At 64.2% G+C, this 40529-nt stretch carries 29 protein-coding genes, 4 tRNA genes and 1 pseudogene (1 of these 34 only partly in view); 20 read left to right on the forward strand and 14 right to left on the reverse strand.

The window, feature by feature from the left end:
- The 3 genes from AC1DQ3_RS13610 to aceE all read right to left on the reverse strand — a co-directional run.
- Positions 1-98, reverse strand: the beginning of a protein-coding gene (locus AC1DQ3_RS13610; protein WP_477120712.1) for an MFS transporter. It extends 520 nt beyond the left edge of the window; the window shows 98 of its 618 coding nt (coding positions 1-98); the start codon lies at positions 96-98; its stop codon lies off the left edge, out of view.
- Between the two features lie 92 nt (positions 99-190).
- Entirely contained in the window at positions 191-1858 is a 1668-nt protein-coding gene (gene aceF, locus AC1DQ3_RS13615; RefSeq protein WP_477120713.1) for a dihydrolipoyllysine-residue acetyltransferase, read from the reverse strand.
- 167 nt (positions 1859-2025) lie between these two features.
- Positions 2026-4713: a pyruvate dehydrogenase (acetyl-transferring), homodimeric type gene (gene aceE / locus AC1DQ3_RS13620; protein WP_477120714.1), complete on the reverse strand. Its 2688-nt coding sequence runs from the start codon at positions 4711-4713 to the stop codon at positions 2026-2028.
- 430 nt (positions 4714-5143) lie between these two features.
- Here aceE and AC1DQ3_RS13625 point away from each other — a divergent pair, with 430 nt between their 5' ends.
- From AC1DQ3_RS13625 to AC1DQ3_RS13670, 10 genes are all read left to right on the forward strand, one after another.
- Positions 5144-7732, forward strand: a complete 2589-nt coding sequence (locus AC1DQ3_RS13625) for a PAS domain S-box protein (RefSeq protein ID WP_477120715.1) — start codon at positions 5144-5146, stop codon at positions 7730-7732.
- Positions 7733-7855: 123 nt separating this feature from the next.
- Positions 7856-8488 (forward strand): response regulator transcription factor, encoded by a 633-nt coding sequence (locus tag AC1DQ3_RS13630; protein ID WP_477120716.1) that lies wholly within the window; start codon positions 7856-7858, stop codon positions 8486-8488.
- 201 nt (positions 8489-8689) lie between these two features.
- Entirely contained in the window at positions 8690-9541 is an 852-nt protein-coding gene (folD, locus tag AC1DQ3_RS13635) for a bifunctional methylenetetrahydrofolate dehydrogenase/methenyltetrahydrofolate cyclohydrolase FolD (protein WP_477120717.1), read from the forward strand.
- Positions 9542-9661: 120 nt separating this feature from the next.
- Positions 9662-11776 carry a M3 family metallopeptidase gene (locus AC1DQ3_RS13640; RefSeq protein WP_477120718.1) on the forward strand — a complete coding sequence of 705 codons (2115 nt, stop codon included), beginning with the start codon at positions 9662-9664 and terminating at the stop codon, positions 11774-11776.
- A 134-nt stretch (positions 11777-11910) separates the two neighbouring features.
- Positions 11911-12624 (forward strand): histidine utilization repressor, encoded by a 714-nt coding sequence (hutC, locus tag AC1DQ3_RS13645; RefSeq protein WP_477120719.1) that lies wholly within the window; start codon positions 11911-11913, stop codon positions 12622-12624.
- A gap of 185 nt (positions 12625-12809) precedes the next feature.
- Positions 12810-13799, forward strand: a complete 990-nt coding sequence (locus AC1DQ3_RS13650) for a hypothetical protein (RefSeq protein WP_477120720.1) — start codon at positions 12810-12812, stop codon at positions 13797-13799.
- Positions 13793-14572 (forward strand): hypothetical protein, encoded by a 780-nt coding sequence (locus AC1DQ3_RS13655; RefSeq protein WP_477120721.1) that lies wholly within the window; start codon positions 13793-13795, stop codon positions 14570-14572. Before AC1DQ3_RS13650 ends, AC1DQ3_RS13655 begins: the two co-directional genes overlap by 7 nt.
- A 162-nt stretch (positions 14573-14734) precedes the next feature.
- A complete protein-coding gene (xth, locus tag AC1DQ3_RS13660) occupies positions 14735-15532 on the forward strand; it encodes an exodeoxyribonuclease III (RefSeq protein WP_477120722.1) in 798 nt (265 codons plus the stop codon).
- 135 nt (positions 15533-15667) lie between these two features.
- The gene (gene hpaR, locus AC1DQ3_RS13665) at positions 15668-16117 is read left to right on the forward strand and encodes a homoprotocatechuate degradation operon regulator HpaR (RefSeq protein WP_477120723.1); all 450 of its coding nucleotides are present in this window, start codon (positions 15668-15670) and stop codon (positions 16115-16117) included.
- Positions 16114-17922 carry a SulP family inorganic anion transporter gene (locus AC1DQ3_RS13670; RefSeq protein WP_477120724.1) on the forward strand — a complete coding sequence of 603 codons (1809 nt, stop codon included), beginning with the start codon at positions 16114-16116 and terminating at the stop codon, positions 17920-17922. The genes hpaR and AC1DQ3_RS13670 overlap by 4 nt, the downstream gene beginning before the upstream one ends.
- A gap of 199 nt (positions 17923-18121) precedes the next feature.
- On the opposite strand, the gene AC1DQ3_RS13675 is transcribed toward AC1DQ3_RS13670, so the two are convergent.
- Positions 18122-18385 carry a DUF1488 family protein gene (locus tag AC1DQ3_RS13675; protein WP_477120725.1) on the reverse strand — a complete coding sequence of 88 codons (264 nt, stop codon included), beginning with the start codon at positions 18383-18385 and terminating at the stop codon, positions 18122-18124.
- A 246-nt stretch (positions 18386-18631) separates the two neighbouring features.
- Between AC1DQ3_RS13675 and AC1DQ3_RS13680 the strand changes: the two genes are divergently transcribed.
- A tRNA-Lys gene (locus AC1DQ3_RS13680) sits at positions 18632-18707 on the forward strand.
- A 264-nt stretch (positions 18708-18971) separates the two neighbouring features.
- Here the strand turns inward: AC1DQ3_RS13680 and AC1DQ3_RS13685 are convergent.
- Entirely contained in the window at positions 18972-20357 is a 1386-nt protein-coding gene (locus tag AC1DQ3_RS13685) for an 8-oxoguanine deaminase (RefSeq protein WP_477120726.1), read from the reverse strand.
- A 176-nt stretch (positions 20358-20533) separates the two neighbouring features.
- Positions 20534-21442, reverse strand: a complete 909-nt coding sequence (locus tag AC1DQ3_RS13690; RefSeq protein WP_477120727.1) for a LysR substrate-binding domain-containing protein — start codon at positions 21440-21442, stop codon at positions 20534-20536.
- Between the two features lie 236 nt (positions 21443-21678).
- Between AC1DQ3_RS13690 and AC1DQ3_RS13695 the strand changes: the two genes are divergently transcribed.
- The 4 genes from AC1DQ3_RS13695 to AC1DQ3_RS13710 all read left to right on the forward strand — a co-directional run bounded on the left by AC1DQ3_RS13695 (position 21679) and on the right by AC1DQ3_RS13710 (position 23588).
- Positions 21679-21754, forward strand: a tRNA-Lys gene (locus tag AC1DQ3_RS13695).
- A 69-nt stretch (positions 21755-21823) separates the two neighbouring features.
- Positions 21824-21899: transfer RNA gene (locus AC1DQ3_RS13700), tRNA-Lys, on the forward strand.
- Between the two features lie 387 nt (positions 21900-22286).
- Positions 22287-23261: a tripartite tricarboxylate transporter substrate binding protein BugE gene (locus AC1DQ3_RS13705; RefSeq protein ID WP_477120728.1), complete on the forward strand. Its 975-nt coding sequence runs from the start codon at positions 22287-22289 to the stop codon at positions 23259-23261.
- 204 nt (positions 23262-23465) lie between these two features.
- Complete coding sequence (locus AC1DQ3_RS13710; protein ID WP_477120729.1) at positions 23466-23588, forward strand: hypothetical protein; 123 nt, start codon at positions 23466-23468, stop codon at positions 23586-23588.
- Positions 23589-23630: 42 nt separating this feature from the next.
- On the opposite strand, the gene AC1DQ3_RS13715 is transcribed toward AC1DQ3_RS13710, so the two are convergent.
- Positions 23631-25145: an acetyl-CoA hydrolase/transferase family protein gene (locus tag AC1DQ3_RS13715; protein ID WP_477120730.1), complete on the reverse strand. Its 1515-nt coding sequence runs from the start codon at positions 25143-25145 to the stop codon at positions 23631-23633.
- 378 nt (positions 25146-25523) lie between these two features.
- Here AC1DQ3_RS13715 and AC1DQ3_RS13720 point away from each other — a divergent pair, with 378 nt between their 5' ends.
- On the forward strand, positions 25524-30401 hold the full coding sequence (locus AC1DQ3_RS13720; RefSeq protein ID WP_477120731.1) for an NAD-glutamate dehydrogenase: 4878 nt from the start codon (positions 25524-25526) through the stop codon (positions 30399-30401).
- A 204-nt stretch (positions 30402-30605) separates the two neighbouring features.
- On the opposite strand, the gene AC1DQ3_RS13725 is transcribed toward AC1DQ3_RS13720, so the two are convergent.
- The 6 genes from AC1DQ3_RS13725 to AC1DQ3_RS13750 form a co-directional block, all read right to left on the reverse strand.
- Positions 30606-30860, reverse strand: coding sequence for a hypothetical protein (locus AC1DQ3_RS13725; RefSeq protein WP_477120732.1), 255 nt, complete (start codon positions 30858-30860; stop codon positions 30606-30608).
- A gap of 313 nt (positions 30861-31173) precedes the next feature.
- Entirely contained in the window at positions 31174-31542 is a 369-nt protein-coding gene (locus tag AC1DQ3_RS13730; protein WP_477120733.1) for a hypothetical protein, read from the reverse strand.
- A 143-nt stretch (positions 31543-31685) separates the two neighbouring features.
- Positions 31686-31937, reverse strand: a complete 252-nt coding sequence (locus tag AC1DQ3_RS13735; protein ID WP_477120734.1) for a hypothetical protein — start codon at positions 31935-31937, stop codon at positions 31686-31688.
- Positions 31938-32023: 86 nt separating this feature from the next.
- Positions 32024-32266 (reverse strand): hypothetical protein, encoded by a 243-nt coding sequence (locus AC1DQ3_RS13740; RefSeq protein ID WP_477120735.1) that lies wholly within the window; start codon positions 32264-32266, stop codon positions 32024-32026.
- A 21-nt stretch (positions 32267-32287) separates the two neighbouring features.
- Positions 32288-32578, reverse strand: a complete 291-nt coding sequence (locus tag AC1DQ3_RS13745) for a hypothetical protein (protein ID WP_477120736.1) — start codon at positions 32576-32578, stop codon at positions 32288-32290.
- 407 nt (positions 32579-32985) lie between these two features.
- Positions 32986-33060: transfer RNA gene (locus tag AC1DQ3_RS13750), tRNA-Leu, on the reverse strand.
- A gap of 126 nt (positions 33061-33186) precedes the next feature.
- Here AC1DQ3_RS13750 and AC1DQ3_RS13755 point away from each other — a divergent pair.
- The 4 genes from AC1DQ3_RS13755 to AC1DQ3_RS13770 all read left to right on the forward strand — a co-directional run bounded on the left by AC1DQ3_RS13755 (position 33187) and on the right by AC1DQ3_RS13770 (position 40446).
- Entirely contained in the window at positions 33187-34518 is a 1332-nt protein-coding gene (locus AC1DQ3_RS13755; RefSeq protein WP_477120737.1) for a tyrosine-type recombinase/integrase, read from the forward strand.
- A gap of 625 nt (positions 34519-35143) precedes the next feature.
- The gene (locus tag AC1DQ3_RS13760) at positions 35144-37819 is read left to right on the forward strand and encodes a phage/plasmid primase, P4 family (protein ID WP_477120738.1); all 2676 of its coding nucleotides are present in this window, start codon (positions 35144-35146) and stop codon (positions 37817-37819) included.
- Positions 37820-38511: 692 nt separating this feature from the next.
- Entirely contained in the window at positions 38512-39156 is a 645-nt protein-coding gene (locus AC1DQ3_RS13765) for a hypothetical protein (protein ID WP_477120739.1), read from the forward strand.
- A 333-nt stretch (positions 39157-39489) separates the two neighbouring features.
- Positions 39490-40446, forward strand: coding sequence for an ADP-ribosylglycohydrolase family protein (locus tag AC1DQ3_RS13770; RefSeq protein ID WP_477120740.1), 957 nt, complete (start codon positions 39490-39492; stop codon positions 40444-40446).
- Here the strand turns inward: AC1DQ3_RS13770 and AC1DQ3_RS13775 are convergent.
- Positions 40409-40529, reverse strand: a pseudogene (locus AC1DQ3_RS13775) (IS630-like element ISCARN39 family transposase); the annotation flags it as partial. The gene AC1DQ3_RS13770 and the pseudogene AC1DQ3_RS13775 sit on opposite strands and share 38 nt — an antisense overlap.

Below are 40529 nucleotides of genomic sequence, written 5' to 3' on the forward strand. Positions count from 1 at the left end.
TCGTAGGCACGCGTGAGCCGGGTGTCGCCGAACGTCACCAGTGCATCGGCGGCAATTGCCACCTCACCGGCCTTCTTGACGACAACGCAGGTAGTCATGGACTCGCTTCCTTCCTGTTTTCCGGACGGCAGGTTGCAGACGTTGCGGACGTTGCGCGCGCGGCCGCGAAGCCAGGCGCGCCCCGTCCGCCTTACAGCAGGATGCGGCGGAAATCGGCCAGCAGTTGCCCGAAGTAGGTATTGAAGCGGGCCGCCTCCGCACCGTCGATGACGCGGTGATCCCACGACAGCGACAGCGGCAGCGTCAGGCGCGGCACGAATTGCTTACCATCCCACACCGGCTTCTGGTACGACTTGCACACGCCCATGATGGCCACTTCCGGCGCGTTGATGATCGGCGTGAAATACGTGCCGCCGATGCCCCCCAGCGAGGAAATCGAGAAGCAGCCGCCTTGCATCTGGTCGGGCTTGAGCTTGCCGTCGCGCGCCAGCTTGGCCAGCTCGTTCATTTCCTGGCCAATCTCGATCACGCCCTTCTTGTCGGCGTTCTTGATGACCGGCACGACCAGGCCGTTCGGCGTGTCCGCGGCAAAACCGATGTTGAAGTACTTCTTCAGCACCAGGCTGTCGCTTTCCAGCGAGGCGTTGAAATTCGGGAATTTCTTCAGCGCGGCCACGGTGGCCTTGATCATGAAGGCCAGCATGGTGACCTTGACGCCCTGCTTCTCGTATTCCTTGTTGAGCTGCACGCGGAAGGCTTCGAGATCGGTGATATCGGCTTCGTCGTGGTTGGTGACGTGCGGAATCATCACCCAGTTGCGATGCAGGTTCGCGCCGGAGAGCTTCTTGATGCGCGACAGCGGCTTGCTTTCCACCTCGCCGTAGCGGGTGAAATCCACCTTCGGCCACGGCAGCAGGTTCAGCTCGCCACCACCGGCCGGCGCGGCCGCGGCTTGCGCCGGGGCTGCGGTGTGTCCGGTCATCACGCCCTTGACGTAAGCCTGCACATCGTCCTGGGTGATGCGGCCCTTGGGGCCGGTGCCCGGCACGCGCGAGACGTCCACGCCCAGCTCGCGCGCGAACTTGCGCACCGAGGGGCTGGCGTGGGCGGCGGTGCCGGTCACGCCGACGACGGGCGCGGCTGCGGTAGGTGCGGCCACGGGGGCCGGTGCCGGAACGCTGGCGGCGGGGGCCGGCGCAGCGGCGGCGGCAGCGGCCGGAGCCGGGGCGGCAGCCGCGGGCGCGCTCGCCGGGGCGCCGGTGGCGCCTTCGAGTATCAGGATCAGCGTGCCTTCGGAGACGTTGTCGCCCACCTTGATCCGGACTTCCTTGACCACGCCGGCGGCCGGCGACGGCACGTCCATGGTGGCCTTGTCGGATTCCAGCGTGACCAGCGCGTCTTCGGCGCTGATCGTGTCGCCCGGCTTGACGTGGACTTCAATCACCGGGACCGAGTMGTAGTCGCCGATGTCCGGCACCTTGACCTCGATCGGGCCCGCGGCAGCGGCCGGCGCGGGGGCGCTTGCCGGCGCGGGCGCCGGTGYGGCCGCGGGAGCAGGCGCGGCCGCGGCGGGTGCGGGAGCCGGTGCAGCCGGGGCAGGCGCGGCCGCAGCAGCGCCGGCAGGCTCCAGCATCACCAGCACGATGCCTTCGGCGACGTTGTCGCCGATCTTGACCCTGACTTCCTTGACCGTGCCGCCCTGGGGGGAAGGTACGTCCATCGTGGCCTTGTCCGATTCCAGCGTCACCAGCGCGTCTTCCGCGCTGATGGTGTCGCCCGGTTTCACGTGCACTTCGATGACGGGAACGGCGTCGTAATCGCCGATATCCGGCACCTTGATTTCAATCGCTTGACTCATTCAGTGTCTCCTGGGCAGGACAGCGCACGCGACAAACACAAGCGTGTGAGGTTACCCTCACTGCCTGCATCTGTCACGCCGCCGCGCCGCAAGGCACCGGGCGTCAGCCCGGCACCCGCGGCGCGGCGTTACCGTTCCTGCGGGGGGGTTTCGTGCAGTCGGTCCGCTTAGACCGACATCGGGTTCGGCTTGTTGGGGTCGAGGTTGTACTTCCTGATCGCTTCGGCCACCTTGTCGCGACCGATGGCACCTTCGTCCGCCAGCGCCTTCAGTGCAGCCAACGTCACCCAGAAACGATCCACCTCGAAGAAGTGACGCAGCTTTTCGCGCGTGTCCGAGCGACCGAAACCGTCGGTGCCCAGCACCACGAAGCGGCGCGGCACGAACGGACGGATCTGGTCGGCGAAGGCGCGCACGTAGTCGGTCGAGGCGATCACCGGACCGCGCGCCGACTTCAGGCTCTTGGCCACATGCGATTCACGCTGCGTCTCGGTCGGGTGCAGCAGGTTCCAGCGCTCGATATCGTGGCCTTCGCGGGCCAGTTCGGTAAAGCTCGGGCAGCCCCACAGGTCCGACTCCACGCCCCAGTCCTTCTTGAGCAGTTCGGCAGCGGCGATCACCTCGCGGAAGATCGTGCCCGAGCCCAGCAGCTGCACGCGCGGCGCATTGCTGTTCTCCACGCCCTTCTTGAACTGGTACATGCCCTTGACGATGTCGCCCTCTACGCCAGCCGGCATTTCCGGATGTTCGTAGTTCTCGTTCATCACCGTCAGGTAGTAATAGACGTCTTCCTGCTCGGCATACATGCGGCGCAGGCCGTCCTGCATGATCACCGCCAGCTCGTACTGGAAGGTCGGGTCGTACGAGATGCAGTTGGGGATCGCAGCATGGAACACGTGCGAGTGGCCGTCTTCGTGCTGCAGGCCTTCGCCGTTGAGCGTGGTGCGGCCCGAGGTGCCGCCCAGCAGGAAGCCGCGCGAGCGCATGTCGGCAGCCGCCCAGCACAGGTCGCCGATACGCTGGATGCCGAACATCGAGTAGTAGATATAGAACGGGATCATCTGCACGCCGTGCGTCGAGTACGACGTGGCGGCGGCGATCCAGTCGCACATGGCGCCGGCTTCGTTGATGCCTTCCTGCAGCACCTGGCCAGTCTGCGATTCCTTGTAGAACATCAGCTGGTCATGGTCTTCCGGCACGTACTTCTGTCCTTGCTGGTTCCAGATGCCGATCTGGCGGAACAGGCCTTCCATGCCGAAGGTGCGCGACTCGTCGGGCACGATGGGCACCACGTGCTTGCCGATCTGCTTGTCCTTGAGCAGGGTGTTCAGGATCCGCACGAAGGCCATGGTGGTGGAGACTTCGCGGCCTTCGCTGGTGGCCTTGAGCAGCGCTTCGAAGGCGGACAGCTCGGGCACCTTCAGGGCTTCGGCCTTCTGGCGGCGGGCCGGCAGGTAGCCGCCCAGGTCCATGCGGCGGGCGCGCATGTATTCCAGTTCCTTCGAGCCTTCCTCGAAGGTGACGTACGGCACTTCTTCGATCTTGTCGTCGGTGACCGGGATATTGAACTGGTCGCGGAAGCGGCGGATTGCCTCCACCGGCATCTTCTTCTGCTGGTGGCTGATGTTCATGGCCTGGCCGGCGTCGCCCATGCCATAGCCCTTGATGGTCTTGGCCAGGATCAGCGTGGGCTGGCCCTTGTGCTCGTTGGCGGCGCTATAGGCGGCGAAGATCTTGTGCGGATCGTGGCCGCCGCGGTTCAGGCGCCAGATGTCCTCGTCGGACCAGTCGGACACCATCGCCTTGAGTTCGGGCGTGTTGAAGAAATACTCGCGCACGTAGGCGCCGTCCTTGGCCTTGAAGGTCTGGTACTCGCCGTCCACGCAATCCATCATGCGCTTCATCAGCAGGCCCTTCTTGTCGCGCGCCAGCAGCTGGTCCCAGCGGCTGCCCCACACCACCTTGATCACGTTCCAGCCCGCGCCGCGGAACTCGGATTCCAGTTCCTGGATGATCTTGCCGTTGCCGCGCACCGGGCCGTCCAGGCGCTGCAGGTTGCAGTTGATCACGAATACCAGGTTGTCGAGCTTTTCGCGGCCGGCCATGCCGATGGCGCCCAGCGATTCCGGCTCGTCGGTCTCGCCGTCGCCGAGGAATGCCCATACCTTGCGGCCTTCGGTCTGTACCAGGCCGCGGCTGTGCAGGTACTTCATGAAACGGGCCTGATAGATGGCCATGATCGGACCCAGGCCCATCGACACCGTCGGGAATTGCCAGAAGTCCGGCATCAGCCACGGGTGCGGGTAGGACGAGATGCCCTTGCCGTCGACTTCCTGGCGGAAGCTGTCGAGTTGTTCGGTGCTCAGGCGGCCGAGCAGGAAGGCGCGCGAATACACGCCCGGAGCCGAATGGCCCTGCACGAACACCAGGTCGCCGCCGTGTTTCTCGGACGGGGCGTGCCAGAAGTGGTTGTAGCCCACGTCATACAGCGTGGCCGCCGACGCGAACGAGGAGATATGGCCGCCAACATTGGTGTGCTTGTTGGCGCGCAGCACCATCGCCATGGCGTTCCAGCGCGTGTACGAGCGGATGCGGTGCTCGATGTCCTGGTCACCGGGAATGCGGGCCTGCTGTTCCACCGGGATGGTGTTGATGTACTGCGTCTCGGCGTGGAACGGCTGGTTGACGCCGTTCACGCGTGCATATTCGATCTGCTTCTCGATCAGGAAGGCGGCCCGATCGGTGCCTTCGGCGGCGATCACGCCCTGCAGGGCATCGAGCCACTCGTGGGTTTCCTGGGGATCGGCGTCGTTGGCGCTGCTGGCGCCGAGGATCTGCTCTGGTACGGCTGACATGACTGTCTCCTGGTGAATTCCTGCCTCGGTGCCCCCTGATTCTTGTGGTGGGAGCCCCGGCGTGACGGGGGTGACTACGGTACGGCGCGCGGGCCGCGCATGTTTTCGCATCGCCCTTCGCCAACGCTTCGTCCCGGCTTGCCAGACGGGCTGGCAGGACCGGACGCAGCACTGCCGCCCGCACTTTCGGTCGCACCGATTCTATGGAAGCGCTTGAGGCAAGACAAGCCCAATTTTCAAATTGCGATATTGTTTCTCATAATATGAAATATTGTGGCGACGCACCACAACATGGCGCCAAGCCTTGCCCCGCGGCGCCGACCGCCCGCTGCGGCTGCGGCAGGAATGCGGCACTGCCGCATTGGCGCTTACCCCAAGCGACGCGGGGCCCCAATCCCGCTACACTGGTCGGTCAGTCGTCAATCCCGCCATGCCGTCCCTCAAAGATTTCTTTTCCCACCTCCGCGCCGCCATCGTCCCCCCTGTCGCTTCCGGCACCGCCAAGGCGAGCGGCGGCGACCCCGCGCTTGCCGCGCCGCCCAGCCCGCTGACGCATATCGATTCGCTCGGCCACGCGGACGAACCCGCCGCCGTCAACGGCCCCCCGCGTGGCTTGTGGTGGCTGCGCTGGCGCAACCTGGTCGCGACCAGCTGGTTCATGTTCATCCCGCTGGTGGCCATCGTGCTGTTCACGGCGGCGATGGGCGTGATCCTGTATTCGCTGCATGAAACCGAACGCCAGCAGCAACGCGATGCGCTGTACCGCGACGCCGCCTGGGCGCAGCAGCGCGTACGCCTGTCGCTGCTGAGCAACCAGGACCAGATTGCCTCGCTGGCGCGCGACATCGCCGCCGCCCAGCTCGACCAGGGCGCCTACCGCACCGCCGCGCAGGAAATCCTGCGCGAGAATCCCGAGATCGTCTTCGTCAACTGGCTCGACGCGACGCGGCGCGGGCGCTGGTCCTTGCCCTCCACCTCGGAATTTGCCGGCCGCCTGCGCGAAACCCAGGACCAGCCGCTGGAGCCCGAGGTGCTGGATACCTTCGACGCCGCGCGCGAAACACAGCGCGTGGTGTACTCGCGCCCGCTGGTCAACGACCGCGGCGACAGCTTCATGCTGATGGAAGTGCCGATCGTGCGCGACAACGAGTTCCTCGGCACGCTGGGCGCCCTGTACTCGGTCAACGGCATCCTGACCCACCTGCTGCCGCCGGAACTGACCGAACGCTACCGCTTCTCGCTGATCGACAAGGACAACCAGATCCGCGCCAGCACCTCGCTGCGGCCGGTGCCGGGCAACGCGCTGTCCTACGAGGTGCTGCTCGACCCGCCGGGCCATTCGCTGTCGCTGCGCGCCGATGCTTACCCGCCCGCCTCCAACCTGCCCAACAACATGCTGTTGTGGCTGGTGGTGGGGCTGTCGTGCTTCCTGCTGTGGAGCTTGTGGAGCATGTGGCGGCACACCAGCCGCCGCTCCGAGGCACAGCGCGCCCTGCTGTCGGAGACCTCGTTCCGGCGGGCCATGGAAAACTCCATGCTCATCGGGCTGCGTGCGCTCGACCTGAACGGCCGCATCACCTACGTCAATCCCGCCTTCTGCCGCATGACCGGCTGGCAGGACGCCGACCTGGTCGGCCGCGTCCCCCCCTTCCCCTACTGGCCGCCTAACGACCAGCAGGAGATGCAGAAGCAGATCGACCTGACGCTGCAGGGCAAATCACCCGCCGGCGGCTACGAAATGCGGGTGATGCGACGCGACGGCAGCAGTTTCCACGCCCGCATGTATGTGTCGCCGCTGGTGGACAGCCGGGGCCGCCATACCGGCTGGATGAGCTCGATGACGGATATCACCGAGCCCAAGCGCGCCCGCGAGGAGCTGGCCGCCGCCCACGACCGCTTCACCACGGTGCTGGAAAGCCTGGACGCCGCGGTGTCGGTGCTGGCCACGGACAAGCCCGAGCTGCTGTTCGCCAATCGCTATTACCGCCAGCTGTTCGGCTGGGAAGCCGAGGGCCACCTCAAGCTGGCCGGCGGCGAGGTCGACAAGGAGCAGGTCTCCAGCGATGCCACCGACTTCGTCGACGCCTATGCCGGCCTGCCGGCCTCGGAGCTGATGCCCTACTCCTCGGACGCGCGCGAAGTCTTCGTGCCCGACATGCAGAAATGGTTCGAAGTGCGCCGCCGCTACATCCAGTGGGTGGACGGCCACCTGGCGCAGATGCAGATCGCCACCGACATCACCGTGCGCAAGGCGGCCGAGGAAATGGCGCGCCAGCACGAGGAGCGGCTCCAGTTCACCAGCCGCCTTACCACCATGGGCGAGATGGCGTCCTCGCTGGCACACGAGCTGAACCAGCCGCTGGCGGCAATCAACAACTATTGCATGGGCGCTGTGGCCCGGCTGCGCTCCGGGCGCAGCACCGCCGAAGACCTGATCCCGATCCTGGAGAAGACCTCGGCGCAGGCCGTGCGCGCGGGCACCATCATCAGCCGCATCCGGGGCTTTGTGAAACGCAGCCAGCCCCAGCGGCGCGAAGCCGCCCTGCATGACATCGTGGCCGACGCGGTCGGCCTGGCCGACCTGGAAGCCACCCGCCGCCGCGTCACCATCCTGACCCGGCTGCCGGCGCCGCCGATGCTGCTGTTCGTCGATCCGGTGCTGATCGAGCAGGTGCTGGTCAACCTGCTCAAGAACGCCGTCGAGGCCATGGCCGGGCTGCCGGCCATGCTCGCCGCCGGCGTGGTCCGACTGCACGCGCGCGTGGAACCGGGTGAATTCGGCCAGGTCATGCGCATCGACGTGATCGACCAGGGCCCCGGCGTGGACGAGGCCACCAAGGAGCGGCTGTTCGAGCCCTTCTTCAGCACCAAGTCCGACGGCATGGGGATGGGGCTCAATATCTGCCGCTCCATCATCGAATCGCACCAGGGGCGGCTGTGGGTGGAGAACAACGCCGACGGCATCGGTTGCACGTTCAAGATCATGCTGCCGCTGCTGCCGGCGCATATAGACCAATAGAAGACCGATAAACCGCCCGGGGCCTGCCAGGCGGGGAAACCATCGCCCCCGGGCAGCCTCTGTTGCTTGCCGCCCGGCCCGGTTACACTTGGCGGCAAATGACTTTGTTGTCCAGGAGACTTCATGACCGTAACGCCAAACCCCACCTCCCACCGCGGCGAGACTGTCTTCATCGTCGACGACGATGAAGCCATGCGCGACTCGCTGACCTGGCTGCTGGAGGGCAATGGCTACCAGGTTCGCAGCTTTACCAGCGCCGAACAGTTCCTCTCCGCCTACGACGCCGGCCAGGTTTCGTGCCTGATCCTCGACGTGCGGATGCCGGGCATGAGCGGGCCCGAGCTGCAGGAGCGGATGATCGCGGAGAACATCAATATCCCGATCGTCTTCATCACTGGCCACGGCGACGTGCCGATGGCGGTCTCCACGATGAAAAAGGGCGCGATCGACTTTATCGAAAAACCCTTCGACGAGTCCGAACTGCGCGCGCTGGTGGAGCGCATGCTGCAAAAGGCCCGCACCGACCACTCCGCCGCCCGCGAGCAGCGCGCCGCCAAGGACCTGCTGGGCAAGCTCACCACCCGTGAGCAGCAGGTGCTGGAGCGCATCGTGGCCGGCCGGCTGAACAAGCAGATCGCCGACGACCTTGGCATTTCCATCAAGACCGTGGAAGCGCATCGCGCCAACATCATGGAAAAGCTCAACGTCAACACCGTGGCCGACCTGCTGCGCCTGGCCCTGTCCAAGAGCAGCTGAGCACAAGCGGAAGAAGCCAGGGCAGCCCTCCCGGCCGCGGGCGGGTTGCCGGCTCGACGCCCGGGATATTCCTCGTCGTCCCCGGCACCCGGCGCGGCCAGCCCGGCCAGTTCAAGCCCCCTGCGCGACTTCGCCCCGGGTCGCGTCAACCTTTATAATTCCGCTTTGACCACCTCCCGCGGCCTCCTCCCGCCCCATCCCATGCCCGCCCAACTGATCGACGGCAACGCCCTTGCCAAGCAACTCCGTACCGAAGCCGCCCGCCGCGCCGCCAGCCTCACCGAACGCGGTCACCGGCCCGGCCTGGCCGTGATCCTGGTGGGCGAAGACCAGGCCAGCCAGGTTTATGTGCGCAACAAGGTGAAAGCCTGCGACGACAACGGTTTCCATTCGTCCCTCGACCGCTATCCGGCCGACCTGTCCGAGGCCGACCTGCTGGACCGCATCGATGCCCTGAACCGCGACCCGCACATCCACGGCATCCTGGTGCAGCTGCCGCTGCCCAAGCATATCGACAGCCACAAAGTGCTGGAAGCGATCGCTCCGGAAAAGGACGTGGACKGCTTCCACGTAGCGAACGCCGGCGCACTGATGACCGGCGCCCCGCTGTTCCGCCCGTGCACGCCCTATGGCTGCATGAAGATGCTGGAATCGGTGCAGTTCCCGCTGCGCGGTGCCCGCGCGGTGGTGATCGGCGCATCCAATATCGTCGGCAAGCCGATGGCCATGCTGTTGCTGCAAGCCGGCGCCACGGTCACCATCTGCAATAGCAAGACGCGCGACCTGGCCGCGCATACCCGGGATGCCGACGTGATCGTGGCTGCCGTGGGCAAGCGCAACATCATCACCGCCGACATGGTCAAGCCCGGCGCGGCCGTGATCGACGTGGGCATGAACCGCGACGACAACGGCAAGCTGTGCGGCGACGTCGACTTCAGCGGCGTCAAGGAAGTGGCCGGCTATATCACGCCTGTGCCGGGCGGCGTGGGCCCGATGACCATCACGATGCTGCTGATCAATACGCTGGAAGCCGCCGAGCGCTCGGCCGGCTAAAGGCCGCCCGCCATGCGGCGCTGGCGTCGTGCGCGCCGGCGCCGCATGGCACTGGAAATCCTGCCGCCCCGCCCCAATGTGCGGGGTATTGCCCTCACCGGCCCCGCCAAGAGAGACGTCATGGACCAAGCCGCCAAGCAAGCCAACGAAGCCAACACCGCAACCGGCGCCAACCCGCTGCTGGATTTCACCGACCTGCCGCGTTTCTCGGAGATCCGCCCCGAACATATCGGCCCGGCCCTCGATGTCCTGCTGGCCACCGCGCAAGCGGCAGTCGGGCGCGCCGAGGACCCCGCCACCGAAGCCACCTGGGCCAACGCCGTGGAAGCGCTGGAAGCCGCCACCGAGCCGCTCGGACGCGCCTGGGGCGTGGTCGGACACCTGAGCGCCGTGGCGGATACGCCGGCGTTGCGTCAGGCGCACGCCGACAACCTGCCGCGCATGACCGAATTCTGGTCCTCGCTCGGCCAGAGCCTGGCGCTCTATGACAAATACAAGGCGATCGCCGCCAGCCCGGCATTCGCCACCATGAGCGCGGCCCGCCGCCAGCTGATGGAGAACGAACTGCGCGGCTTCCGCCTGGGCGGCGCCGAACTGCCGGAAGACAAGAAGCCCCGCTTCGCAGCGATCCAGGAGCAGCAAGCCCAGCTGTCCAAGGCCTTCTCCGATCACGTGCTCGATGCGACCAATGCCTACGCGCTGGTGATCGAGGACAAGAGCCGGCTGAGCGGCATCCCGGAAGATGCGCTGGAAGCCGCCCACGCCGCCGCCGAAAAAGACGGCAAGCCGGGCTGGAAATTCACCCTGCACTTCCCGTCCTATTTCCCGGTGCTGCAATACGCGGACGACCGCACGCTGCGCCAGACCATGTACGAGGCCAGCGTCACCCGCGCTTCGGAGCTGGCCGCGCAGTATGGCCAGGGCAAGGCCGAATGGGACAACACCGCCAATATGCGCGAGCAACTGGTGCTGCGCCGCGAAGAAGCACAACTGCTGGGCTACGCCTCCTATGGCGAGGTCTCGCTGGTGCCCAAGATGGCGGAATCCCCCGCCGAGGTACTGCGCTTCCTCGACGAACTGGCCGCCAAGGCGCGGCCGTACGCCGAGAAGGACTGGGCCGAGCTGAAGGCCTTTGCCGCCGCCGAACTCGGGCTGACCGATCTGGCACCGTGGGACGTGGCCTACGCATCGGAAAAGCTGCGCGAACAGCGCTACGCGTTCTCCGAGCAGGAAGTGAAGCAATATTTCCCCGAACCCCAGGTGCTCAAGGGCTTGTTCGGCGTGGTGGAGAAGCTGTTCTCCGTGCGCATCGAAGCCGACCAGGCCCAGACCTGGCACGACGACGTGCGCTTCTTCCGCGTGGTATCACCCGAGGGTGAACTGCTGGCGCAGTTCTACATCGACCTGTACGCCCGCGAAGGCAAGCGTGGCGGTGCCTGGATGGACGACGCCCGTGGCCGCAAGCAGCTCGAGGGCGGCCGCGTGCAGACCCCGGTGGCCTACCTGACCTGCAATTTCACCGCGCCGGTGGGCGGCAAGCCCGCGCTGTTTACCCACGACGAAGTGATCACGCTGTTCCACGAATTCGGCCACGGCCTGCACCATATGCTCACCCAGGTGGGCGAACTGGGCGTGTCCGGCATCAACGGCGTGGAGTGGGATGCGGTGGAACTGCCCTCGCAATTCATGGAGAATTTCTGCTGGGAATACGAGGTGCTGACCGGCATGACCGCGCAAGTCGACAGCGGCGAGCCGCTGCCGCGCGACCTGTTCGAACGCATGCTGGCCGCCAAGAACTTCCAGAACGGCATGATGACGCTGCGCCAGATCGTGTTCTCGTCGTTCGACATGCACCTGCACACCGACTTCGAGCCCTCCGCCGGGAAGTCCGTGCTGGCGCTGTCCCGGGAGATCAACGACCGTGCCCACGTGGTGCCGCAGCACCCGCTCTCGCGCTGGCCGAATACCTTCAGCCATATCTTCGCCGGCGGTTATGCGGCTGGCTACTACAGCTACAAGTGGGCCGAAGTGCTCTCTGCCGACGTGTACGCCGCGTTCGAGGATGCCGCAAAGCTCTCCGGCACGGTGCTGGACGCCGAGACCGGCGCGCGCTACCGCCGGGAGATCCTGTCCGTGGGCGGCAGCCGCCCGGCGATGGAATCGTTCACCGCGTTCCGTGGCCGCGCTCCGCAGATCGACGCCCTTCTGCGGCACGGCGGCATGTCAGTGGCTTAAGGAATGCAGGCAGATGGCGGGCTGTCAGGCCCGTCCCCGGCAACGACGCAGGCGGCTCACATCGAGCCGCCTTTTTCATGGCTGCCTGCGCGGGGGAAATTGGCTAGACAAGCCTGGTCAAGTAATATGCGGCCATGACCTACCTGCCGCCCGCCGCCGCCTACGCGCACATCAAGAACTACCTGAAGGAAGGACTCAGCGCCGGACGCTGGCCGCCCGGCACGCTGATGCCGTCGGAATCCGAACTGGTCACCCAGTTCCGCGTCAGCCGCATGACCGCCAACCGGGCCGTGCGCGAGTTGCAGGCCGAAGGGCTGGTGGAGCGCGTGCAGGGCGTGGGCACCTTCGCCACCCAGCCCTACCGCGCGTCGTCCACCCTGACCATCCGCGACTTGCACGACGAGATCACCGAGCGCGGCCATCGCCATCGCTCGGACGTGCATCTGGCGCGCGCCGAAGTCGCCAGCGAGGCACTGGCCCAGCGCATGGGACTGCCCGTCGGCAGCCCGGTATTCCACACCTTGATCGTCCATAGCGAGAACGGCGTGCCGCTGCTGTGCGAGGACCGCTACGTCAATCCAGCCCGCGCGCCGGACTACCTGGACGTGGACTTCACCAAGACCACGCCCACCAATTACCTGCTGACCGTGGCGCCGCTATGGGAGGCCCAGTACTCGATCGAGGCGCAGCTGCCCACCGCGCAGGAGGCCGAGTTGCTGGGCGTCAAGCCAAGCGAGCCCTGCCTGATCGTGATCCGCCGCACCGAAAGCCAGGGCTCGCCGATCACCCTGGCGCGCCTGGTACACCCGGGATCGCGCTATACCATCGAGGGTTCGTTCAAGCCTTGAGCCCGCCGTTGCCTGGAACGCCGCAGCGGGGCGATAAACGCATCACCGCGAGCTCCTGCACGCGGCGGCTCAACGTCGTGTAATTGGGTACTGGCCCTATGGTTGGCGGCCAACATTAACATCAATTTGCACGATAACAATAGTAATGTTATCGTGCGATTGTTAAGTTATGAATCCCAGTTGCCGTGCCCACCCTTGCCACCAGCGTGCAGAACTACTTGCATGAAACGCTCGGCGTCTCCACGTCGGGACACAAGCCATGGGCGGGCGAGGAGAGCCTGCCCTACTTTCTGCGCGACGCCTTCGATTTCCGGCAACTGGGCATCCTTGACCGCGAGGTCTTGCTGGCCCTGGAACGAAATCCAGACAAGCCGTCCATTGGCGATATCCGGCATCGGTTGGACAAGTTGCGGTCGGTAGCGGGACAGCCCGTGGTCTATGTGACGGAGTCACTCGCCTCCTACGAGCGCAAGCGCCTGATCGTACAAAAAGTGCCGTTCATTGTTCCTGGCAACCAGCTCTATCTGCCCGACTTGGGGCTGGACCTGCGCGAGTACTTCCGCCAGCGCCCCAACTCGGCGGACGTTCCGCTCAGCCCTTCGGCTCAGGCCATGTTGATCACGGCCTTGCTGCGTCATCGCTGGGAGGCCGAATGGCGTCCTGCAGAGACAGCCGCGCTCCTGGGCTATACACCTATGACGCTCTCGCGCGCCGTGCGAGAACTGGTGGCGGCAGGACTCGCACAGGCACACAAGGCCGGCCGGTCCCAGTACCTGAGCATGGCGTACTCTCCGCGTGAGATTTGGGAGCAAGCACTACCCCTGCTGCGCAATCCCGTGCAGCGCACCGTCTGGACATCCACGCAGACACGGACAGAACTGCCCGTGCGAGTGGCTGGCTTGAGCGCGCTCGCGCGCCTCTCGATGCTCACGGAACCCAGATCGCCGGTATTCGCGGTGAGCCGCACCGCATGGCAGGCACTGAAGGCAGACATCGTCGAACTGCCGGAAGCCATGCCAGGCGCATGCGAATGGCAGTTGTGGAACTACACCCCGACGCTACAGCCGGACAGCGACACGGTGGACCCCCTCTCGCTCATGCTGAGCTTGCGGGATAGCACCGATGAACGTGTCCAAAGCGCCCTGGATGCGCTGAAGGAGCAATTGCCATGGTGAAGGGACTCGATGTTTTCCAGGCATGGTTCGCCGACTACCCGGACCAGTACATCCTGATTGGCGGCACCGCGGCCACCTTGGCAATGGAAGAGGCGGGACTGGACTTTCGCGCCACCAAGGACCTTGATGTCGTGCTGCATGTCGAGGCGCTGACGCCGGCATTCGGCGAATCCTTCTGGAAGTTCATCGAAGCGGGTGGCTATGAAATCCGGCAAGCCAGCGACACGGGCAAGCCGGCCTTCTACCGTTTTCAGAAGCCGACCGACAACAGCTTTCCGGTCGTGGTCGAACTGTTCTCCCGTGCGCCCGACAGCCTGCGGCCCATCGAGAACGGACAGCTCACGCCGATCCCTTTCGACGAAGCGGTTTCAAGCCTGTCGGCCATTCTGCTCGATGACGCCTACTATGCATTCATCATGGCCGGACGACGCGAGGCCGATGGCTTGCCCTGGGTCGGCGAGGATCGCCTGATCCCGTTGAAAGCCATCGCCTGGCTGGACCTGAGCGCCCGCCGGGAACAGGGCGAACAGGTGGACGCCAAGAGCATCCGCAAGCATGCCAACGAGGTCCTGCGACTTTCGCAATTGCTCGCCCCCACAACGCGCATCCCTCTCGAAGCGAAAATCGCCGATGACATGAGGAGATTTTTGGATGCGGCGATAGCCGACGACTCCCTTGACCCCAAGGCCCTGGGGCTCGGCCGGGCGCCCCTCGCCGATTTTCTCGGTCGGATCGCACAGGCGTATGGACTCAAGGATGGAGAGACTTCATGAGCGGGCTTGATGGTTGCGAGGACAGCGGCGCAGATTGCCGTCGGCTGGAACGAAGGAGCGTTGCCCAAAGGGCGTCAAGAGATTTCATTTGGGGGCCTCCATGGGGGCCTCGAAAGACGCGATAAAAGATAAATTATTTGAAATCAATGTGATGGATTACTTATGAGAATCGCCACCTGGAACGTCAACTCTCTCAAGGTCCGGCTGCCGCAGGTGCTGGACTGGCTGATCGAGCAGGAAAAGGCCGATACGCCGATCGACGCCCTGTGCCTGCAGGAACTGAAGATGCCGGACGACAAGTACCCGCTGGCCGAACTGGAGAGCGCGGGCTTCCATAGCGTGTTCACTGGCCAGAAGACCTACAACGGCGTGGCGATCCTGGCGCGCAATGCCACCATGGCGACGCCCTCCGACGTGGTGCGCAATATCCCCGGTTACGAGGACGCCCAGCAGCGCGTGGTGGCGGCCACCTATGGCGATGTACGCCTGGTGTGCGCGTATTTCCCCAATGGCCAGGCGCCGGACTCGGACAAATTCACCTACAAGCTGAGCTGGCTGCAGGCGATCACGGTCTGGCTGCAAGAGGAACTGAAGAAGTACCCCAGGCTCGCGCTGCTGGGCGACTTCAATATCGCGCCCGAAGACCGCGACGTGCACGATCCCAAGAAGTGGGAAGGCCAGAACCTGGTCTCGCCCCCGGAGCGGGACGCTTTCAGGGCGCTGGAGGCGTTGGGCCTGACCGATGCCTTCCGCATGTTCGAGCAGCCCGAGAAGAGTTTCTCGTGGTGGGACTACCGCATGCTCGCCTTCCGCCGCAATGCCGGCCTGCGCATCGACCACATCCTGCTGTCGCCGGCCTTGCGCGAAGTGTGCAGCGCTTGCGTGATCGATCGCGTGCCGCGCGCATGGGAGCAGCCGTCGGACCACACGCCGGTGGTGGCCACGCTCGCGCTGGGGTGAGTGGGCTGAATGGGCTGAATGGGCTGAATGGGTTGAATGGCTGAATGGGCGGAAGCACTGGGCCGAAGGCCACGTTCAGGAGATCCGGGTAGCCACCGGCTCGCTTCCGGACGGCCGCACAGCTACACTGCGGGCATGAAACCGGCCACCTTCCGCCACCGCAACCTTCCCCACCTGCTGCTGCAAGCCCGCGAAACGCTGATGGCGGGCTTTCGGCCCATCCTGCGCGAGCACGGCATGACCGAGCAGCAATGGCGCGTGGTGCGCACCCTCAGCGAGCAGGGCGACATGGAGCCGAACCAGGTCGCCGATGCCTGCCTCATCCTGAGCCCGAGCCTGACCCGCATGCTGTCGAGCATGGAGGAAGCGGGCCTGATCCTGCGCTCGCGCTCCACCACGGACCAGCGCCGCCAGCTGATCTCGCTGACCGATAAATGCCGCGCCCTGATCGCCGAGATGGAGCCGCTGATTGACCGGCGCTATGAGGAACTCGAGCAGATGATCGGCGCCGAGCGACTCGGCAAGGTCTACGGCGCGCTCGACGAACTGCTGGAAAGCCTCACCGAGCGGGACCAGCGCGCATGACCACGCCGGCAGCGCAAGGCGCAGCGGGCGGCGTGCGGGGACGCCTGCTGCCGGCATGGCGCCACCGCGTGAGCGCCGCTTCCCTGCGTGCCGACCTGATCGCGGGCCTGCTGGGCGCCGTGCTGGTGCTGCCGCAGGGCGTGGCCTTCGCCACGCTCGCCGGCCTGCCGCCGCAATTCGGCATCTACGCGGCCGTTATCCCCTGCATCGTGGCGGCCTTGTTCGGGTCGAGCTGGCACGTGATGTCCGGGCCGACCAATGCCAATTCGCTGGCGCTGTTTGCCATGCTGAGTCCCGTGGCCCTTGCCGGCAGTCCGGAGTACATCAGCCTCGCGCTCGCCGTCACCGTCATGGTCGGCGTGCTGCAGTTTGCCGTGGGTACCCTGCGCCTCGGCTCGCTCGCCAACTTCATCTCGCCCTCGGTGCTGCTTGGCTTCACCTGCGGCGCGGCGACGCTGATCGGGCTCTATGCGCTCAAGGACCTGTTCGGACTGGCGGTGCCCACCGGCACGAGCGCTTTCGGCGTGGTGCGCTTCCTGCTCGACAACGCCGACGCCATCAACTGGAGCGCGTTCACCGTGGCGGCGATCACGCTGGCGGTCACGCTTGCCGTCAAGCGCATCTCGCGCCGGCTGCCCTTCATGCTGGTCGGCCTGCTGGCGGGCTACGGTGTCGCCCTGCTGCTCAATGCGCCGGGCTGGAGCGCGGGCGCGCGCCATGTCGACGTGGTCGGCCCGATTCCGTCGGCCATTCCGCCCTTCCACGTTCCCGGCATCTCCTGGCAGGCCATCCCCGATTTGCTGGGCATCGCCGCCGCGCTCACCATCGTGGCGCTCGGCCAGTCGATCTCGATCGCCAAGGCGGTGGCGCTGCGCTCGGGCCAGCACATCGACGCCAACCGCGAGTTCATTGGCCAAGGCTTGTCCAATATCGCGGGTGGCTTCTTCTCCGCCTATATCTCCTGCGGCTCGCTGAACCGCTCGATGCCCAACTATGAAGCCGGTGCGCAGACGCCGATGGCCAGCATTTTCTCGGCCTTGCTGCTGGTCGTGCTGGTCACCGCCAGCGCGCCGCTGCTGGCGCAGATTCCGCTCGCGGCGATCGCCGCGATGCTGTTGCTGGTGGCCTGGGGCCTGTTCGATTTCGCCCGGCTACGCCGCATCGCCAGCCTGAGCCGCACCGAATTCGCCATCGCCATCGGCACGTTTGCCGCCACGCTGGTCATCCGCCTGGAACTGGCGGTATTGCTCGGCACCATCCTGTCGCTGGTCGCTTACCTCTATCGCACCTCGCGGCCGGCAGTGCGCAGCCTGGTGCCGGACGCGGACGATCCCGACCGGCGCTTTACGCCGCTGGACGAGCTGCAACGTCCGCAGCCGGAATGCCCCCAGCTCAAGCTGCTGCGCATGGAAGGAGCAATCTACTTCGGCGCCGTCCAGTACGTTACGGACCGGTTGCACGAGGCACGTAGCGCGCATCCCGGCCAGATCCATCTGCTGGCCATGACCAAGAGCATGAACTTCATCGACCTGGCCGGCGCCGAAATGTGGGAAAGCGAGCTGGCCGAACGGCGAGCCACCGGCGGCGATCTGTATTTCCACCGCCCGCGCAAGCAGGTCTTGCAGACATGGGATCAGACCGGCTTTGCACTAAAGCTGGGCGAGGGACATATCTTCTCCACCAAGCGGCAGGCGCTGCACGCCATCATTACCCGCCTGGACCCCGCCCGATGCGCGCAATGCCAGGCGCGTATCTTCGAGGAATGCGCAAGTCGCCCGGGCGGCGCAAGCGCAGCCATGACGTGACGTGACGTGACGTGACGTGACGTGACGTGACGTTATCTGACGTGATGACCTGATGACGTCAGTACGTCAGGGATGAACGCGTGGAGTGAAAAAGAAAAACGCCGGCGGGAAACCGGCGCCAGGCGGCGAGAAGCCGCAATAACATGAAACGGTAGCCCGCGATCGGACCGATGACCGACCCGGAGGACCGAGGCCCGCGTCAGAGCGGCGCCACATGGGCGCGCTTGACGACGACAGGCTGGGCCGCGCCCTGTTCGATCAGCACCACGGCGGCGCGCTCGATGGTCTCGCGTCCGGCACGGAAAGCCTCTTCCAGCGACAAGACCTGGTCGGCGCTGAAGCCTTCCCACAGCGCTTCGCGCGTCACCACGCAGGTGACCGGTTCACCGTTGACCACAGCGTGAAATAGCAAGCCTTCATTATTGATGTCGTAGCGCTCTTGCTCTTGGAATTTGATATCCATCGGTACAGCCCTCCATTGCAAGTGAAGAATCATCCTAACATGGGTCGGCCCGACTCGTCCGCAAAGGCCTGCACCTCGCTCGCCCCCATGCAAGACTCTCAATGGCCCGGACGAGTTCCCGCGGCTTGCATGCCTGGATTCGGTGCAAAGGAAAAAGCTTCGCGCCATGCAATGCGCGCGCGGGAAGATTTCCGCAGCGAGGAGTTTGACAAGCGCAAAAACAATGATATAATCTTCTTCTTCGTTGGGGCGTTAGCTCAGTTGGTAGAGCAGCGGACTCTTAATCCGTAGGTCGAGTGTTCGAGTCACTCACGCCCCACCAGCGAATTCCAAAAGGCCGGAAGCAGAAATGCTTCCGGCCTTTTTCATTGGCGCGGCCATGCCGCCCGGCATGCACCCCCAGTACCCCTCGATAAACGCGCAAAGACATCCAAAAGACGTGCAAAAAAAAAGCCCGCGTCAATGGCGGGCTTGAGAAGGGTCAGGGGCGTTCGGGGAACGTCCCGGCATCTAGTTTGAATACATTGCAGACATGGCGCGACCCCTCTCGAGTGGGGTCGCGCGCACGCGGCATCCGGGAATAGCTTCAGGCGGCGCTCGCGCGCGCGAACAATTCGCGCGCCAGCCCGCGGTGCCGCGCCAGCACGCGCGGCAATTCCACCGTGCGCAGTTCGCCATCGCGCACCACCACCTTGCCATTGATCACGCTGGTGGCGACGTTGCCCGGCGTGCAGAACACCAGCGCCGCCACCGGATCGTGGCCCGCGCCCGCGTAGGCCACCTGCCCCATGTCGAAGGCCACGAAATCGGCCGACATGCCAGGCGCCAGGGCACCGATATCGTCGCGGCCCAGCACGCGCGCGCCACCCAGCGTGGCAATCTCCAGCGCTTCGCGCGCGCCCATGGCGGCGGGGCCGTATCCCACGCGCTGCAGCAGCATCGCCTGGCGCACCTCCCCCAGCATATGGGCGCCATCGTTCGAAGCGCTGCCGTCCACCCCCAGGCCGACCGGCACGCCGGCATCGCGCATCGCGCGTACCGGCGCAATGCCTGATGCCAGCCGCATATTGGAACAAGGGCAATGGGCCACGCCCGTGCCGGTGCGTGCAAACAACGCAATGCCCTCTTCATCCAGCTTGACGCAGTGCGCGTGCCACACATCGGGGCCGACCCAGCCGAGCTCTTCCGCGTACTGGGCAGGCGTCAGGCCGAACTTTTCGCGCGAGTAAGCGATGTCGTTATCGTTCTCGGCAAGGTGGGTGTGAAGCGACACGCCATAGTTGCGTGCCAGCAGCGCCGACTCCCGCATCAGGTCGCGCGACACGGAGAACGGCGAGCACGGCGCCACCACCACGCGCAGCATGGCATGGCGCGAAGCGTCGTGGTATTGCTCGATCAGCCGCTGGCTGTCCTTCAGGATTGCCTGCTCCTCCTCCACCACCGAATCGGGCGGCAGGCCGCCCTTGCTGCGCCCCACGCTCATCGATCCGCGCGCGGCATGAAAACGCATGCCCATCTGCGCCGCGGCCGCGATCGAATCGTCCAGGCGCGAGCCGTTGGGATACAGGTAGAGATGGTCGCTGGTGGTGGTGCAGCCGGACAGCATCAACTCCGCCATCGCGGTCCGGGTCGAGACATCGATCATTTCCGGCGTCAGGTGCGACCACAACATATAGAGGTTGCTCAGCCAGGAGAACAGCTCCGCGTCCTGCGCGGCCGGCACGGCGCGGGTCAGGCTCTGGTACATGTGGTGGTGCGTATTGACCAGCCCGGGGATCACCACCTGGCCGCTCATGTCGAGCACCTCGGCACGGCCTTCGTCGATCAGCCGGCGGTATGGTTGCGGCAAGTCGGCGCTGGCGCCCACCCATTCGATCGATGGCCCCTGCGCCACCAGCGCGCCACCCGGGATCTCGCGGCGCTGGGCATCCATGGTGACCAGGATGTCTGCATTGATAAGGATGAGGGTCATGGCTGGATCTTCGGATTGGCGATGATGGTGAACGGATAGCGGCGCAGTGCCCGGTTGGCCCGCATCGTGCGGACCGGCCCGGACAGTCTAAGACGACGATGGCCCACCGCAAAGCATCGAATTCCACCGACGGTGTACGCAAAAATAGCACAGCCACCGATGACCCGTTCGGGCCGCTAGCGCAGGCTCCCGAACAGCTCCGCCAGGCCCGCGCCGATGCGCTCGGCCATCAGGCTGGCCGCCGGGCTCAGCGGATTACGCGCGCGCGCCACCAGCCGCAAGGTCTGGCACGGCAGCTTGCCGTCGCGCAGGGGCACCCATGCGAGCGCCCCGCGCGCGCGCTCCTCCAGCACGTCGAGGGGATTCAGGAAGGCGACGCCGTCACCAAGCATGACCAGGCGCCGCATCAAGGCCGTCGAGGTGGTCTCGGTCACCGGCGACACGTCGATGGCCGCGCGGGCGAAGCCCTCGTCGAGGATGGCGCGGATCGACATCGACCGCGCAGGCAGGATCACCGGGTAAGCCAGGCACTCGCCCAGCAGCGTCGATGGCTGCGCGGCCAGCGCATGTCCGGGCGCGACCACCGCGCCGATATGCCAGTCGCTGCCGGCCAGGATGCGAAAGGCGGCGATGTCCGGAAGCTCGTAGGCAAGGCCGAGATCGGCATCGCCGCGCTCGACGGCGCTGACGATGTCCGCCACGGGCAAATCCAGCAGGCGCACCAGGATGCCCGGATATTGCTGGCGGAAGCCATGCACCTGCGAAGGCATCAGCGACCCCGCCAGCCCCGCCGTGGTAGCGACCGTCACCTCGCCCTGGCGCACACCCTTGACAGCCTCGATCCGGCTGCGCAAGAGATCGTGCTCCCGCAGCGTCTGCCGCACGTGCGCGAGCACCATCTCTCCCAGCGCGGTCAGCCGGAGCCGTTTGTTGATGCGCTCGAACAGGGGCGCGCCCAGTTCGGTCTCCAGGTCCAGGATCTGCCGGTTGATCGCGCTCGGCGCCACATGCAGATGCAGCGCGGCCTGGCGGATCGAACCGCGGTTCACCACCTCATCGAGGTAGCGCAGGACTCTGGCATGCATGAGGGCTCCGGATGCTGGCTCGACGCGGCAGCGGCTGCCGCGGACAGGGAAGACGAGCGCATTGTAGCCGCAGGACCTGATGCTGGAGATCGATACCCTGCCGCAGGAGGAAGCGGGCAGCGTGGCGGCGTACCTTGGCGAGGGGGTCGGCAACGCGCACGCACGCCAGCGTCTTTGACCACCGCAAAAAGCTGTTGCATTGCCACAATCGGCTCACTATAATCTCGCACTTCGTTGGGGCGTTAGCTCAGTTGGTAGAGCAGCGGACTCTTAATCCGTAGGTCGAGTGTTCGAGTCACTCACGCCCCACCAGCGAATTCCAAAAGGCCGGAAGCAGCAATGCTACCGGCCTTTTTCAGGCGTCATTGTTCAGGCTTCATTGGGGCGTTAGCTCAGTTGGTAGAGCAGCGGACTCTTAATCCGTAGGTCGAGTGTTCGAGTCACTCACGCCCCACCAGTGAATTCCGAAAGGCCGGTAGCAGCAAAGCTACCGGCTTTTTCATTTGGCTTGGCGACTCCAGGCCACTTGGCATGAACGTCCCCCTGCAGCCAAACCGACCTCCCCCCTTCCCTCTCGCACCACGCTCCATGCGCGGCCATACGCGGGTTGATACCGATTCCGCCGGCCACGCTTTCACGGTTGAATGACGCCTGCAGCACAATGCGGAACATAGTTCCGCATGACGGAATCAATCCAAAGACTCCGGCGTTCCGCGGCAGCTCTTGCCGCCCCGGGACGTTGCGGCACATTGGCGGGATGAACAAGGGCAACGCCGACACAGATCGCCGCATCCCGCGCCCGGCCGATCGGCCCGCTCATACCTAGAACCCTCGGGAGCCTCTCTTGAAAGCAGTATTGAATGTCGGCAGCGCAGCCTGCCTGGCCCTCCTTGGCTTGTGCCACGGCGCCATTGCGCAAACCTATCCGACCAAGCCGATCCGTCTGATCGTGCCGTTTGCCGCGGGCGGCACCACGGACATCGTGGGACGCTCGGTCGCCGAAGGCATCGGCCGTGAGCTGGGCCAGGTGGTGGTGGTGGAAAACCGCGGCGGCGGCGGCGGCGCGATCGGCGCCGACGCGCTCGCCAAGTCCGCGCCAGACGGCTACACGCTGGGCATTGCCACGGTGAGCACCATGGCGACAAACCCGGCCACCAATGCCCGCAACCCCTACGATCCCATCAAGGACTTCGCGCCCATTACCAACCTGGTCAATGTGCCGAACGTGCTGACGATCAACCCCAAGGTGCCAGCCAAGAACCTGCAAGAGTTCATTGCGCTGGTCAAGGCCAACCCCGGCAAGTACAGCTACGCATCGGCCGGCAAGGGCAGCATCTCGCACCTCGATGGCGAACTGTTCAAGTACCTGACCAAGACCGATATGGTCCACATCCCCTATCGTGGATCGGGCCCGGCCCTGAACGACACGCTGGCAGGCCAGGTCAGCGCCCAGTTCGACAACCTGCCCTCGTCCATGCCGCACATCCAGGCCGGCAAGCTGCGCGCCCTCGCCGTGGCGGCGCCCAAGCGCGTGGACGGCCTGCCTGACGTGCCGACGTTTGCCGAAGCCGGCATGAAGGACATGAACAATATGGCCTGGTACGGCCTGGTGGCGCCGGCCGGCACGCCTGCCGCGATCCTCGCCAAGGTCCACGACGCGGCCGTGAAGACGTTGCAGGACCCGAACGTGAAGCGCCGCCTGGCCGAGAGCGGCGCCTACCCTGACGGCAACACGTCGCAGCAATACGCCGCGCAGATCAAGCGCGAACTGGACGTGCGCAAGAAGATCGCGCACGACCAGAACATCACGCTGGAATAAGACCCCCAAGGGCCCGGCCGCCTGCGGCCGGGCCTTGTGCCGCCATTCCCTGCCAACAAGATGGCCGATCGCTGTACCGACGGCGCCAAAGCCGGTAAGGCGCAGCAGAGGCATCCTGTATCAGGCCCTCCCGCCGGATGGTGCGCCAGCGCACCGTCCGGCCCCACAGCGAGCAGGCAGAATCAGGCCAGCATCGCTTGCCGCATGCGCCGGGTTCCCCGCTGCATGGCGTGGCAGGCGTTCTCCCTGACGGAGACCATCATGCTCGACCTGCTGATCCTCATGGCCTTGTCCCCCGTGCTGGCAGTGCTTATCTTCAAAGGATAAACAGAGAGCAGGCAGGACGACCCGTGGCGGATGACACGCCGTTCACGCAGCAGCCAGGGCCGCCTGGGGACCACGCATGGTGCCCTCCTCGCGGTAGCGTGCGTGCCAGGCCAGCGCTTCCTCGATCAGGTGCGGCGTCTGTCCGCCGCGGCGCGTGGCGCGCGTCACGTAATCACGCAGCAAATCCCGATATAGCGGATCCGCGCAATGGGCAATGATCTGCTGCGCGCGCTCGCGCGGCGCCAGCCCGCGCAGATCGGCCAGGCCATGTTCGGTCACGATGACATCGACATCATGCTCGGTGTGGTCCACATGCGAAACCATGGGCACGATGCTGGAGATGGCACCGGCCTTGGCCACCGACTTCGTGACGAACACGGAAATATGCGCATTGCGGGCAAAGTCGCCGGAGCCGCCGATGCCGTTCATCATGTGGGTGCCACCCACATGCGTGGAATTCACGTTGCCATAGAGATCGCACTCCAGTGCCGTGTTGATGGTGATCAGGCCTAGCCGGCGCAATACCTCCGGATGGTTGCTGATCTCCTGCGGGCGCAGGATCACGCGGGACTTGTAGCGTTCCAGGTCTGCCAGGAAGCGCGCGTAGACGGCGCCGGTCAAGGTGACGGACGAAGCCGAGGCAAAGCGCAGCCGCCCGGCGTCGATCAACTCGATCGTGCTGTCCTGCAGGACTTCCGAATACATCGCCAGGTCGCGGAACGGAGAATCGATCAGGCCGTGCAGCACGGCGTTGGCGATGGTGCCGATGCCGGCCTGCAGCGGTTGCAGCGAGGGAGACAGCCGGCCTGCCCGGACCTCATGCAGCAGGAAATCGTTCAGGTGCCCCGCGATCTGGCGCGTTTCCTGGTCGGGCGGCAGCGCCGTCGATGGGCTGTCATCCTTCTGCGTAATCACGATGGCCGCAATCTTCGCGGGATCAACCGGGATATAGGGCAAGCCGATGCGCTGATCCACCGAAACCAGCGGAATCGGCTCGCGGTGCGGGCGCGCCGTGGGCAGGTAGATATCGTGCAGGCCTTCCAGGCCGGCCGGCATATTGAGATTGATCTCGACGATGACCTTGCTGGCCAGCATCGCAAAGCTCGCGGAATTGCCCACCGAGGTGGTCGGCACGATGCCGCCTTCCTCGGTGATCGCCACGGCCTCCACCACCGCCACGTCCACCGGCGCGATCTGCCGTCCGCGCAACTGTTCCACCGTCTCCGACAAATGCTGGTCGATGAACATCACCTCGCCCGCATTGATCTTGCGCCGCAAGGTCGCGTCGACCTGGAACGGCAGGCGCCGCGCCAGCACATTGGCCTCGGCCAGCATCTTGTCGGTATCGTTACCCAGCGAGGCGCCGGTCATCAGCGTAATGCGCAGCGGCTCGGTTGCCGCGCGCTTGGCCAGTGCCTCCGGCACCGCCTTGCAGTCACCGGCGCGCGTAAAGCCGCTCATGCCAACGGTCATGCCGTCCCGGATCATTGCCGCCGCGGCCTCGGCCGGCATCACTTTGTCGAGCAGGCTGGCCAGCCGGATACGTTCCTTGTACATCTTTATGTCTCCATGATGCCTGTCCCGGCGGCTGGGCTGTACCGCGCGCAGCGGCGGGACCCGGTGCCCCGCTCGGCTCGCGCGACCTACCGGCAGGTAAGGCGCTGATAGGCAGTGTAGCCACGGCGATAGCATTCCTGCAGCGATATAAAATCATGAAATCCAGTCGCAAACTTCATAGCCGCGCCTGCACGCACCGGCCCGGCCCAACCGCCTGGTCCCGTCTGTCGTCCAGTGCACTTTGTGCGCAGCGCCCCCCTTTATGCTCTACAGTAGTTAGCACGGTCATGCGGCCATGGCGACGGCACCAGACAAATGGTGCCGCACCAGTCAGCGCCGGCATGACACTGTCAAGACAAGCTGTCTGGGGGAGACACCATGCTGGCGGAAAGCGAATCGCGACTGGCCCAGTTGCTGGCCGACCTGATCCTGTTCGCACAGGGCCACCTGCCCGGCGACATGTTCGCCAAGGTCGAGCCTTTCCTGCGCCACTACTACGACCTGGCCGACGCAGACGACCTGCTCGAACGCGAGGTGGCGGACCTCTACGGCGCGGTCATGGCGCACTGGCAGACTGCCCAGCGCTTTGTCACGGGCAATGCGCGGCTGCGCGTCTATAACCCCAATCTTGAACAGCACGGCTGGCACTCCGATCACTCGGTGGTGGAGATCGTCAACGACGACATGCCGTTCCTGGTCGACTCCGTCACCATGGAGATCAACCGCCTGGGATTGGCCCTGCATTCCGCGATTCACCCGGTGTTCCGGGTCTGGCGCGGCACGGACGGCACCATCGCGAAAGTGGGGCTGGGCAGCGAAGGCGATGCCGCTGCGAACGAACCCGCCGGCGGGCCACGGCTCGAATCCTTTATCCACTTCGAAGTGGATCGCTGCGGCGACACCGCCACGCAAGAGGCCTTGCGCAACGGCATTGCCCGCGTGCTCGGCGATGTGCGCGCCGCGGTGGAAGACTGGCCGCAGATGATGGCCACCACGCGCGCCACCATCGAAACGCTGGCGCAGGGTCCGGAGGGCAAGCAGCCCGAAACGCAGGAAGCCTGCGCCTTCCTGGCGTGGATGCTGGACGATCATTTTTGCTTCCTGGGCCAGCGCGACTACGAACTGCTGAACCAGGATGGCCGCTTCTACCTGCGTGGCGTGACCGGCTCCGGCGCCGGCATCCTGCGCGAGAGCCTGCGCGCGCCCGAGTCGGACACGCTGACCGAGCTCCCCGCGGCGGCCGGCAGCATCATCGAGGGCAGTTCGCCGATCTTCCTGACCAAGGCCAACTCGCGCGCCACCGTGCACCGGCCTGGCTACCTGGACTATATCGGCGTCAAGCTGATCGATGCCAACGGCAAGCTCTTCGGCGAGCGGCGCTTCGTCGGGCTCTACACCTCCACCGCCTACATGATGTCCAGCGCGGAGATCCCGCTGGTGCAGCGCAAGTTCGCGAATATCCTGACACGCGCGGGCTTCCTGACCAAGGGCCACCTCTACAAGTCGCTGGTCACCATCCTCGAGCAGTACCCGCGCGACGAACTGTTCCAGGCCGACGAAGACGAGCTGTTCGACATCTCGCTGGGCATCCTGCGCCTGCAGGAACACCAGCGCATCCGCCTGTTCGTGCGGCGCGACCGCTTCGACCGCTTCGTCTCCTGCCTGGTCTTCGTGCCGCGCGACAAGTACAACACCGACCTGCGCCAACGCATCCAGAGATTGCTGATGACCGCCTTCCGCGGCAATAGCTGCGAGTTCACGCCGCAGCTCTCGGAATCGCCGCTGGCACGTATCCAACTGATCGTGCGCGGCGAGCCGGGCACCATGCCGGAGGTCAATGCTGACGAACTGGAAGGGCGCATCGTGCAGGCCGCCCGCCGCTGGCAGGACGACCTTGCCGCCGCCCTGCTGGACAGCGCCGGCGAAGAGCAAGGCAACCGGCTGCTGCGCCACTATGGCGACTCCTTCCCGGCCGGCTACCGCGAGGACTACCCTGCCCGCACCGCGGTGCGGGATATCGAACTGATGGAAGCAGCGCAGGCCAGCGGCGGCATTGCCATGAACCTGTACCGGCCGATCGAAGCCGCGCCCGGCGCCTTCCGCTTCAAGGTCTACCGGGCGCGCGCGCCGATCGCGCTATCGCTCAGCCTGCCGATGCTCGAACACCTCGGCGTGCGCGTGGACGAAGAGCGGCCCTACCTGGTCGAGCCCAGCGGCGCGGCGCCGGTGTGGATCCACGATTTCGGGCTGGAGATGGCCGATATCGGCGCCGGCATCGACCTCGAAGCCGATATTGCGCGTGTCAAGGCGCTGTTCGAAGATGCCTTCGGGCGCGCCTGGATCGGCGAAATCGAGAACGACGACTTCAACCGCCTGGTGCTGCGCGCCGAACTGGCGGCGCGCGACGTGACCATCCTGCGTGCCTATGCCCGCTATCTGCGCCAGGTGGGATCGACCTTCAGCGATGCCTATATCATGCGCGCCCTGACCGGCAACCCGGCCATCGCGTCGCACCTGGTGGAACTGTTCGTGGCACGCTTCGATCCCGCCACGGAAAGCGCCCGCGCCGCGCGCTGCGAACGGCTGCTGCAAGCCATCGGCGCCGCCCTGGACCAGGTCCCCAACCTGGACGAGGACCGCATCCTGCGCCTGTTCCTGGGCGTGATCAATGCCACGGTACGCACCAACTATTTCCGCCACGGCGCCGACGGCGGGCCGCGCCCTTACCTCTCGTTCAAGTTCAATCCCGCGCTGGTGCCCGGCCTGCCCGAGCCGCTGCCGATGTTCGAGATCTGGGTCTACTCCCCGCGCGTGGAGGGCGTGCACCTGCGCGGCGGCCCGGTCGCGCGCGGCGGCCTGCGCTGGTCCGACCGGCGCGAGGATTTCCGCACCGAGGTGCTGGGCCTGATGAAGGCGCAGATGGTCAAGAACACCGTGATCGTGCCGGTGGGCAGCAAGGGCGGCTTCGTGGTCAAGCGCCCGCCGCCGGCAACCGACCGCGATGCCTTCCTGCAGGAAGGCATTGCCTGCTACCAGACCTTCCTGCGTGGCCTGCTGGACGTGACCGACAACCGCGTCGCGGGCACGCTGGTGCCGCCTCCCGAGGTGGTGCGCGACGATGGCGACGATCCCTACCTGGTGGTCGCCGCCGACAAGGGCACGGCGAGCTTTTCCGACTACGCCAACGCGATCTCCGCCGAGTACGGTTTCTGGCTCGGCGACGCCTTTGCGTCTGGCGGCTCGGTAGGCTACGACCACAAGAAAATGGCCATCACCGCGCGCGGCGCGTGGGAGTCTGTCAAGCGGCACTTCCGCGAGATGGGCGTCAACATCCAGACCACCGACTTCACCGTTGCCGGCGTCGGCGACATGTCCGGCGATGTCTTCGGCAACGGCATGCTGCTGTCGCCCCACATCAAGCTGGTGGCCGCGTTCGACCATCGCCATATCTTCCTCGATCCCAGCCCCGACCCGGGCGCCAGCCTGCGCGAGCGCCAGCGCATGTTCGAGCTGCCGCGCTCCAGCTGGGCCGACTACGACATCAGCGTGGTGTCGGCCGGCGGCGGCGTGTTTCCACGCACCGCCAAGACCATCGCCATTACGCCCGAGGTGCAGGCCTGCCTTGGCATCACCGCCACCACGCTGTCGCCCGCCGAACTGGTCCACGCGATCCTGCTGGCACCGGTCGACCTGCTCTATAACGGCGGCATCGGCACCTACGTCAAATCCAGCCGCGAGAGCCACCTGCAGGTGGGCGACCGCAGCAACGACGCGGTCCGGGTCAACGGTGCGGAGCTGCGCTGCAAGGTGATCGGCGAAGGCGGCAACCTCGGCTTGACGCAGCTCGGGCGCATCGAATTCGCGCTCAATGGCGGACGCATCAATACCGATGCCATCGACAATTCCGCCGGCGTGGATTGCTCGGATCACGAGGTCAATATCAAGATCCTGCTCGGGCTGGTGGTGACGGATGGCGAGATGACCGAAAAGCAGCGCAACAAGCTGCTGGCGGAAATGACGGACGAGGTTGGCCTGCTGGTGCTGGAGGACAACTACTACCAGACCCAGGCGCTGTCCGTGGCGGGCCGCAGCGCCGCCGCGCTGATCGATGCGGAAGGCAGGCTGATCCGCTGGCTGGAGCGCGCCGACCGGCTCAAGCGCAGGCTGGAATTCCTGCCAACGGAGGACGAACTGGTCGAACGCAAGGCCGCCGGACTGGGGCTGACCTCGCCCGAGCGCGCCGTGCTGCTGGCGTACAGCAAGATGTGGCTGTACGACGAACTGCTTGCATCGAGCTTGCCCGAGGAACCGCTGGTGGCCGGCCTGCTCCCCGCATACTTCCCGCAGCCCCTGCGCGAGCGGCATGCCGACACCATGCTGCGCCACCCGCTGCGGCGGGAGATCCTCGCCACGCACCTGACCAACACGCTGGTCAATCGCGTCGGCGCCACCTTCGTCCACCGCATGCTGGAGGAAACCGACGCGCGTCCCGCCGACATCGTGCGCGCCTGCCTGATCGCGCGCGACGTGTTCGGCCTGGTACCGCTCTGGGCGAACATCGACGCGCTCGACAACCGCGTCGACGACGCCGTGCAGGCGCATATGTTCACCGTCGTAGGCAGGCTGCTGGAACACGCCAGCCTCTGGTTCCTGCGCCATCCTCATGCCGGCGGACCAGCCGACAGCAACAGCGCACGCTATGCCGAGGCCGCGGCCTGGCTCACGCCGCAACTGCCAGCGCTCCTGGCAGGCCCCGAGGCGGCCGCGCTGGCCGAGCGCCAGCAGGCGCTGCGCCAGTCCGGCGTGGACGAGGCGCTGGCGCTGCGCGTAGCCGCTGGAGAGATTTCCGCCGCGGCACTGGATATCGCCGAGGTGGCGGCGGCCACGCAGCGCAGCCTGGCATTGGTGGCAAGCGTATATTTCGCGCTCGACACGGAGTTCAGCTTCGGCTGGCTGCGCGAACGCGCGCTGGCCTTGCCTGCCGACAGCCACTGGGATCTGCTGGCACGCACCACGACCCTGGAAGACCTCGGCCGCCTCAAGCGCGCGTTGACGGTAAGCGTGCTGGCGCAACCACAGGAACTGGACGCGCCGGCACAACTCATCGAAGCCTGGCGTGGCGGCCGCCATGCGCAAATCGAGCGCTTCTCGCGCATGCTGGCGGACCAGCGCGCATCGGGCGCGGCAGGCTTGTCGATGCTGTCGGTGGCAGTACGGGAAATCGGCTTGCTGGAACGCAGCCAGCCGTGCGGGTAGACGCGCACGCTGCCGCCAACCGGAGACAATGACGGCAGGTCAGCCAGCGGGGCCAGAGCCAGAGTGCGGGGCGATCCCGCGCCCCGCTGCATTTGCCGCTTCCGCTCAAACCGGAAGCAAACCGGAAACGCGAAGGTCAAGGCTGTCAAAGCCGCGATCGCAGCGGTGATCGTCGTCGCTGCGTGCAGCCACGCCAGGTCTGCCTTACCGCCCCCATTTCGCCTCGAGCAGCACTGCCGTCTTGATGGCGGCGACGGTCTGCTCTTCGGTCTTGAAGTCCCCCAGCAACCGCTTGGACTTGCCGCTGAGCACCGCTGCCTGGAGCGCCTTGCCGGAGGCCGCCGAGGTGCCTTGGCTCCAGCAGTAGCGCGCCGTCCACTTGCCGTCCTGCAAACGCTCCGCCACCCAGATGACGCGAAAATCCCCGAACACAACCCCGAAAGGCTCGTCTTCGTCCATGACATAACCTCCACAACAGCGATCGTTCCCCTCGAACGCCACGGCCGTGCGCGCGCTGGCCGTGTCAGCATCATCGCCAGCCCGGGATCGGCATCGGGCCGGGGCGATGCGTCGCCGTCGATGCGGCGATCTGGTCGTTCAGGGCTGGAGGCCGCGTTGCGCCATGGACGGACCTGTTCAGCCACTGGCCATGGCTGTTCGTCGTCACGGTGGCTTGCTGCGCCAACGCCCCGCTTTCGCGGGATGCTAGCATGCCGCACGCCCGCCTTGCCAGCCATGCCGCACGCGCCTGCGTGCAGCCTGCGCGTGCCGGCTAGTCCGGTGGAATCTCGTGATTGCCGTGCGCCAGGAGCCCGCACTCGCCATCGCCCACTGCGCGTGGCTTGCGAGGCTGGAACTCCAGGCCCAGTCGGATCATCAGCTCGAAAGCGTCCGCCAGCAGATGCTGCTGGCGCGGCAACAAGCTGGCATAGGGCATGTCGTAGATAGACTGGTGGGATCCGCGCGCGCCCTTGAGGCCGCGATCACGCGCCATATCGGACAACAGCGCGGCAAAGCCGTCCAGGTCCTCGGCTGCCAGGGCGGTATTGAGCACCGCTGCCAATACGTGGGGCGGGGACGCCCCCCAGCCCATGGCATCGGCGTTGGCGGCGCCTTCTTCGGAATCATCGAATGGTTTCATACCGGGATTAACGACCGTGATATCGCGCCATGTAGGCCAAATCGCCAAAACTTCTGCCAAATAAAACCATGGCAGGTTATGGCTCCTTGGCTCGCCCGGTGCAGGACGAGCCCCAGCAGGACGAGCCCCCGCAGGACGATCCCTCAGCCCGCGGCATAGGCAACGTGGTCCACGGTGGCATCGATCAGCCGGCGCGCGCGCGCCTGGGCCCGGTCCGCCACTTCGAGCAGTTCGCCCTGCTCCTGCCCCACCCACGACTGCAAGGCCGAAGGATTGCGCACCGCGCCCTTGGCCTCCTGGACGATCGAGGCGCTCACCTGGCACCCCCTGTCCTGCTGCTGCACCGAAATCAGGATCACGTAGCCTCGGTAATTTTGCGTTCTGGATTCATTCATGGATTGCGCCTCCCTTTGCGGCCATCGTAGCATGCCGCAGTGCAGCGTCGGCCCAACAGGAGCGGCAGGCGCGAAAGCTCCCGCCTTCAGGTCCGGTCCTGGGGACGATCCTGGGGGCGGCGCCCCATGCGCCAGACGTTCGGCGGCTCGCCGTGGGCAGCATTCTGGAACATCCAGGCGCCGCAGACGGTGCAGCGCCAGGGCCGGTCCACCCAACGCGAATTGATGTCCATGCCAAGCGCCCCCGCACCGGATGCAGCCAGATTCTCATGCGGCTGCACCGTGGTCGGTGCGCCAACGAGCAGATGGCAGAGATCGCAAGCCTGCATGTCGCTACTCCAATGAAGCCCTTACTCCGGCGAAGAGGGCGTGCCGAAGGGATCAGCAGGTTGCTGGCCCGGTGCCCCGGTCAGATCGAATTCGTCACGTGCCTTGTCCACCACGGCCCGGATACCCTTTTCATAGCCCGCGGCATTGCCGAAGACCTTCATATCCCAGTTACGCCCGCGCGCATCGCGTGCATGTGCTTGCGGCGCCGCCACCCGGACCTTGACACCGTCCTCCATGATGTCGTCGATGCGCTGGATCCGCCGGCTCACCTCGTCCTGCAAGGCCCGGGCGGCGCGCTCGCGTTTGGCCATCGTTCACTCCTGTCGTTTCCACAAGTCACCGCGAGCGACACCTGGCGAAGCCTGCATCCCGGCGCCGCGTGCCGCAAACGTCTACCCGCCATGACATGCAAAATGCGCCGTCGATGGGTTGATTGTAGAAGCCGACGCCCCTTCGCGACAAACCTGTTTGAGCCGCAAGCCGGGCAATGGGAGATAAACGGGAAATGGGACGGGACAAGACTGGCGAGGCTGGGTGGACCTGCGCTCACCTGCGGCGCCGGCAGTCATCTGACTGCACAACCGCATCCACGATACCTGGACTGATGCGCGCGATAGACGGCGATCGGCGCCGCTTGTATTGCCGTCGCCAGGATAGGCGTGCCGAGCACATAAAGAAAAAACCCGCACAGCCAGTGCTGTGCGGGTTTTCTTAATACTGGTCGGGGCGAGAGGATTTGAACCTCCGACCACCTGCACCCCATGCAGGTTTAGCTCCATCCGGATGCATCCCGAAGAATCCTCGCGGTAGGGTAAAAAGCCTTCTACTATAAGGACATAGACGCTTCGCATGTCCGATCCCATATCGAATGCATCCTTCGTCAGCCTGCCATTCTGTTGGGGTCATTGTTGGGGTCAAAATGGCAAAGCTCACGAACAAGAAGTTGCAGGCGCTCAAGCCCACTGATTTAGGCGCGACACTTCGCGACGATGGCAGTCTTTGGGGAAAGGTCCGCAAGGCGGGTTCCGGGGTTAGCGTCACCTTCTGGTATCGATACCGCTGGGGGAACAAGACGCGCGATTGCGCATGCGGCACGTGGCCAGCCACCGGGCTGCCCGCGATCCGCGCCGCTCGTGACAAAGCCCGAGAACTGGTCGCGCAGGGAATTGACCCCAACGAGCGCCGGCGCACCGACAAGCTGGCCCGACAAGCCGCCGAGGCTGCACGGCAAGCCGAGTCAAAGAGACAAGCAAGCCGCCTCACCTTTCGCCAGCTGTTCAGCATTTGGGAGCAGCATGCGCTGTCAAAGCGAAAGGACAAAGGCGCCGAAACCCGCCGCGCGTTCGAACTGGACGTCTTGCCGGCGATCGGCGACCGATACGCAGAGGAGGTTCAGCGAGCGGATCTTCTTGCCGTGCTCGACCGCATCGTCGCACGCGGCGCGAACAGGTTGGCGAACCGCACCCTCACCGATCTGAAACAGCTGCACAAGTGGGCGATCCTACGGGCGTATGCCCCAGCCGACCCGCTGCTGAACATCGTCAAGAAGGACATCGGCGGCGCCGAAGTCGAACGCGAGCGTTACCTGACCATTGACGAACTACGCGCCTTGCCCGTCGCAATGTCAAGCGGCGGCGTCCAGGAAACGACGCAGCACGTGCTATGGCTGATTCTGGCAACCAACGCCCGCATTGGTGAAGTCGTCAAGGCGCGCCGAGCCGACGTCGATATCAAAGTAGGGACCTGGCGCGTCCCGCGTGAGAACTCGAAGAATTACGACCCTCACGTCGTGTTTCTGTCTGACTTTGCCAAAGAACATATGCAGGCGTTGCTTGATGCCTCTAACGGCACGGAGTGGCTAGTGCCCGCTGCCAATGGCAAAGGCCCTGCGGACCCAAAGGGCATCACGAAACAGATCGGTGACCGCCAGTTGAAGTTCTACGATCGCAAAGCCCATAGCAAACGCACAGCGCATGAGAACGCCCTCTGCCTTGGCAATGACCGATGGACCCCACACGACTTACGGCGAACGGCTGCCACGCAAATGCAGGCGCTTAAGATCGCGCCTGTAGTCATTGAAGCCTGCATGAACCATCGGGAAACAAACCGAATGGCACGGATCTATCAGCGGCACGATTACGCGGAAGAAAAGCGCAAGGCATGGGCGCAACTCGGCAAACGATTATATTTGCTGACGCGCGCCAATGCCGCGAACGTGGTATTGCTATCGCGGCATAGCACAGGCACATAAATCCTCTTGCATCCCAAATGAAAATATGCCATCCTAATCAGGTAGTACCTTACCGCGCCAATGGACTGGAACACGGTGGACCCGCAATGGGTCGCATTCCCACTTCCGGCGCTCTCCCCGTTGCTTGATCGCCGGTTATTTAATTAACTGGCGGCGCTATTGTGCCCCGCAATTGGACGCAAAAAAATGGGGATCATCACGATAGATAAGCCGACACTGACCTCCACCGCATTAACGCGATCGTCGAAGGCGAAGCGTGGTGGCGGTGGCGTGAAGGCAAAACCTCCGGCAATTGACCTGTGTCAGCCTGGGCGCCTGAGAGTCTCAAATCTGTTGGCACTATACGGCATTGCCAGCGCCAACACTCTGTATACGTGGCTGCGCCTTCATAAAATCCCACCGCCCGATGGTCACGACGGTAGACCTTACTGGCTCACCAGCACGATCCGCAAGCATCTGGAAGGCCAAAAGTAATACGTTTCCCGCTTCTGCACTCAAGTGCAGGAGCGGATGGCCTCTCCGTACGCGGCAACGCTATAAAAAAACAGCCCGGACCGCCAGAACACGATCCGAGCTTTTTCCCGATTTCGAAAAATTGAAGGTGTACTTTAACACACCTTTTTCCATGGCTATCACTTTCATTTCCAAAAAATCAGACGGCGTTACTAACCCCGTCCCGAGCGAGCCAACCAATAACGCCCATGTAATCAATCTGCCGATCAAGCAGTCGTCGCAAGGCGTGCCGAAGACCGCGCTGGTTATCGACCCGATTTCCGTTTATCGCGAGATGCTGACGATGCTGGATCCCTATTGCAAATATAAACAATGGTTCGAAATCGCCTGCGCCACCAAGGCGGCTGGTCTTAGCTTCCAGGACTTCGATAACTGGAGCAAGAAAGGCGGGCATAAATACAATGCTGCCGCCTGCAAAACCCTGTGGGATTCGACCAATGCCGATGGTGGGATCACGGCGGGGACGCTTGTCTATCTCGCGAAGGAGGCTGGGTACACAGGGCCCGTGCCCACCGCGCATAGCGCCTCACAGGGGACTGCTGGGCAGCCCGTCGCTGCCGACGGGGCAGCAGCGCTCACAGACGTAAAAGCTAACGGCACCGGTTTGGAAAATCGGTTCAACGCGTGGCCCGATGCGCCTGCAGGTCACCCGTACCTCGCGAAGAAGAAGATTCTGCCAAAAGGCCTGAAGATCGCGACCGGCAGTCTTGGCGGGAAGGACGTAACCGGCTGGGCCGCGGTGCCGGTGCGCAAACTCGACGGCACATTTTGTACGGTGCACTTCCTCTCCCCATCCGGCGAGAAGTGGAGCGCGCCGGGGAAAGGGTCATTTAGTGACGGCATGCACGTCATCGGCACCATTGCACCTGACTGCGTGGTGTACCTCGCGGAAGGTCTTGCGAGCGCCTGGAGCATCTACAACGCTGATCCGTCTGGCGCTGCGGTCACGACATTCAGCGCGGGCCGCTTCGGCACCGTGGCGACAGCGCTGCGTACCGCATGTCCGGATGCTAAGCTCGTGCTGGTGCCCGACAAGGGCGCAGAAGGCACCGCGCACAAGGTTGCTGCTGAAGTCGGCGGGTACCTGGTGGAGATGCCGGAGGACGCACCGTCGAACTACGATGCGTGGGACGTCGAAGACAAGGGCGGCCGGATAGCACTCCAGACGCTCCTGACCGGCCTGAAGAAACCCGAACCGAAAACACCCAAGCCGGAGCCGCTGCAGGACTACGAGCACCTGATCGACTGGTCCGACACCGGCAATGCAAACTTGTTTTCCGAACTCACGGCAGGCGACCTGCGGTTCGTGACTGAACTGGGGAAATGGATCTATTGGGACGGCTCAAGGTGGCTCGTGGACAATGACGGCGGCATTGCCCAGAAGCACGCGCTGCGTGTTGCCGAACACTACCGGAATAAGGCAAAGGTCTTCCGTTCCGCCAGCACCAAGGCGTCCAGCGATGACCGCCGCAAACAACTGGAAAAGCGCGCGGACAGCTATGAAAGGTGGTCGGTGCAATGCAGGAACAAAAGCCGGTTGACGGCATTGCTTGGCATCGCAGGCAAGTTTCAGCATGTCGCTCTGCCGATGAAGCGGCTGGACGCCGACCATCAGCTTTTCGGCGTGGCTAACGGCGTGGTCGATCTGCGTACCGGTACATTGAGAGAAGCGGCGCGTGATGACTTCGTAACCAAACGGTCCCCCGTCCCGTTCATCCCAGGCGCCGCAGCACCAAAGTGGGTTCAGTTTATCGAGCAGATCACTGGCAGCCCGATCCCACCCCAAATCGATGCAAAGGGCGACGTAATCCCCGAGACTGTCGGGCAATTCAAGCCACGACCCAGTTTGGCAAATTATCTGCGCCGAGCCCTGGGCTACTCGCTCACTGGGTTGACGGACCAGCACAAGCTATTCGTCTGCGTGGGGGGCGGGTCGAACGGCAAGAATGTGCTGCTTGACATGGAACGATGGGTGCTCGGTGACTATGGCGTCAGCCTGCCCTCCACGATGCTCCTGGACACAAAATACGCCGACGACGCCGAGAAGGCCAGCCCAAACACTGCGCGACTGGCTGGTGCGCGTTGCGCAATCAGCAGCGAGAACAAGGAGGGGCAAAAATTCGCGGTGGCGACAATCAAGCGACATACCGGCGACAAGACGATGACCGCGCGATTTCTGCACGGCAACCCGTTCGAATTTGAAATCTCACACAAGCTATGGATGATGACCAACGCCGCTCCGGCTATCGATCACCTTGACCCCGCGATTAAGGGCAGGCTGCATTTCATCCCGTTCGACAGGCAATGGAACCGCCCCGGTGAAGCCGACCGGGATCCGATGCTGCCTGATGGAGATGAACGCCTGCTTGATGAATTGAAGAAAGAAGGTTCTGGCATTCTGGCGTGGCTCGTGGCCGGGGCGGTCGAGTACGAGAAGAATCGGTTGGTCCCGCCACCCGAAGTGGCGAACATGACGCGCAGTTACTTCAGCGAACAGGACGTGTTCAGCATGTGGCTGACGCACTACGAAAGGTGTGATCCAAAGGAAGGGACCGCGGCCAAGTCGCTGCTTGAAGCAATACTGGCGTGGTGTGCAGACGAAGGGATCGACGGCGGCAAATACAACGCAACCAGCTTCAGCAAGGCACTGGCTTCCAGACATGTCGAGAAGCATAAGTCAAAGCAAGGCATTCTGTATGGCTTACGCCTGCTGCCTGATGGTGTGCCGGATATCATCCCGGACGCCGAAACCGCCGATGAAGTGGTGGATTATTCTGGGATGCTCTGAATACGAGCCGAGGTGCAGGGTGCAAAGTGCTGCAGGCTTTTTACACTTTCTCCGCAGTCATTGCATTTTTTGGATTGCTGTAAAACAAAGAGTAAGTCCCTGCACTACCCTGCACTCTGCACCTTCCCTTCGGGTCTTCATGGGCAACATACTTGGCGACGGGCACGAGCACTCTTGCAATCAAGTGCAAAAACCCCCTCATACAGATCGGTGTTCAGCATGCGCTCTGCCATATTGGCAGCAAGTCCTACACGATGCGATCCAGAAACCCACTGAAGCTGCCGGCAGACAGGATCGTTTCATCCTTCGGGTTCGCCATCTGAAGGCCTCTCCAGCCCGATGTGTTGTCATCAGGCAAATTGCACTTGATTGCAAAACGAGGTCAGGCAAACTCGGCCAGTTGCTCGGGGGATTCTCGTCCGGTATTCTGAAATTACATTCTTTGCGTCATTGCACAGTTTGAGATACCTGCCTACATGATGACCTCTGAAAAGAAAACGGCAGCCAATCGGCGAAACTGCCAGAAGAGTACGGGGCCGAGGACAGCATCAGGTAAGGCACACGCTAGTGGGAATGCTCTGAAACACGGTGTGCTGAGCGATCGGTTGTTTCTGGACGATGAGAGCCCCGAGGAATTCCAACTCTTGCTAGCTGGATTTCAGGCTTCCCTCAGTCCAGTCGGGAGCCTCGAATTGATGCTCGTCGAAAAGCTTGCCATCTCTGTCTGGCGCCAGCGCCGCCTCATTCGTGCAGAGAGCGCGAGTATCGAACTCGGTAGACGGCTAGATGCGCAGAGCAACCGGCGGCAGGTCGAACGCGCACTGGGGATGACCTTTCCCCAACAGCTTGCCGAGGACGCCTTGCGGCCAGCTCATCCCGACGATGCGGCAGCCATCGACTATTGCCGCGACCTTTACGGCCAGTTCATAGGGGTGTGGGACGCGCTTAGCGCCGGCGACGTTGAGCGCCTAGCAGAGGATGGGCCATTGCTATTCGGCGCCCTGAAACGCGATGCCGACGTCAAAGGTATGGGTATCAAGGATTTCTTGCAGCTGTACGATGGAGGCCTGTTCGCTTGGGCCAAGCAAACATCCCTGAAATGTGCCGCGGAGATCAGCGCCCATGCGCGGCGTCATGTCATCTTGGAAGTGGCAGCTCTGGTCAAGGTACAGCAGTCAGCACCGATCCAGCAGGAGTTGATAGGTCGGTACCAAACCGCGTTGGATAACGAGCTATACCGTGCGATCCGTGCGCTCCGGGAAGCGCAGGAATGGCGTCTCAACACCCTTGATGTCGTTGCCGGAATCCCCAATCCGAAGCCGGCGATGCAGGCCTAACTGGCTTCGTTTGGAAAAAGCCGCCGGTAACCGACAACGGCAACAGCGACAGTTGCAACTGAGTGCAAGAAATTCGCCTCGCAAGCACATTTCTACCTCAGAACACTGCCCCCCGTAGCAGACGTATGGCCTGCGCCGGTCCCTTTCGCTCGTCCTGAAACAGATCATCCATTTGATGGATTTTCTGCCCACGCTTGACAAGGGCAAAGTCCGTATGGGGCGTTCGATCGAGCGGCAGTCCAAAAGCGAGTGCTAATGACCCGGGGGAACAAATGAGGGAGAATGGTGGCGCCACTATACGTGACCAATAGTCCAACAGACGGAGGAATGCGTTTGACAGACAACAAGGGATTCGCAGGACTGTTGACGGACCATGGGTCTAATGCAGTCATTGGCGGGCTGGTGGGGCTGCTGGTTGGCGATGCCCTCGGCGTGCCATACGAGTTTCATGCACCCGAAGACTTGCCAAGCCGGAAGCAAATCGAAATGGTCCCACCGGTGGGCTTCAGGCGTGCGCATGCTGGCGTACGCGTCGGTACATGGTCCGATGATGGTGCCCAAGCCCTCGCATTGCTTGCCAGCCTGATGGACGATGGAAGACTGTCACTGATCGACTTCGCCGACCGATTGCTGCAATGGCTGGACTATGGCTATATGGCTGTCGATGGCGATGTCTACGACTGTGGCGTCCAGACGGCTGAAGCCTTGGGCTACCTGCGCGATGGCGTGTCGCCGCACGAATCCGGTGGGACCGATGAACACAGCAACGGTAACGGATCGCTCATGCGGGTCTTACCCTTGGCCCTTTGGCATACGGGCAGCGACGAACAGCTTGTCAAGGACGCACATCTACAGTCCTTGCCTACCCATGCACATCCTCGGTCGCTGGCGGCCTGCGCATACTTCTGTCTGGTGGGGCGAGGCTATCTATATCAGCTTCCCGATCCGTGGTCATGGGCCGACCACCGACTGGCCGAGATATATGACGATTGGCCTCGTGAGCGAGAGAGAAAGATCTTCCCGCGCGAACTGGACGTGCTGAGAGCCTTCCCGAAGACCGATAAGCCACGCGGAACAGGATTCGTGCTCGATACAATTTGGTCTACGCGCAAGGCCATGGAAGAGGATTCGTTCGAGGAAGTGGTCAAGACCGCCGTCATGTTCGGCCACGACACGGACACAACGGCAGCCGTCGCTGGCGGACTGGCGGGCATTCGGTTCGGGCTTATTGAGGCTTGCATAAATGATGACATCACCACAACTCGGCCTGCTTCCAGCACGCGGCAATGATGTTGGCGCGTTGCTGTGCGCTGCGCAGCCGATTGCGGGCGGTCGTTTTGAGTTCGGCGAGCGAGTGTGGGCAGTAGTTGGCC

The organism is Cupriavidus sp. 01T418 (genome assembly GCF_056398885.1).

Coding starts and splice junctions, on each gene's coding strand:
- aceE (WP_477120714.1), bottom strand. CDS start 4,713: ATGTCAGCCGTACCAGAGCAGATCCTCGGCGCCAGCAGCGCCAACGAC.
- AC1DQ3_RS13625 (WP_477120715.1), top strand. CDS start 5,144: ATGCCGTCCCTCAAAGATTTCTTTTCCCACCTCCGCGCCGCCATCGTC.
- AC1DQ3_RS13630 (WP_477120716.1), top strand. CDS start 7,856: ATGACCGTAACGCCAAACCCCACCTCCCACCGCGGCGAGACTGTCTTC.
- AC1DQ3_RS13640 (WP_477120718.1), top strand. CDS start 9,662: ATGGACCAAGCCGCCAAGCAAGCCAACGAAGCCAACACCGCAACCGGC.
- hutC (WP_477120719.1), top strand. CDS start 11,911: ATGACCTACCTGCCGCCCGCCGCCGCCTACGCGCACATCAAGAACTAC.
- AC1DQ3_RS13655 (WP_477120721.1), top strand. CDS start 13,793: ATGGTGAAGGGACTCGATGTTTTCCAGGCATGGTTCGCCGACTACCCG.
- xth (WP_477120722.1), top strand. CDS start 14,735: ATGAGAATCGCCACCTGGAACGTCAACTCTCTCAAGGTCCGGCTGCCG.
- hpaR (WP_477120723.1), top strand. CDS start 15,668: ATGAAACCGGCCACCTTCCGCCACCGCAACCTTCCCCACCTGCTGCTG.
- AC1DQ3_RS13670 (WP_477120724.1), top strand. CDS start 16,114: ATGACCACGCCGGCAGCGCAAGGCGCAGCGGGCGGCGTGCGGGGACGC.
- AC1DQ3_RS13675 (WP_477120725.1), bottom strand. CDS start 18,385: ATGGATATCAAATTCCAAGAGCAAGAGCGCTACGACATCAATAATGAA.
- AC1DQ3_RS13685 (WP_477120726.1), bottom strand. CDS start 20,357: ATGACCCTCATCCTTATCAATGCAGACATCCTGGTCACCATGGATGCC.
- AC1DQ3_RS13690 (WP_477120727.1), bottom strand. CDS start 21,442: ATGCATGCCAGAGTCCTGCGCTACCTCGATGAGGTGGTGAACCGCGGT.
- AC1DQ3_RS13710 (WP_477120729.1), top strand. CDS start 23,466: ATGCGCCGGGTTCCCCGCTGCATGGCGTGGCAGGCGTTCTCCCTGACG.
- AC1DQ3_RS13715 (WP_477120730.1), bottom strand. CDS start 25,145: ATGTACAAGGAACGTATCCGGCTGGCCAGCCTGCTCGACAAAGTGATG.
- AC1DQ3_RS13720 (WP_477120731.1), top strand. CDS start 25,524: ATGCTGGCGGAAAGCGAATCGCGACTGGCCCAGTTGCTGGCCGACCTG.
- AC1DQ3_RS13725 (WP_477120732.1), bottom strand. CDS start 30,860: ATGGACGAAGACGAGCCTTTCGGGGTTGTGTTCGGGGATTTTCGCGTC.
- AC1DQ3_RS13730 (WP_477120733.1), bottom strand. CDS start 31,542: ATGAAACCATTCGATGATTCCGAAGAAGGCGCCGCCAACGCCGATGCC.
- AC1DQ3_RS13735 (WP_477120734.1), bottom strand. CDS start 31,937: ATGAATGAATCCAGAACGCAAAATTACCGAGGCTACGTGATCCTGATT.
- AC1DQ3_RS13740 (WP_477120735.1), bottom strand. CDS start 32,266: ATGCAGGCTTGCGATCTCTGCCATCTGCTCGTTGGCGCACCGACCACG.
- AC1DQ3_RS13745 (WP_477120736.1), bottom strand. CDS start 32,578: ATGGCCAAACGCGAGCGCGCCGCCCGGGCCTTGCAGGACGAGGTGAGC.
- AC1DQ3_RS13755 (WP_477120737.1), top strand. CDS start 33,187: ATGGCAAAGCTCACGAACAAGAAGTTGCAGGCGCTCAAGCCCACTGAT.
- AC1DQ3_RS13760 (WP_477120738.1), top strand. CDS start 35,144: ATGGCTATCACTTTCATTTCCAAAAAATCAGACGGCGTTACTAACCCC.